Raw genomic sequence first — 54,461 nt, forward strand, 5'->3', positions numbered from 1 at the left:
GTCGACGAACTGGCTCTCCGAGGGCAGGGCGTCGTCCTCCTGCCAGTGGCCGTCCCTGATCTGGCGCTCGACGAGCTCCTTGACGCGCTGGTACGCGGGCACGGCGCTGCGCCCGCTCTCCTCGTACCAGCGGGCCAGCTCTGCCGGGTCCACCGTCACATCGCCCACTGTCCTCGCCATCCGCTCCCCCGCTACCGGCTCCTGCTCACTACAGGGAATCCTATGGGGACGGCGCGGGCGCGACCGGCTGGGACCGGCGCCCCCTAGCCTCCGACCGCGCCACGCACGAATCGCCGAAGGTCTGCGCGCACGGCGTCGGGTCGCTCCAGCCAGGGTTCGTGCCCGGCGCCCTCGATCCGCGTCAGTGGGAGGTCAAGCCGCAGGCCGAGTGCTGCGAGGGCCTCAATGGGGCGGGGGTCATCGGCGCCGCCGAGGAGTTCCGTTCGCGTCGGCAGGCACGCGCGGAGCTCGTCGAGGCGCGCGTCGAGCGGGTCCGCGCGTCCGTCCGCGCCGAGTTCGGCGTTCATGGCCCAGTTGACGGGGCGACGCCGCCGGGCGGCCTCGGCTGCCCGGTCCCACCCGCGTTCGGGATCGGCGTGGTCGGTGAACCAGGACAGCGTGAGCAGCTCCACCTCCTGCTCCTCCGTGCGGTCCGGCACCTCTTGCAATGCCTGGCGCCGCGCCTGCTGTGCCGCGGACATCCGGCGTCCTCGCTCAGCCCGGTAGCCGGTACGCCAATCGCCCACGAACGGCCCGCACATCAGCAGCATCCCGGCCACCCGGTCGGGGTGCGCAAGGCAGAACCGGCTCGCCAGATCGGTGCCGTAGGAGTGCCCGATCAGCACGGCCCGGGGCGCGTCCCATGTGTCGAGCAGCTCGGCGAGATCGTCGACATGCCGGGCGAGCGAATGCCGCCCCCGCCACGGGGACCGGCCCGTGCCCCGCTGGTCGTACCGGTACACGGGCGCGAGGTCGCCGAGCATGGCGGCGACCTCGTCCAGATAGTTCGGCAGACCCGGGCCGCCGTGCAGCAGGACGACCGGCGGCTGCCGGGTCCTGTCCCCCAGCGCTGTCCAGCTCAGTTGGGCCTCGTCGGTCATCGTCGCGAGGCCCTGCGTCTCCATCAAGGTCACCGCGGAGAACCTACCGATCCCGCTGACGCTCCGCCAAAGGTTAAAGCTCTCAGCGGACGTCGGTGAGGGAGACGAGCGCCAGCACCCCGTCGACGGTGATGTCGGCCGGGTCCTCGTCGTCCTGGAGCAGGACCGCGTCCAGGCGGTCGAGGTGGACGGAGTCCCGGTGCAGGGTCGCGGTGCCGTCCAGGACGAGCGCCAACACACGGGTGCCGGGGGCGGGTTCCAGCCGCGTCGGGCCGCGTTCGATGCGTACGTCGCCCTTCGCCTCGGTGCGGCGGAGCATGACGTTGAAGTCGACCAGGGGGCCGCCGAGGAGCCGGCAGTCCGTGGTGGCGTCGCCGGAGAACGCGAAGGGCGCGAAGCGGGTGTCGACGACGTGCTCCGTGCCGTCGACGGTGAGGGCCATGCCCGGGCCCTCGACGACGGTGATGATCCGGTCGACGCCCTCGAACGCGGAGAAGGGCCCGCTGCCCGCGACATCGGCGAGGCTGATCCGCCACGCGAAGTCCTCCGTACCGGAACCCTCGGGGTGGGCCAGGACCTCGGTGGTGACACCACCGCCGTTCTTCCACGGGGCGGGGGTGCGTTCGTGCGCGCGCAGGATCTGGGGTGCCATGAAGGTGAGTTGTCCTTGTCTTCGTACGGGCGGCCGGGCCAGAGCCTAGCCCGGCGGACGCGGCGCTCGGGGTGGCGGTGGTGTCACGCCTCCGGGGTCCCGCGGGACCCCGGAGGCGTGAGGGAGAGCGACCGGGTCAGGACAGGGAACCGGTGACCGACTCGGCGGCGGCCAGGGCGCGGCCGGAGGCGACGTACTGGACGGCCTCCTCGATCTCGGGAGCGAGCCAGCGGTCGGTGCCGGGGCCCTCGACGGTCTTGCGCAGCCCGTCGCGCACGGCCGCGGTGGCCGGGGCGGGGGTCAGCGGGGCGCGCAGGTCCAGGGCGCGGGCGGCGGTGTAGAGCTCGACGGCGAGGACGCGGCCGAGGCCGTCGATGGCGCGGCGCAGCTTGCGGGCGGCCGACCAGCCCATGGACACGTGGTCCTCCTGCATGGCGCTGGAGGGGATCGAGTCGACGGAGGCCGGGGTGGCGAGCCGCTTGAGCTCGGAGACGATCGCGGCCTGCGTGTACTGGGCGATCATGTGGCCGGAGTCGACGCCCGGGTCGTCGGCCAGGAAGGCGTTCAGACCGCGGTTGCGGGCCGGGTCGAGAAAGCGGTCGGTGCGGCGCTCGGAGATCGAGGCGACGTCGGCGACGGTGATCGCGAGGAAGTCGAGCACGGCGGCGACGGGTGCGCCGTGGAAGTTGCCGTTGCTCTCGACGCGGCCGTCGAGGGTGACGACCGGGTTGTCGACGGCGCTGGCGAGCTCGCGGGAGGCGACGAGTTCGGCGTGGCCGAGGGTGTCGCGGGCGCTGCCGTGCACCTGCGGCGTGCAGCGCAGCGAGTAGGCGTCCTGCACGTAGGTGCAGTCGGGCCCCGCGTGGCTGGCGATGATCGCCGAATCGGCGAGCAGGGAGCGCAGGTTGCCCGCACTGTCGCCCTGGCCCGGGTGCGGGCGCATGGCCTGGAGGTCGGCGGCGAACACGGCGTCGGTGCCGAGCTGGCCCTCGACGCTCATGGCGGCGGAGATGTCGGCGGTGCGCAGCAGGCGGCGCAGGTCGTGGGCGGCGAGGACGAGCATGCCGAGCATGCCGTCGGTGCCGTTGATGAGGGCGAGGCCCTCCTTCTCCTCCAGGACGACCGGGGTGATGCCGGCGGCGGCAAGAGCCTCGGCGGCGGGCTTCTGCTCACCGTCGGCGGTGCGCACGACGCCCTCGCCCATGACGGCGAGCGCACAGTGCGCGAGGGGCGCCAGGTCGCCGGAGCAGCCGAGGGAGCCGTATTCGTGGACGACCGGGGTGATGCCGGCGTTCAGGAGCGCGGCGTATGCCTCGGCGGTCTCGGTGCGCACGCCGGTGCGGCCGGTGGCGAGGGTGGAGAGACGCAGCAGCATGAGGGCGCGCACGACCTCGCGCTCGACCTCCGGTCCCGAACCCGCCGCGTGGGAACGCACGAGGCTGCGCTGGAGCTGGGCGCGCAGCTCGGTGGGGATGTGACGGGTGGCCAGAGCGCCGAAGCCCGTGGAGACGCCGTAGTGGGGCTTGACGTCGTCGGCGAGGGCCTTGATGACCTCGCGACTGCGGGCGATCTCCTGGAGGGCCTCGGGGGCGAGGCTCACCTGGGCGCCGTGACGGGCAACGGAAACAACTTCGTCGGCTGCGAGGGCGCCGACACCAACAACAACGGTCATGCACCAATGAAGCCGCAGGCAGGCAGGGGTTCGCGAGTCGTGCGACACGTCTTGTGTCTGGTATCCAAGACACTTGTTCTGGGATCCCAGACAGATGGTTTGCGACATCTCTGGTCTACGCTCGCCCCATGAGCATCGTCCCGGCCGCCGCCCAGGTTCTGGCGGTCCTGCGCTATCTCGCCCGCCAGGCCGCGCCCGTCCCCGCGGCCGCCATCAGCCGCGACGTGGGGCTGCCGCGCTCGACGACGTACCACCTGCTCGACACCCTGGCGGCGGACGGCTTCGTGGTCCATCTGCCGGAGGAACGGCGGTACGGACTCGGCGTCAGCGCCTTCGAACTCGCCTCGGGCTACGAGCGCCAGGCCCCGTTCCAGCGCCTGGCCCGGGCGCCGCTCGCCGCGCTCGTCGACCGCACGGGCCACAACGCGAACCTGGCCGTGCTGCACGGCCGCGAGGTCATCTACGTCATCGAGGAGCGCGCCCCCGGCCGCCCGCCGCTGATCAGCGAGGTCGGCGTCCGGCTCCCCGCCCATCTGACCGCGAGCGGGCGTGCGGTGCTCGCTCTCCTCCCGCCCGCGCAGGTACGGGCACTGTTCCCCGACCGTTCGGCGTTCGTGCAGCGGCACGGGGCGGGTCCTGCGACGCTCACCGCGCTGCGCACCCTGCTCGCCCAGGCGCGGCGCCGCGGTTACGCGACGGAGGAGGGCGAGGTCACCCCGGGCCTGTCCTCGGTGGCCGCACCCGTTCTCGACCACCATGCCCACCCGATCGCCGGGATCGCGGTGACGTTCCCCGACGAGACGGTCGACGAGGCGGAGCAGCGGCGCATAGCGGGGCACGTGGCGCAGACGGCGCGGGAGTTGACGCGGCGGGTGGGCGGGGCGACGCGAGGGCCGTCGACGTAGGGCGGGGCGTCTTGCGCGGTCGCGATGACTTTCCGGCGCCGGCACGGTCAGTACAGACGACAGGCCAACACGGTCGCGACCTCGACCCCGTATGGAGAACGTCATGCCCCTGAACCTCTTCGCCGGCATCCCTGTCACCGACTACGCCGCGGCGCTCCCCTGGTACGAGCGGTTCTTCGGCGGCGAACCGTCGTTCCTGCCGAACGACATCGAGGCGGTGTGGGAGGTCGCCGAGAACCGCTACATCTACATCGTGGAGGACCCCGAACGAGCCGGGAACGCCCTGGTGCTGTCGTTCGTCGACGACCTCGGCACCCGGGTCGACGCGCTCGCCCACCGCGGCATCGAGGCCACGAAGCGCGAGACGTTCGACGGCGGCGTGACCAAGGTGATCTACCGGGACGCGGACGGCAACGAGATCAGCCTCGGCGGCGGACCGGCCTGACGCTTCCCGAGTTCGCCCGCCGGTGAACCTCCAGGCCGTCGCGGCCCGGCGCGAGTTCGGGGCGCAGGACGAGTTCCTCGTCGTACTCACCGCCCGCCTCGGACCGGTACGCCAGCGGTTCCTCGTCGGGCAGCGTACGCAGCCGCTCCCGGAGTGCGGCGGACGTGCGGGCGTAGTCCGACGGGTCCTGCCGGTCCGCGCCGTACGTCACGAACGGCTGGAGTGGCGCCATCCCCGTGTACCAGAACGTGCCGTGCAGCAGCGGGAACAGCACCTGGTCCAGCTGCCCATGGATGCCGCGCGGCCCGAATCCGGACGGCCGGGCCCCCACCGACGTGACGATCAGGGCCCGTTTGCCGGCCAGACCGCCGTCGCCGTACCGGCGGGTGTGCCCGTCCGGCGCCTTCACACCGAATCCGAGCCCCTGCACCAGGACCCGGTCGAACCATCCCTTGAGGATCGCCGGAGGCCCGAACCACCACAGCGGGAAGTGCAGGACCACGACATCGGCCCAGGCCAGCTTCTCGATCTCGGCACGGATGTCGGGGCTCAACTCTCCTGCGGTGTACGCGCGTTCCTGCTCGGCGCCGACCAACAGCCGCTCACCGTCGGACGACCCGCCGCCGAAGTCGTCGGCGTCGACGACCGCCTTCCACTTCATCGCGTAGAGGTCGGACACCTGGTAGGCGTGCCCGAGCCCGTCGAGGGTGCCGAGTGCGTCGGTCATCAGGGAGCCGTTGAGGGAGCGCTGTTCGGGGTGGGCGAAGACCCAGAGGATGTTCATGCCTTCGAGCGTGCGCCCTCACCCTCGTACGGCATCAGTGGCCAGACGGCCATGAGGCGAAAGAATCTGGCCATCGCGGGCCGAGGGGTTACGCGGCCGGCTCGTCCGCCATGTACGGCGGCGCGGGCTCGTACTGCATGGCCCGGCGCACCGCGCGGGCGTGGTCGCGGCCGTGCAGCCGGCCGACGAGCCAGAGCGCGCTGTCGATGCCCGCCGAGACACCCTGACTGGTCAGCAGATTGCCGTCGACGACATAGCGGGCGTCGCGCACGACGGTGATGTCACCGAGCGCCTCGAGTCGCTCCTCGTGCTGCCAGTGCGTGGCGACGCGGCGCCCGCGGGTGAGTCCGGCGGCGTGCAGCAAGAAGGCTCCCGTGCACACACTGTGCACCCACGGCGCCCGCTCGGCGGTCTTGGCGATCCACTCGGTGACCACGGGGTTGTCCATCTGGACGGTGCGCGCGCCGACGCCTCCCGGCACCGTCACCACGTCCAACGGCGGGTGGTCGTCGAGCGTGTGGTCGGGCAGCACACGCAGGCCCTTCGCGAAGCGCACCGGGTCCGGCCCCGCGGAGACGAGCACCGCGCGGTCGATGTCACCACGCAGCCGCGCGGAGGTCGTGAACACCTGCCAGGGACCCACGACATCAAGGTCCTCGGCGTCGTCGAAGACGAGCAGACCGTACACAGTCATCCTGAACTCCTTCTCACAGTGCGGTAGTTGAACGAAATCGGGCCCGGTACTCCGACGGTGCGACGCCGAGCCTGCGATGAAACGTGCGGCGCAGCGTCTCCGTCGTGCAGAAGCCGTGCCGCCGGGCGATCGCCTCCAACGGCTCGTCGCCCTCGGCCAGCGACCGCTGCGCCGCTTCCACCCGCACCTGCTCCACGTACCCGGCGGGCGTCACGCCCGTCTCCGCGGTGAAGCGGCGCTGCAGATGACGCGGGCTGAGGGTGGCATGCGTGGCGAGGTCGAGGATGCTGTGCCGGGCGCCCGGGTCGGCCTGGATCGCGGCGACGGCGGCCCGGATCGGGTCGGTGGCCGGCGGCCGCGTCGCCATGGCCACGCTGAACTGGGCCTGGTTGCCCGGCCGGCGCAGGAAGAGGACCAGCTCGCGGGCGACGGCGTGCGCGGTGTCCCGGCCCAGGTCGTCCTCGACCAGCGCCAGGGCGAGGTCCATGCCCGCGGTGACCCCGGCCGAGGTCCAGATGTGCCCGTCACGGATGAAGATGGGTCCGCAGTCCGCGGCGATCTCCGGGTGCTCCGCGGCGAGTTGACGCTCGCGGGCCCAGTGCGTGGTGACCCGCCGCCCTTCGAGCAGACCCGCCGCCGCCAGGAGGAACACCCCACTGCACACGGAGGCGACGCGCCGGGCCCCGGCCGCCGCCTCGCGGACCCAGCCGACCAGCTCCGGATCCTCGCGGGCCCGGTCGACACCCCGGCCGCCTGCCACCACGAGCGTGTCCACGCCCGCCGGGTCCCGCTCGGCCAGGGAGTGCTCGGCGTGCATCACCAGCCCGCCGCGCGAGCGCACCGCGCCGCTCGTGGGGGCGACGATCTCGCACGCGTACCGGCCACCGAGCCGGTCCCCGTGCTGGAACACCTCGTACGGGCCGACGAGGTCGAGCGACTGGAACCCGTCGAAGATCACGAAAACGATGCGGTGCTTTGTCACCCCTCAACGTTCATCGACTCCGCCCCATGGCGTCAACGACACGCATCCCACAGATCGCGCCATCGGCCGCGTCGAGTCGCTGCGCCGTGGGCCAGTTTCCTGCTTATACGGTGGCGGGCCCGGCTCGGCGTTCGAGATCATTCGGTCATGTCGGATGGATCGGATGGCACCACAGGACAGGACCTTCCGGCCGGGTATGCGTTCCGGCGTTGTCGCGGCGCCGCGGACCATGGCGCCATGGCCGAAGTGCGGCTGGGTTGTGCCGCGTCGGACGGCGCCGATGCCCAGTCGGTCGTCGAAGGGGTGCCGACAGCGGCCGAAATCGGTGAAGCCTCCGCCGAGTTGGAGGAGGCTTCCGAGGATCAGATCCTGGTGGTGTGCGGCGGGAGCGTCGTCGGATACGCGACGATCCGACGGTGGCAGGAGCGGGACGACACGTGGCTCTACCTGCACCGCGGCTGGCTCCTGCCGGAGCACCGTCGGCAGGGCATCGGCTCGGCCATGGTTCGCTGGGCCGAGGAACGGATCCGCCGACTCGTCGCACAGCACGGTACGGCCGGGACCGCGATGATCGGCGCGAACGCCATGGCCTCGGAGCGGGACGCCACGGCTCTCCTGCTCGCGGCCGGTTACCGGCGCGTCTTCAGCCTGGTCGAGCTGGAGTTGGACGATCTGCGACAGCTGGCCGGGCCGGGCAGCGAGCCGGCAGCCGGGATCCGGACAGGACCGATCGGAGCGCCCCACTACCGTGAGGCCTGGAGGACGGTCGTCGACTCCTACGCGGACAGGGGCTTCACTCAGAAATGGCTCTTCCAGGAATTCCTCGACAGCGCCGATCCGGCATGCTGGCGGGCCGCCTGGTCGGGCGACGACATGGTCGGCGTGGCCCTCTGCTCCATCCGTCGCCACGCCCGCTCCGTGGGAGAGGTCGAAGAGCTCAGCGTCCGCTCGGACCGGCGACGCCTCGGAATCGGCCGCCTTCTCCTGCTGGACGGGCTGCGGACCCTTCGCGAACACGGCGCGACGACCGCCCGGCTGTTCACGGGCACGGCGAACCCGCACCGGTCGTACGATCTCTACGAGAGCGTGGGATTCCGGCGACGCAACGAGTACGTCCGCTACCGCAAGCGGCCTAGTTGACGGGGGCGTGCACGGACCACTCGCGGACCCGGGCGCAACTGCGGGTGATGAGGCGGGAGATGTGCATCTGGGAGACGCCGATCCGCTCCGCGATCCGGGCTTGGGGCATGTCTTCGAAGAAGCGCAGGTAGAGGATGAGGCGTTCCCGTTCGGTGAGGCTCTTGATGCCGTCCTTCGCGGCTTCGCGCCGGATGACGAGGTCGTAGCGGGGCTCGGTCTCGCCGAGGCTGTCGGCGATGCTGAACGTCCCGTCCACCGTTCCGGTGGCGGCATCGAGGGACAGGGCCTTGTAACTGTCCAGGGCCCGCAGTCCCTCACGTACCTCGTCGCGGGTCAGGCCCGTATGCGCGGAGATGTCGGCGACGCCGGGTTCCCCCGCGCGCCCGGGCCGGTCCAGGAGTTCGCGGCGGGCGGCACGGACCTTGTTGCGCAGATCCTGGATCCGACGGGGCACGCGCACGTCCCAGGTGTGATCCCGGAAGTGGCGCCGGAGTTCACCGGTGATGGTCGGCACGGCGAAGGCCTCGAATGCGCCGCGTTCGGGACAGTAGCGGTCGACGGACTTGACCAGTCCGATGGCGGCGACCTGCTTGAGGTCGTCCAGATCCTCACCCTTGTTGCGGTACCGGGTCGCCAGCCGCTGCGCCATCGGCAGCCAGGCGTTGACCAACTCCGCGCGCAACGCGTCGCGTTCGGCCCCGGGAGGGGCCGCGGCCAAGCGTCGGAACGCCCGTGCGGTGTCGGGTGCGTCGTGGTGGGAATGACGGGTGGACACGGGGGCTCCTCTCAGGCCTGCTCCGAGTGGATACGGAAGGGGCCCGGCGTGGCCGCCACCGGGTGGGGCGTGGTGTGTGCGGGAGTGCGGCGATAGAGGGCATCCGCCGCCCGCACCGCGTCCGCCACATCATTCGTGCCGGTCATCACGCACAGCGTGTACGCACTGTCCTGGCGTGCGCGAGCCGTGCTGGGCGTCGAGTGGCGTTCGTCCTCGATGATGGCCTCGGCGTGACGGGCGAGCGCGCGACGCAGATCGGCGGCTGTGGGCAGCAACACGGTCGTCTCCTTGCGTGGATCCGTTCGGCTCCCCCATGGGCCGGGAGCCTGTCTGCCGTACGGTCTGCCCCCTCACCAGGGGTGCCCTATCGGGACTTTCGACCCTGATTGGCATATTCCAGATGGATATCCATGCTTGACCGCAGGGCCCGGTCTCAGCGGCCCACCGGACGCCACTCGAACATCACGATCGTCGCGTCGTCACGCAGCCGGTTGTCCTGGGCGTCGACGATGGAGTGGATGAGCCGACGCAGGGTTTCCGGTGGCAGTTCGCCGGTGGCGGTGGCGCGGATGACGTAGTCGGCGAACCGGTCGAGGCCGAGTTCTTCGCCGTGTCGCGTACGGGCCTCGGTGACACCGTCGGTGTACATGAGGACCCGGTCCCCCGGCTCCAGGTTCACCTCGTGCACCCGGCGAGGGGTCGAGACGAAGGTGGCCGGCAACCCGAGGGGCGGATCGGCGTCCCGCTCCATCGCGCCGGGAATCAGGCGCTGGTCCCGGATCAACAGGGGCGCCGGATGCCCGCAGTTGATCCAGCGCAGCCCGCCGGTGGCGAGGTCCAGTTGGCAGACGATCGCGGTGCAGAACTGATCGGGCAGCCATTCGGCCAGCGCCTCGTCGACTGAGCCCGCCAGCTCGGACAGGTCGGCCCCGGTGCGCCGCGCGTTGCGGCACGCGGCCAGCGACACCACCGTGGTCAGTCCCGAGGCCAGGTTGTGCCCCATCGAGTCCAGGATCCCGGCGTGGAGTGTCGTATCGGTCAGGGCGTGGTCGAAGGCGTCTCCGCCGATTTCATAGGCCGGTTCCATGACCGCTGTGGAGACGGCGTGGGTGGTGCCGATCGTGCGGGGCGGCAGGTAGGCACGCAGCATCTAGGCGGGCAGGCGCATCGGTTCGGTGCGGGCGCGGCGGACGTAGGTGTCCTTGTAGGCCCGCTTCGAGGTGACCATCATCGCGCACAGGTGGGCCAGCGTCCGGCCGCGCCGCAGTGAGAGCGGATCGAGGGCGGGTGCGTGCACGGCAACAACTCCGAGCCGCTCGACCCCGTCCACCATCGGCAACCACGCGGTCATCCCACCGAGCTCGGACTCCTCCACCCGCAAGGACTGCGTGCGGTAGGCCCAGCCGGCGAGCGAGTCGTCGATGGGAAGGGTCGGCACCACATCGTTCAAGGGGGCGAGCAGACGCTGCTGCAGATCGGCCTGGTAGACCACGGCGTTTTGCAGGCCGAGTGCCTTGGCGCAGCGTGCCACCGCCGTGGTCAGGTCCAACGCCGCGTTGCGCGGGTCGGCCAGGAACTCCCCGAGGACACTGTCCGCGGTCTCGGGTACCGTCACGCCATCACTCCTGCCCGGTCGTACGGACGGCTTTCAGGCAGTCTCGCTCCGAGGAACGAAGACCGCCTCCGGGCCGCTTCCAACTGCCGCGACACGAGTGAAAAGGCGACTCCTATTCCATCAGGGCAACCGCGAGCGCCACGACGATCAGCCCGCTCGCCAGCCCGACGAGAACGAGCCGCAGAGCCGCCAACCAGCCCCCGGGCGAACGGGATCCGTCCTCACAGGGTGGCGGCCCCTGCCCGAGCACGGGTGATGCGAGCCGGTTCGCAGCGATCGGCTCGGCCTGTTCCTCTTCCTCGGCGCGCACGGTGTTGCTCATACCGGGGAAACGACACTGCACCGTGCGCGGGCGCGGACCTGCCCGAACCGTTATGCCGCCCTCACCGAATGGGCACAGCCTCCCGGCCTCCGCGCGACTCCGCGTAACGATCTCGGCATTCCGGCCGTGAGCGGTCCCGCGGCACTGCACGGTGAGCTACATGTCGGACACCACTGACCGCCGAGAGGGCGCGCACACGACGCCGCACGGTGTCATCGCCGTGGAGTGCATGGACGGGGCTGCCGCGGTGGACGCCGCAGGCGCGTTCAAGCTGGTCTACGGTGAGGCGTTCGCCGGTCCCCCGTACGACGAGACCGAGGACGACGTCGATGCCGCCTTCCGCCGCTTCCCCGTCCAGACCCGCAAGCGCGGCTTCCGCGCCGCCCTGGCCCGCACCGGGGACGGCGAGCCGATCGGCATGGCGTACGGCCACCCGCTCGGGCCCGACACGGTGTGGTGGGACGAGGTCACCGAGCCCGTGTCCGACGACATGCGGCGCGAGGACGGGGAACGCACCTTCGGGCTCATGGAACTCGCGGTACGCCACGCATGGCGCGGACAGGGTGTCGCTCGACGTCTGCACACGACGCTGCTCGACGGCATCGGCGCCGAGCGGGTGGTGTTGAACGTCCACCCGGCGAGCGGGGCGGCGCCGGCCGTCTACCGGTCGTGGGGATACCGCAAGATCGGCCAGGGCCGGCCGGGAGGCCAGGCGGCCGCGGACCTGCATGATGTGATGCTGCTCGACCTGACGTGACGCTGCTCGATCTGACCTGATGCTGCTCGACCTGAGGTGTGTCAGGTCACCGGGATGAGCGGGGTGTTGAGGAGACTTCGGTCGCCGTCGGTGCCGTGGGCCAGCGCGGCGGCAACGTCCTCGTGCGGGGCGCCGAGCCGGATCACGCTGACCTCGTCGAGCTTCTGGTAGTGGTGCGGGGCGAGTTCGACGTTCAGGGCGTCGAGGTAGCCCTCCAGATGGGCCGGGGTTCGGGGCCCCACGATGGGGATCAGCGAGGTCCCGGCCCGCGCCGCGCGCTGCCGCAGCCAGGCCAGGGCGACCTGGACCGGGCGCGTGCCCAACTCTTCGGCCACGGCGAGAACGGCGTCGAGTACGGCGGTGTGCTGCTCACCGTCCTCGCCCGCCGTGCCGTCGGCCGCGGCCCGCGCGCTGAGTCGCCCCTGCTCGCCCTGCCTGTACTTCCCGGTCAACAGGCCGCCGGCCAGCGGTGAATAGAGGACGACGCCAAGGCCGTGCGCTTGGGCCATCGGCAAGAGTTCTCGTTCCGCGGAGCGTTCGGCCAGGCTGTACTCGGTCTGGATGCCGACCAACGGCATGCGTCCGCTCAGCTCCGACCTGACGGCGGCGCCCGCCACTCGCCATGCCGGGAAGTTCGACAGGCCGCCATAACGAATCTTGCCCGCCCGGATCAGGTCCTCGAAGGCGGCCAGGATCTCCGGCACCGGCGTGACCCCGTCGGGAAAGTGCGGCATGAAGACATCGACGTAGTCCGTCCCCAGCCTTCGCAGGCTCGTCTCCAGGGACCGGATCATGGTCTTGCGGCTGTTGCCGGTGGTGCCGGGGCGGACCTCGGCGCTCCTGCTTCCGCTGTACTTGGTGATCACGACGTAGTCGTCGCGCTCGCGGGCCAGCAGCTCGCCCAGGACGGTCTCGGCCTCGCCGTTCTGGTAGATGTTCGAGACATCGAAGGTGGTTCCGCCGGCCGCCACGAACGACTTGAAGATCTTCCTGGACCCGTCCAGGCCCGCCGCTGCGGGGGCCGAGCCGAAGTTGGCCGTGCCCAGCACATACTCCGACACCCGCAGGCCGCTGTGCCGTCCGAAAGTCTGGTAACGCATGGGATCCTCCTCGGATTCTGCGGTACGGTCGACGACACTAACACGTAAAACGAACGGTCATTCTCTTATGCCGAAGGTCAGCCAGGACCACCTCGACGCCCGCCGTCAGCAGATCATCGACGCCGCCCGCGCCCGCTTCGCCGAGCACGGCTTCGCACGGACCTCCATGCCCGACATCGTCAGGGCCTCCGGGCTCTCCACCGGGGCGATCTACCGGTACTTCAAGGGCAAGGACGACATCGTCGCCGCGATCTGCGAACAATCAAGCCAGGCGCTGCCCGCGGAGCTGACTGCCGGGTCCATCCACGACTTTCTCGAGCACATCCGCACCATGGCGCGCGACGAGGGCCATGCCCGACTGGTCGCGCAGATCTACGCCGAGGCCGCCGTCTCTCCGGGCCTCGCCGCGCTCGTCGACCGTCAACTCGAGGAACTGCGCGGGGCGGTGGCCGCGTTGCTGCCCGACCGCGAGCCCGCGCGTGCGGCTCGGATCGCCGAGGCGTTCGTAGCTCTGTGCCAGGCCTACAGTCAGCAGCTTGCCGTGCGGGGCGACGTCGATCCCGGCCCCTTCACGGCAGCGCTCGTCGCGATCACCGATTCGTAGCCGAGGAGTTGATCCGGTCGCTTCCCGATCGCCCTGTTGCCGTGGCGCCCGTCGCGGCAGCGGTCACGCGACTCCTTGCATCGGTCGCACGCCCGGTCGGCCGTCCCAGCGCGATGCCGACCAGGACCAGGGCCATGCCCGCCGCCTGGCGCACGGTGAGCGGCTCCCCTCCCAGCGCGACGCCGAGAGCCACACCGGTGACCGGGTTGAGCAGGCCGATGAGGCCGACCGTGGCGGCGGGCAGGTGACGCAGACCGGTGAACCAGGCGACGAACGCGAGAGCCGTGGCGATCACGGCCGTGTAGGCGAGTGCCGCGACACCGGGGGCCGCGAGCGGCGGGGGTCCACCCTCGAAGACGAGGGCCGCGACGAGCAACAGCACTCCCCCGAAGGTGAGTTGCCACGCCGTGGTGGCCAGGACCCCGACCTCGGAACCCCAGCGCTTGGACAGAGCGTAGCCGATCGAGGACGAGGCGAGGGCGCCCGCCGAGGCGAGCAGACCGGGGACGCTGGGCGCGCCCGCTTGGCCGGCCAGCATCAGCACCACACCGCCGAGCCCGATCGCGGCTCCGGCCAGCGGTGCCACCCGCGGCCGCTCGGACAGCAGGGCCCACGCGCTGAGCATCAGGGCCGCCGGGGACAGCGCCATCAGCGTCGAGGCGGTCGCCGTGGTCAACAGGTGGGCGGCGAGGTAGACGAGCAGGAAGAACGCGCTGGTGTTGAGCATCCCCAGCACGGCGGACCGCCACCACCAGGCGCCTCGCGGAAGCTTGCGGGACATGGCCAGCAGCAGACATCCGGCCGGCAGGGCCCGCAGTGCGGCGCCCCACCAGGGGCTGTCGGCCGGGAGGTACTGATGGGTGACGAAGTAGTTGGCGCCCCAGGCCACCGGGGCGAGCGCCGCGACGGCGCCCCACCGGTAAGTAGTTTCCATGGAAGGTAATATAGCTTCCATGGAAGATAACTCGTCCAGTGCGGACGTGCCCAATGCGGGCACGACTCCCCCGGATACCGATCACATGGCTCACCCGGATACCGCCCACATGACTCCCGCGGAGTCCGCTCCCATGGATCACGTCGCCCGCATCCAGGCCGCCTGGCGTCAGGAACGTCCCGACCTCGACGTCGCTCCGCAGGGCGTCATCGGCCGCCTGCACCGGATCGCGACGCTGCTCACGCAGGAGTTGTGCACGGTCTACGGCCGATACGACCTCAGCGAGGGCGAGTTCGACGTGCTGGCCGCGCTGCGCCGCGCCGGTGCCCCCTTCGAACGCGCCCCCGGCGAACTGGCCGCTCACACCATGGTCACCACCGGCGCCATCACCAAGCGCATCGACCGCCTGGAACGCGCGGGCCTGGTCGCGCGGCGCCGCGCCACGGGTGACGGACGCGGCCGTGTCGTCGCCCTCACCGACGCGGGCCGGGTCCTCTTCGACCGGGCGTTCACCGACCACATCCGTAACGAGCACCGGCTCCTCGCCGCGCTGCCCCCGTCCGAGGCCGTGGCCCTGGAACACCTGCTGACCTCGTGGCTCGCCCAACTGGAGCCGCCCGTAACGGGGTTGGAGCGCGACCTCTAGGTGCCGGTCGCGCTCCAGCCCCGGCACGGTTGGCTCAGGTCGCCGCACCGCTCGCCGAGGTCTCTGCGACCGGCGACGCACGGAGTTCCTCCGCCACGAGACCGCGTACACGCTCGCGCTCGGCACGTCCCCAGGTCTCCTTCGTGACCAGGATGCCGATGAGGCCGATGATGGCCGCGCCGAGGTAGAGCAACGCGGCGCCCGGCCAGCCGAAGGCGCCCACCAGGGCGGCGGCGAGCAGCGGGGCGAAGCCTCCGATGGCCGCCGCGACCTGGTAGCCGAGCGAGGCGCCCGACGTGCGGGTCGCGGTGCGGAACTGCTCGGTGAGCAGGGAGCCCTGGGTGCCGGTGAGCGAGGCGTGGATGAGGCCGATGCCGATGATGAACACCGCGACGACCAGGGCGGGTTGGGCGGAGTTGGTGAGCAGATACATGGGGAACGCGAAGAGGATGGCGGCCGTGCACCCGGCGATGTAGATGGGTCGGCGTCCGATGCGGTCGGTGAGCGCGCCGGCCAGGAAGGTGACACCGATGGCCAGGACGCTGGCGACGGTGATCGCACCCAGGGCGACGGGCCGCAGCTCGGGGTGGTGGTCGGTGATGTAGCTGAGCAGATAGGTCGCCGTGGAGTAGTAGGCGAAGGACTCGACGACGCGCAGCGCGATGACCCGCAGGATGCCGCGCCAGTCCCCCGCCAGCGTCGCCAGGAAGGGGTTCTTCTCCGTCCTACCGTCGGCCCTGGCCTCCTGGAACTCGGGGGATTCCGAGAGGCGGGAGCGAACGATCAGCGCGGCGATCACGAGGACGGCGCTCACCAGGAACGGGGTCCGCCACTGCCAACTGCCTTCGAGCGTGGCGCTCCAGGCGAATACGCCGCTGGCCAGGGCGATGCCCAGCGGGTTGCCCGACTGGGGTATCGCGGCGAACATGCCGCGCCTGTGCCAGGGCGCGTGCTCGTATGCCATGGTGATCGCCCCGCCCCATTCGGCGCCGAACGCGAGGCCCTGGATCATACGGATCACGGTGAGCAGGATCGGGGCGAGCACACCCACCTGTCCGTATGTGGGCAGCGCACCGATGAGGAACGTGGCCGCGCCCATGACGATCATCGCTGCGACGAGGACGGGCTTGCGGCCGAACTTGTCGGCGAAGTAGCCGCCTACGGCGCCGCCGAGCGGGCGCATGACGAAGCCGACCGCGAGGGTCGCGAAGGAGAGCAGGGTGCCGACGAAGCGGTCGCTGTCGGGGAAGAAGACGGCGCCGAAGTAGAGGGCGGAAGCTGTGCCGTAGGCGATGAAGTCGTAGTTCTCGACGCTCGTTCCGAAGGCGGCGGCGATCGCGGTTTTGACGCGGTCCTTGGAGCCGAGCACGCTTGGCTGTCCGGCGGGGGTGCGGGTGGACATGGGGATCTCCTGCGGGTTCGGGGCACGTGCGGGTACGCCGAGGGGACGCCCGGCGCGATGTGTGCGCGGGCGTGGGGAGGGGGCGTCGGTGCGGGGAAAAAGCAGGGGTGGTGCGGCGGGGGTGTGTCAGGCGGTGGTGGGCGTCAGTTCGTCGAGGGCGTTGAGCTTCGCGACGCGGCGGTGGGTGTCGGCGTCGTCGTCGAAGGTGGCGCCCAGGAACTCGCGGACGATGTCGGGCACGAGCGCGTGCGGCACGAGCCAGGCACCCATGGCGATGGCGTTGGCGTCGTCGTGCTCGACCGACTGATGGGCGGAGTACGGCTCGTGGGCGAGGCCACAGCGGATGCCGGGCAGCTTGTTGGCGGCCATGACGGCGCCCTGTCCGGTGCCGCAGACGAGCACGGCGCGGTCGGCGGCGCCGCTGAGCACCGGCTCGCAGGTGGCGCGGGTGATGTCGGGGAAGTCGACGGGTTCGCTGCTGTGGGTGCCGCAGTCCACCACGTCGTGCCCGAGCGCCTCGATGGCCTGTCGGACGGCGTCCTTGAGTGCGAAACCGGCGTGGTCCGCGCCGAGGGCGACCCTCATGTGTTGTCCCGCCTTTCGAATTTCTGTGACACAAGTGCCGTGCGGGCACTCACTGTTGGGCCTTGGGCGCCCGGTCGACGAACGACGTGGGGACGCGCTCGCCCGCGGCCGCGCGACCGGCGATGAGGTCCACGACCCCGCGTACGCCGAGCCGTCCGATCTCCGCCGCGTCCTGGCGGACCGCGCTGATGGGTGGCGAGGCGAACTCGAACCAGTCGAGGTCGTCGACGGACACGACCTCGATACGGGCCGCCTGTTCGACGCCGAGCCGCTCACGCAGCGCGCGCACGGCACCGAGCGTGGTCAGGCCGTTCGCGCCGAAGACCGCCGTGAACGGGACGCCGCGGTCGAGGATGCGATGCATCGCCTTGGCCGCCCCGTCGGCGAGGAAGTCACCGGCGTCCAGCAGCCGTTCGTCGGTGCTGATGCCGTGCTGCTCGCGCCCGGCGAGGTAGGCGGCGCGACGCTCGGCGCCGGTGGAGATGGTGTCGGGGCCCCCGATGAAGGCGACGTCGCGATGCCCGCGCCGCTGCAGCCAGTCGAGCACCTGCCCGACGCCCTGCGCGTTGTCCGTGCCGTACATCGGCGCGTCGATGCCGTCGATGGTGCGGTTGAGGAAGACGAGCGGAAGGCCGGAGGCGACGGTGGCGGCGAGCTGCGGCGAGACGGTGCTCTGCGGCGCGAACAGCAGGCCGTCGATGCGCTGGGAGGCGAAGGTCCGGAGGTAGGCGTCGGCCTGGTCGGCGTCCTCGTTGGCATTGGCCAACAGGACGGTGTAGCCGTGCCGGCGGGCCTCCTGCTCGGCGGCGTGCGCCAGTTCCGAGAAGAACGGGTTGCGGATGTCCGAGACGAGCAACCCCAGTACGTCGGTCCGGGCGCGCCGCAGCGCACGGGCGGGCCCGTTGGCGACGTAGCCCAACTCGGCTGCGGCCGCGAGCACTCGCGCGCGGGAATCTGCCGACGTCTGACTGCTCCCACTGAGCACCCGCGACGCGGTCCCGAGCGCGACCCCGGCCCGCGCCGCGACGTCCTTGATCGTGGCCATCCGTTGCTCCACCTCCTCGTGGATCCCATGGAAACGTTTCCATAGCATGGATGACTTTAAGATCGCATACGGGGCGGGGCGTGGGCAAGGGGTTGGTGGGGGGATGGACGTCTCAGGAGACGGGGCAGCATCATGATCCTTCGCGTCAACGCACCGGGCCGTGCTCGCCGCCTACGAAAGGTCGATTCCAGTGGATGGGCGCATTCAGCAGGTCGAGGCCGTGCTGTTCGACACCTTCGGCACCGTCGTCGACTGGCGGACCGGAGTCGCGGTCGCCGTCGACGACTTCGCCGCACGGCATGGCCTGACGCTCGACGGGGCCGCGTTCGCCATGCGCTGGCGGGAGCTCTACCAGCCGGCGATGGAACCCGTACGCACCGGTCAGCGGGAGTTCGTGCCGCTCGACGTGCTCCACGCGGAGAACCTGCGGACCGTGCTGGGCGAGCACGGGGTCGATCCCACGGCGTTCGACGAGGTCGAGTTGAGGTGGCTCAACGAGGCGTGGCATCGGCTGCCGGCGTGGGCCGATTCCGTGCCCGGTCTCGAGCAACTGGCCAGGAGCGTGACGACCGGAGCGCTGTCGAACGGCAACCTCGCGCTCCTGTCCCGCCTGGCCAAGCACGCGGGCCTCCCCTGGGACGTGATCGTCGCCTCCGACATCACCCGCGCGTACAAACCCCAACGCCAGGCCTACGAGCGGGCCGCCACCTTCCTGGGGCTGCGGCCCGAGCAGGTCATGCTCGCGGCGGCCCACAACGAAGACCTGCGCGCCGCCCGGGACGCGGGCCTTCGAACCGCCTTCGTCGCGCGGCCGACCGAGTACGGCCCCACGCAGACGAAGGACCTGGCGCCCGATGCGGACTGGGACCTGGTGGCGGGAAACCTGGTCCAGTTGGCGACGCTGGTGGGTGACCGGCCCTGGACTGCGGACCGGCACCTCGCTCCGTCCCCGGTGCCCGAATAGCGGTCTCACATGTGGTGGGGCGTTCCGAGCTGGTCCGCGGCGGCCTTCACCGTCTGCTCCAGCAGCACCGCGATGGTCATCGGACCGACGCCACCGGGAACCGGGGTGATCAGACCGGCTCGGGTGAGGGCGCCGTCATGGTCCACGTCGCCGACGTTGCCGGGGTTGTAGCCGGCGTCGATCACGACCGCACCCGGCTTGATGTCCGCGCCGAGGATCAGCCGGGGCCGCCCCACGGCCGCCACCACGATGTCCGCTTCCCGGAGGATCGCCGACAGGTCGGTGGTGCGGGAGTGGCAGTAGGTCACCGTCGCGTCCTTGGCGAGCAGGAGCATCCCGACCGGCTTGCCGAGGATTGCGCTGCGTCCCACCACCACGGCCCGCTTGCCGGCGAGTTCGACGTCGTACGCCTCAAGCAACCGCATGATGCCGCCCGGCGTGCACGACACGAAGCCGGGCCGCGCGAAGCTCATCGCGGCGAAGGAATGCATCGTGACCCCGTCGACGTCCTTCTCCGGCGCGATGGCCTCGAACGCGGCTCGCCCGTCGATGTGCGGGCCGCAAGGATGCTGGAGCAGGATGCCGTGCACGCCCGGATCGTCGGACAAGTCCGTGAGGGTGCGCACGAGTTCGGCGGTCGTGGTGGTGGCGGGCAGGCCGATGTGCCGGGACGTGATGCCCGCCTTCGCGCACCGTGCCCGCTTCATGCGGACGTACGTGGCGGACGCGGGGTCCTCGCCCACCAGTACCGTCGCCAGACAGGGGCTGACCCCCGTGCGTGCGGTGATCTCCGCCGCCCTGGCAGCGGTCTCCGCGACGATCCGTTTGGCGAGGCCGGAGCCATCCATGAGGTGAGCCGTGCGAGTCTCGGACATCGTTGCCCTCCAGGCGTTGCTGACCACTCGCCCAGGCGCACGGCAACGACATCTTGTCGGACCGCTCCCCGGTGGTACTCCACCTCAGCGCCAGTCACGGCCCACGGGAAACTGTAATGGACACCGCAGCCGCACGGAGCGCGCCGACCACGATGGCTCGTCTCGGTGAAGGCCCGCCGAAGCGCTCGTAGGATGCCGGAGTGCCAAGACTCATACCGACGAGCCGCCGCGCGTGGGGTGCCACGTGGGCGGTGCTGTGTGCGGCCGGCCTCGCCGTCACCTTCGGCCTCAACGCCTCCTCGGAGCCCGACCCGCAACCCGAGAAGCCCGTGAGCGCCCGGTGCGCCGAGCTGATCGCGGGCATCGAGAAGCAGTTGGCCAAGAACGAGCGGGACGGCAAGAAGGACGGGGTGGTGACGTTCTCGCGCGTCCGGGGCTCCGGCGAGGACGACTGCCACGAGGCGCTCCGCGACCACTTCGGCGGGGATCGGTGATCCGCGGCGTTTGAATCACCGCGTACGCGGTGCTGGTCGTCGTCGACGTCCGCTTGGCCATCGCGGTGACGCGCCGAGCAACTCCCGCATTTTTGTTACGCGTTGCCGCCCACGTCATAGCGCCTGCCCGCCGCGATCACCGTCTCCACGGACCGCAGCGCCCCGAGGCCTGCGAGCGGGTCGCCCGCCACCACGAGGATGTCCGCGCTGTAGCAGTACGTCGGATGGCCGAGGCCGGCGCGCGGCTGATCGCGGGCACCGACGCGGCCTGCCCAACGGCCGCATCCGCTGGGCCTGGACGAGACGACCGGGCATCACCGCACCAAACAGCAGTCCCCGCACTTGCCGCCGCCGGGAGCGCGGTAGAAGAGGCAGCAACTGCGTCGACGGAACGACAGATCGGCTCCGGTGATCCGGCCCGTGCCCCGCAGTCGGCCCGTCTCCAGCAGTTCGCGTGTCAGGCGCGTGAGATCCTTACGCAACTCGGGCCGGGACCTCAGCAGTTGGGCCGCCGAGCCGGCGAGCGCGGACGCGGAATTGCCGGCCAGCAGGCGGGGCGCCACCTTGGTGGTGAGGCCGCTCTCCACCGCCTCCAGGACGCCGTCCACCTCCGCGTGGACCGCGTCGGCGAGTGACGGGAGTTCCGCTGCGCGTCGGCCCTCGGGCCGGGGCAGCCGGAGAGCCGAGCCCTCGCCGGACCACTCCACCGTGCTCATCGTCGGCACGATCCCGTGGACGAGTGCGCAGGCGAGGACCGGTGACCACAGGCGGGCCGCAAGACCCAGGTGGGCGATGGAGACGCCGATGCGGGGTTCGTGTGTGCGGTAGTGGTCGTTCACCGCCTTGGCTCGTTCGGCCAACCCGGCGCGCGCGAGCCGTGCGTCGGGGTCCGCGTCGGCCTCGGCGTCGGACGACCGCGTCAGGGCCGTGTCGAGAGCGAAGAATCCGCCGATTCGCGACACGTCCCGCAACGCCTCGGCGACCTCTTCCGGCGCCACTTCGGTCTGCGCGAGCCGTTCGGGCATACCGCTTCCTCCCTCTCGCCGAGGAGTTCCGCACCGGTTTCCTCGGGCCGCCGACGCCCGTGTTCCGGGCCATGATGCCATCCAGCGCGGAGCGGCCGACGGGCCGGACGTTGTGGCGTCTTCCGGGCGCGGAGCCGTAGGGTGAACGACGCAGCTGGTTCGCCCCGCCCGCCAGGCGGGGCGTCGTAAGAGGGAACCCGGTGGGAATCCGGGACTGCCCCGCAGCGGTGAGTGGGAACGACCGCCGTCATACGCACTGGGCTCCGGAAGAGGGGTCTGGGAAGCGACGGTCACTAGGTGTCCGCCCTTTCGGGTGGGCGTGCCCGCGAGTCCGAAGACCTGCCGACTGCCCGTGCACGGACGAATCGTGCGCGGAGATCTCGGTGACCTCGAGGGCGGGTCGGCGTACACATACCGGCGGAAGGCCGTGCCTCGCAGCGCGCGGTCGCCGCCACGGTGGTGTCACTCCTTCGTGCCGCAGAAGTCCTCCGGGATCCCAGGGATACGTCTCTCGAAGGAGAATTCCGTGACCACCAGGACCGCGACCACAAGGGCCGCAGCCGCACGGGCCACCGTGTACGGCTACCCCCGCCAGGGCCCGAACCGGGAACTGAAGAAGGCGATCGAGGGCTACTGGAAGGGCCGCGTCGACGCCGACACCCTCCGCTCCACCGCCGCCGAACTGCGCCGCGCCGCCTGGCAGGACCTGGCCGCGTCCGGCATCGACGAGGTGCCGACCGGCGACTTCTCGTACTACGACCACGTCCTGGACACGACCGTGATGGTCGGGGCGGTGCCCGAGCGCCACCGGGCCGCCGTCGCGGCGGACGCCCTGGACGGGTACTTCGCCATGGCCCGCGGCACCCAGGACGTCGCTCCGCTGGAGATGACCAAGTGGTTCAACACCAACTACCACTATTTCGTCCCGGAGTTGGGGCCGGAAACGATGTTCACCGCCGATTCCGGCAAGCAGGTCGCAGAGCTTCGGGAAGCCCTCGCTCTCGGCCTGGACGGTCGCCCGGTGCTGGTCGGACCGGTCACCTATCTCCTGCTGTCGAAGCCCGCTCCGGGCGTCGCCGACGACTTCGATCCGCTCACCCTGCTGGACCGGCTGCTGCCCGTCTACGCGGAGGTCCTCACCGACCTGCGCGCCTCGGGTGCCGCCTGGGTGCAGCTCGACGAGCCCGCGCTGGTGCAGGACCGCACCCCGGCCGAGCTGAACGCCGCTGCCCGCGCCTACCGTGACCTCGGCGCCCTCGTCGACCGTCCGAAGCTCCTGGTCGCCTCGTACTTCGACCGGCTCGGCGAGGCCCTGCCGGTGCTCGCCAAGGCGCCCGTCGACGGTCTCGCCCTCGACTTCACCGGCTCCGCCGCCGCCAACCTCGACGAACTCGCCGCCGTCGGCGGCCTGCCCGGCAAGCGTCTCGTCGCCGGCGTGGTGGACGGCCGCAACGTCTGGGTCAACGACCTGGAGCGGTCCCTCGCCACACTCGGCACCCTGCTCGGGCTCGCCGAGCGCGTCGACGTGGCCGCATCCTGCTCGCTGTTGCACGTCCCGCTGGACGCGTCCGTGGAGCGCGACATCGAGCCGCAGATCCGGCGCTGGCTCGCCTTCGCCCGCCAGAAGACCACCGAGGTCGCCACCCTCGCCAAGGGCCTGACCCGGGGAACCGGCGTGGTCGCGGCCGAACTCGCTGCCAATCGCGCCGCGTTGAATTCCCGCGCCACCTCGCCCATCACGCGCGATCCGGCGGTGCGGAGCCGCGCCGCCGCCGTCACCGAGAACGACGCGCGCCGCTCGCAGCCGTACGCCGAGCGGACCGCCGCCCAGCGGGCCCTCCTGAACCTGCCGCTGCTGCCGACCACGACCATCGGCTCGTTCCCGCAGACCGGCGAACTCCGCGCCGCCCGCGCCGACTTGCGGGCCGGGCGCATCGACACCACAGGGTACGAGGACCGCATCAGGAACGAGATCCGTGAGGTCGTCTCGTTCCAGGAGAAGGCGGGCATCGACGTGCTCGTGCACGGCGAACCCGAGCGCAACGACATGGTCCAGTACTTCGCCGAGCAGCTGAACGGCTACCTGGCGACCCAGCACGGTTGGGTCCAGTCGTACGGCACCCGCTACGTCCGTCCGCCAGTCCTCGCGGGTGACATCTCCCGCCCCGAGCCGATGACCGTGCGCTGGACGACGTACGCCCAATCGCTCTCCGACCGCCCCGTCAAGGGCATGCTCACGGGTCCTGTCACCATGCTCGCCTGGTCCTTCGTCCGCGACGACCAGCCCCTTGGTGACACCGCCCGGCAGGTGGCCCTCGCCCTGCGCGACGAGGTCAACGACCTGGAGACGAACGGGACTTCGGTCATTCAGGTCGACGAGCCCGCACTGCGCGAGACACTGCCGCTGCGCGCCACCGACCACGCGGCCTACCTCGCCTGGGCCACCGAGGCGTTCCGCCTCACCACCAGCGGCGTGCGGCCGGACACGCAGATCCACACCCACATGTGCTACGCCGAGTTCGGTGACATCGTGCAGGCCATCGACGACCTCGACGCCGACGTCATCAGCCTGGAGGCCGCCCGCTCCCACATGCAGGTCGCCCATGAGCTCGCCGCTCACGGCTACCCGCGCGAAGCCGGTCCGGGCGTGTACGACATCCACTCGCCGCGCGTTCCGAGCGTCGACGAGGCAGCCGCCCTGCTGCGTACGGGACTTGAGGCCATCCCCGCCGAGCGGCTGTGGGTCAACCCGGACTGCGGGCTGAAGACCCGCGGCTGGCCGGAGACCCGCGCCTCCCTGGAACACCTCGTGGCCGCCGCACGCACGGTCCGTGAGGAGCTCGGGAGGACCGCGCCCTGACGCGCGACCCTGCAGGCCTTGCCCCTGGTGCCTGCGTCGGCATCAGGGGCAAGGCGCGCACCGGCCTACATCAGGCGGTCGGCGCGTACGTGCGCTTTCCCCGCCGGTACGCGATCTCGCCGAGCGCGATGTCGCAGAGCATGAACGCGGCGAGCGGGATGCCGAGCAGCGGCACGAAGTAGCCGAGCAGCGCGATCACCACCATCAACGGCACCACGACGTACGGCGGCACGTGCTGCCAGGCTCCGCGCGGGACGGGCCGCCCGAAGGCGGAGCCGCGCCCGCGCTGCCACCACATGCGGTACCCCCACACGATGAGGAGCACCACCGCCAGGGCGAGGGCGGCGAGGGCGATCTGGTTGACGAGGCCGAACAGGTTGCCGGTGTGCAGGTCGATGCCCCAGCGGGACAGCTTGGCGAGCACCGGGTAGTCCGCGAACCGCACCTCGTCCGTGACCTCGCCGCTCGTCGGGTCGACGGCGACGGCATCCTGCTTCTCCGGCCAGCTCCGCTGGATCTGCTGGACCACGTACGCCGAGGAGGAGTCGGCGGGCGGGACGATCTCCACGGGGTTCGAGAGGCCTTCGGCGCGGGCCGCCTTCAGCACCGCGTTCAGACCGACGTCACCACCGCCCTTCTCGGCGCCGGCCCCGCCCATGTCCATGCCTTCCATGCCCTCCATACCGGCCATGTCATGGCCGGCGTGTTCACCGCCTGGAGTCACGGTCGCGGAGACGGTCGGGGTCGTCTGGCCGAGCGCGGCACGCAGGTCGGTGATGTTCGCCCCTGCGTACGTCGACCAGGTCAGGCCCGTCGCGGACAGGAAGAAGAGGCCGAGCGCCGCCCAGACACCCACCGATCCGTGCAGCGACAGGGTGCGCCTGCGGCCGGTCGCGCCGCGGATCGCGCGACGGGAACGGCGCCGGGAGAACCAGAGGACGAGGCCACCGCCCGCGATCACCCACATCCAGCTCGCCGCGAACTCGCTGTAGAGACGGCCCACTTGGCCGAGGTGGAGGTCGCGGTGGAGCTCGTCGATCCAGGTGCGCAGCGGCAGCGCGCCCGTCGAGCCGTACTGTTCGAGGGCGCCGCGCACCTCCCCGTTGTACGGGTTCACGAACACCGCGAGCGTGTAGTCGGCGTCGACTCCCGGCACGCCGGCGAGCATGACTCGGGTCGTCGCCCCGGCCTCAGGGGAAGGCCGTACCGCGCTGATGTCTCCTTCCGGATGTGCCTTGCGGGCGGCGGCGACCTGATCGGCGATCGGCAGCTCGGACTTGCCCACGGGGACGTTCAGCTCATGGGCGTACACGATCTTCTCGGCCTGGAACGAGCCCGCGTAGAGCAGGCCCGTGACCGCGGCGACGAACAGGAACGGGGCGACGAACACCCCGGCGTAGAAGTGCAGTCGCAGCACCAGCGGGCGCAGCGACGCCCAGGTCGACCGGTCGGCGGGCGGCGACGGCGGTGCGTGCCGGCTCTCTTCCGCTGGGCGCGGTTCAGAGGTGTCGGAGGTTTCGGAGGTGATGGACAACGTGGTCCTCCAGTTTCGGGCAGCACGGAGTCCGGGCGCGGGCCGTTCGGCCCTGGGCGCATCCGGATCCGGTGCGTTGCATGGGGACTCGACCGCGCGGGCCCGCTCGGGGTGTGCGCACGGCCGACGCCCGAGGGTGCGGCGCAGCCTCGGGCGAACCGGCTGTCGTCAGGCGACAGCGTTCCCTGCAGGCGGGCCCCTGGAGGTGATCGTGTCGGCGAGAAGGAGGTCACGGGGCGTACGATCGCGCCGCGTGCGGCGGACCTGGACGCGCGGCCGGTGCGGCGGAGCCGGAAGGCGGAACGGGAGCCTCAGGGGCGCGACGAGCCGACCGACGACGGACCTCGCGATGCGGAACGCGGCCTGCTCGCCGTACGCGAGCCAGAGGCCGCTCAGCACGGCGGCCAGCAGGTGGGCCACGAGCATGCCGGACGGTGACATGCCGCCCATGTCATGACCGTGCGACTCCATCTCGGGCATGTTCGCCATGCCGGCCATGCCGGCCATGCCGTGCATGCCGCTCATGCCGCCCATGGGGTCGGCCGGCATGGAGGCCGTGGGCACACGGCACAGCACCTGGTCCAGCCACCGGCCTGCGACGGAGCCGCCCGACGCGGCCGGGTGCGCGAGGACCTGCGCCCACGAGAAGAAGAGGTGAAGTGCCGCCTGTGCGGCCACGGCAAGGCCCACGACCGGCAGGAGTCCACGCTCACGCCCGGCCGGCACACAGGCCGCACCACCGATGACCACGAGGCCGGTGGCCAACGCCCACCAAGGCACGGTGTCACCGGACATCAGCGTGTGCGCGAGAGCTGTAAGCAGCACGCAGACGGCCGCGAACACCGCGGCCCGTCCGGCGCGGGCACCCCAGCCTGTAGTCATGGCGGTCCATCTTGGCATCCGCCGACCGGTGATCACCGGCAGGTGGTCAACTCCCCCACCGTCCGCCCGCTTTTGCTTCACCTTTGCCTTTCGCCCACCACTGCGTACTATCGCCAGGTCATCGCCGCGACGGGAGACAGGAAGCCGGTGCGAATCCGGCACGGTCCCGCCACTGTGACCGGGCAGCGCGAGCCAGCACTGCCCGGGAGTCAGGTCACTGGCCCGTCGCGGGCTTATTCCGAGGAGCGCGGACTCCGTAGGAGGCTTCACGTGTACGACGGTCCATGCCGTCCCCCTTCCCTTTCTCTCCCCCGGGTGCGACGACGGCGCTTCGTCGTGCGCTTCGGGGCCGCCGTCGTCGCGCTGTCGGCGACGGTGCTCGCCGCCGGCTGCGGCCCGTCCGGGTCGGCCGCCGAGCGCGCCGGCGGCCCGCAGTCGTCCATCACCAAGGGCTTCCCCGTCACCATCGACAACTGCGGCGTCAGGACGACGTACGACAAGCCGCCTTCGCGCGTGGTGACCATCCATCAGCACCCCGCCGAACTCATGCTCTCCCTCGGCCTGAAGGACCGCATGGTCGGCACGGCGTTCCCCGACTCGGCCGTCCTGCCGAGCCTGCGCAAGGACTACGCGTCGGTTCCGAAGCTGTCCGCGAGGGCGCCCTCGTTCGAGAAGGTCCTCGAAGCCGAACCCGACTTCGTCTACGGCGGTTATTCCAGCGCGTTCGACGAGAAGGAGGGCCGCTCCCGCAAGGCGTTCGCCGACGCGGGCATCGACACGTACCTCAACCGCGAGTACTGCGGCGAGAAGAACGTGACCATGCGGGACACCTACGCCGAGATACGCACCATCGGCAAGATCTTCGGGGTCCCCGACCGCGCCGACGCCCTCGTGTCCGACCTCCGCGACCGGGTCGAGAAGGCGCGCGCCGCCGTCCAAGACGAGCCGCACGTCCCCGTGTTCGTGTACGACAGCGGCGACAAGTCCGCGTTCACCGCGGGCGGCAAGAGCCTCTGTACGCAGCTGATCCACGAGGCGGGCGGCCGCAATGTCTTCGCCGATCTGGACGACGTGTTCGGCGACGTCTCCTGGGAGCAGGTGGTCGACCGCGGACCCGAGGTCATCGCGATCTACGACTACGCGGGCGACAAGAGCGTGGAGCAGAAGAAGCGGTACCTGCTCTCGCAGCCCGCGCTCGCGGACGTACCCGCCATCAAGCACAAGCGGTTCGTCGTGCTGCCGTTGACCGCAACTCTGGTGGGTGTCCGGTCGGCGTACGCGGTGGAGGGTCTGGCGCGCGGACTGCACCCGGAGAGCTTCAAGTGACGGCGTCCGTCGTGGGTGACAAGGTTTCGGCGGACCAACGACCAGGCGACAAGCGACCAACTGGCGGGCGACGAGGGCACATTGGGCAGGGCGCGAGACTCACCGCCACCCTGGTCCTGCTCACCGCGCTGCTCGCCGTCTCGCTCACGGCCGGGCTCGCCATCGGCTCGGTGCATGTGCCGCCCGGTGAGGTGTGGGGCATCGTGACGCACGCGCTCGGCGCCGACTGGTGGGGTGACGCGGACTGGTCGCGGGCGCGGGAGACGATCGTGCTCGACGTGCGGGCGCCGCGTGTCCTGCTCGGCGCGGTGACCGGGGCCGGTCTCGCGGTCGTCGGCACCGCTCTGCAGGCACTGGTACGCAATCCGCTCGCCGAGCCGTACCTTCTCGGTGTCTCCTCCGGCGCCTCGCTCGGCGCGGTCGCGGTCCTCGTGTTCGGGGTCGGTGTGTTCGGGGCGATGTCGCTGTCGGCGGCGGCGTTCGCGGGCGCGCTCGGTGCGCTCGTCCTCGTCTACGCCACCGCACGCACCGGCGGCCGCATCACGTCGAGTCGCCTGATCCTGTCCGGTGTGGCGGTCGCGTCGATTCTCAGCGCGCTGCTCAACCTGCTGCTGCTCACCACGGACCGCGGCAACGAGGCACGTACGGTCCTCGCCTGGACGCTGGGCGGTCTCGGCGGGGTGTCCTGGAACTCACTGTGGCTGCCGGGACTTGCCCTGCTCCTCGGGATCGGCGTCCTCATGGTGCAGGCGCCGAACCTGAACCTGCTGCTCGCGGGCGAGGAGGCCGCCACGACGATGGGCCTGGACGTGGCGCGCTTCCGTGCCCGCATGTTCGTCCTGGTCTCGCTCGTCACCGGTGTGCTGGTGGCGGCGGCCGGGCCGATCGGCTTCGTCGGCCTGATGCTGCCGCACATCGTGCGCCTGCTCGTCGGCGGCGACCACCGGCGCGTGCTGCCGACGGCCGCCCTCGGCGGGGCGGTGTTCCTCGTGTGGGCGGACATCGCGGCGCGGACGGTCGCCGCGCCCATGGAGATCCCGGTCGGTGTGCTGACGGCGCTGTGCGGCGGCCCGTTCTTCCTGTGGCTGATGCGACGGGATGCCCGGCGCAGGAACGCGGGAGGTGTCGGATGACGGCGGCCGAGCTCGACGTCGAGGGTGTCACGCTCACCGCGGGCGCCCGGCGGCTCGTCGACGACGTCTCACTGACCGCCCGCCCCGGCGAGACCATCGGCCTCGTCGGCCCCAACGGCAGCGGCAAGTCCACGCTGCTGCGGGCCGTCTACCGCGTACTGCGCCCGGACGCGGGGACGGTGCGGGTGGACGGCGCCGACGCGTGGGACCTGCCGGTGCGCCGGCTCGCCCGAACCGTCGCCGCCGTCGTGCAGGACGCCGGAGCCGACGTGGACCTGACGGTGGGCGAGGTCGTCGCGATGGGGCGCGCCCCGCACAAGCGCCTGCTGGCGGGCGACACGGCCGAGGACGCCGAACTGATCGAGGCGGCGCTCGCCTCCGTCGACGCCACCGACCTCGCCCACCGCCCCTTCGACCACCTCTCCGGCGGCGAACGCCAACGCGTCCTCATCGCCCGGGCCCTCGCCCAGCAACCGTCCCTGCTCGTCCTGGACGAACCCACCAACCACCTCGACATCCGCCACCAGTTGGAGATCCTCTCGGCCCTGCGCCGCCTGCCCACCACGGTGCTGGTCGCCCTCCACGACCTCAACCTTGCCGCCCACTACTGCGACCGCCTGTACGTACTCCGCGCCGGCGAGGTCGTCGCCGCGGGCCCACCGGGCGATGTGCTCACACCACGACTTCTCTCCGAGGTCTACGAGGTGTCCGCCGAGGTCGCCGTCCACCCGCGAACGCGTCGGCCGCAGGTGACGTATCTGCCGAGCGATGAGGGAGGCGTTGGATAGGGCGATCCGTGCGATTCGGGAATCCAAGGGGATGCCGGAGGCGTTCGGTCGATAGCCGGTCCCACTCCAGCCCGTCCCCCTCCCCTGCTTCGTCCAGGAGACCTCTCTCATGTCAGAGCCACAGATCGACGCCCTCGTGTTCGACGTGCTGGGCACGCTCGTCGACGAGCCCGCCGGAATCCGCGCCGGCATTCGTCGACTCGCCCCAGCCATCGACGACACCGACGTCGAGAAGCTCCTGGCGCTGTGGCAGCAGCACGTCGAGCGCGAGCAGCAGCGCGTGCTCGACGGCGGGCGGCCCTACCTCGCGAGCGACGCCCTCGATCTGGAGTCCGCCCGGCTCGTCGCCGATGCCGCCGGGGTCGACGATCCGGCCGCGGTGGCGGAGTTGGCCCTGGCGGGGCGCAGGCTCCCGCCGTGGCCGGACACGGTGGCGGGACTCGCCCGGCTCGCCGAGCGGTATCCGTTGATCGGGCTGTCCAACGCGAGCCGGACGGCGCTGCTCGGCCTCAACGCCCACGCCGGGCTGCGCTGGCACCAGGCGCTGTCCGCCGAGGACGCCCGCTCCTACAAGCCGGACCCGGCGGTCTACCAGTTGGCGGTCGCCGTCTCCGGACGACCGCCGGAGCGGCTCCTGATGGTCGCCACGCACGCCTGGGACCTGCGCGCGGCGCAGGCGCTCGGCCTGCGCACCGCCTACGTCGCCCGTCCCGTCGGTGATCCGCCCGCCCCCTCGGACCGGTTCGACCTGTACGCCGACGATCTGGCCGGGCTCGCCGCTCGGATCGGGGCGTGAGGGCAGGGGCCTGGTTCAGGTGTGCGGCAGGAAGTCGGCGATCTGCCCCGCCACGACGTCGGGGACGAGTGACGGCGCGAAGTGCATCTGGCCAGGGAGCGTCGTGTACGTGACCTGCGGCAGCGCCGTCGCGAGCCGGTCGAGGGTCTCCGGCATCGGCTGCCAGGTGTCGGCGCCCCGCATCAGCAGGGTCGGGACGGTGACGTCGGACCAGCGATCCACGTCCGCCGAGTCGGAGATCAACGATTCGAGGTCGCGGCACCAGCCGGGCGCCTCATCGGGCTCGGCCGGTACCGTGTCTGTTTCCGTGTCGTTGGCGTCGGAGTCGGAGTCGCCCGCGTCCATCAAGTCCAGGAGCGCGGCCGGGATGCGGGCCACCTTCTCGGCGAGCAGCCGGTCGGCGCGCCGCTGCTCCCCCTTCGCGGTCAGCTCCTGGAACTCCTCCAGTACGGGGGCCAGTTTGTCGCCCACCGCGAACAACGGCGGCTCCCACAGCACCAGTGAGCGAATCGGCAGACCGGCTGCCGCCGCGTGCAGGGCGACGTTTCCGCCGTAGGACATGCCGACCACGTGCACGGGGCGGCCGATCTTGGTGATGAGTGCGTCGAGATCCGCCACTTCGTCGGCGAAGCTCTTGGGTGAGCGGCCCGGTCCGCTCGGGGCGTAGCCGCGGCGCACGGGCGTCCACACCTCGTAGCGGTCCGCGAGGAGTTCGGCCACCGGCTCCCAGGAGTGCAGCCCGCCGCCGGAGCAGTGGACCATGACCACGGGCGGTCCCGAGCCGAACTGCCGGTAGGCGATCGCCGTACCGTCCAGGGACTCGATTGACGCAACTGGCCCGAAGACGGACTCGGGTGACTCGAACTCGCTCGACATGGCAGGACCGTCGCACGGCCCGTCGGGAACGGTCCACTCAATTTCGCAGTTCGCGAGAGGTGCGGCGGCAGGTGCACGCGGCGACACGGCCCACTGCCTCGCTCCCCCGCCGCCCCCGTGGGTGACACTGAACCGACCACACGGAGCAGAGAGGTTGGATCATGACTCACGCGGTTGTCGCAGGGCTCGAGAAGATCCGGGGCGACCTGGCCGATCTCTACCGGGACCTGCACGAACACCCGGAGCTGTCACTCCAGGAGACACGGTCGGCCGAGCTGCTCGCGCGGCGTCTGCGGGCCGCAGGTGTCGACGAGGTCGTCGAAAACGTCGGCACGACCGGCGTGGTCGGGGTCGTGCGCAACGGCGAAGGCCCCGTGGTCATGCTGCGCGCCGACTTCGACGCGCTGCCGGTGGAGGAGAAGACCGGCCTGCCCTACGCCAGCGTCGCCCGCGCGGTGGACCACGAGGGCAAGGACGTGCCGGTGATGCACGCGTGCGGGCACGACATGCACGCGGCGTGTCTGGCCGGGGCGGCGACCCTGCTGGCCGGCGCGCACGACCAGTGGAGCGGCACACTGCTGCTGGTCTTCCAGCCCGCGGAGGAACTCGGGTGCGGCGCCCGCGGCATGGTCGACGACGGGTTGTTCGAGCGTTTCCCCACACCTGAGGTCGTGCTGGGCCAGCATGTGGGGCCGCTGCCCGCCGGGTTCATCGGCCACGGCAGCGGTCCGGTGATGGCCGCTTCGGACTCCCTCGATGTCACCCTGCACGGACGCGGCGGGCACGGTTCCCGCCCGGAGGCCGCCATCGACCCGGTCCTGATGGCCGCCCATGTGGTGACCCGGCTGCAAGGTGTCGTCGCCCGCGAGGTGCCTCCGTCCGAGACGGCGGTCGTCACGGTGGGCCGCATGCAGGCCGGCACCAAGGACAACATCATTCCCGACGCCGCCGAGCTGGGCATCAACATCCGCTCCACCACGGCCTCCACCCGCGAGCTCCTCCGCTCGGCGACCGAACGCGTCGTGCGGGCCGAGGCCGTGGCCGGAGGTGCCACGCGCGATCCCGACCTCACCTGGACCGGGAGCGTCCCCGCCCTCGTCAGCGACCCGGATGCCACGGCCACCACGCTGGCCGCGTTCGCAGGCCACTTCGGCGAGCAGCGCATCATCCCCATGCCGCCGGTCAACGCCAGCGAGGACGTGGGTGTGTTCGGCGACGCGATCGGAGTGCCGACCGTCTTCTGGTTCTGGGGCGGCCTCGACACCGAGACCGTCGTGGCCGCCCTGCGGGACGGCAAACTCGACGACCTGCCGGCGAACCACTCCCCGCACTTCGCCCCCGAGATCGAGCCGACGCTGAGCACCGGCGTGGAGGCGCTCACCGTTGCCGCGCTCACCTGGCTGGGCACCAAGGGCGGTCAGTAGTAACCCTTCGACCCGTCGAGCAGTTCCCGCACGATGTCCGCGTGTCCTGCGTGCCGGCCGGTCTCCTCGACGAGGTGGATGAGTATCCAGCGGAGGTCGATCTTGCCGTCGCCGTACTTGGGGTGGCGGCCGGTGGCGTCGAGGGAGGCCGTGGCCACGATCTCGTTGCTGCGGGCGCACTGGGACTCGTAGTCGACCAGCAGTTGTTCGAGGGAGACGCCGGCGGTGTGCCAGTCGGCATCGTCGTCCGACTCGCCGAAGGACGGGTTCACCGTCTCGTCGCCGCCGAGGAACAGCACCTCCAGCCAGGTGTGTTCGACCCAGCGCATATGGCTGATGAGACCGGCCATCGTCATCGCCGGCGAGGTCGGGACGACGCTGCGGCGCGCGTCCTCCTCGCTCAGTCCTTCGCACTTCCACCGCAGGATCTGCCGCTGGAGGTCCAGCCATCCGATGAGCGCCGTGCGCTCGTCGGCCTGGAACGGAGGGCGTTCGAGTGAAGGGGCCATGCCCAAGGACGCTAGCGCGCCCGGTCCGCGGATGTCTTCGGGTTTTCGACGGGAGCGGACGAGCGCCTCGTGCATGTAACACCCACCAGTCGCTCGACGCTGTCTCAAGCAGGGGCTCCTCGGCAGTCGGCGGCCGAGGAGCCCCACGGTCATGAGTGCGGGGCGGGCCGGGCGCCAGTACGGCGGCGTCCGGCGTGGTGTGCGCCGTCGGTACCGCGCACGGAACGGGCCTTCCTGCGGGCCCAGTTGGCCGATCGCGCGCTGAACCGCTGCCAGGCGCGGGCGCGCCGGGAGGCCCGTAGCTCCTCGAAGAGGGTGTCGTAGCGCGCCACGACCGGCTCGGGGTCGTAGCGGTGCGCGGACTCCAGGGCGGCCGCACTCATCTCCTTTCGGCCCGCCTCGTCCGCGATCAGGTCGAGCATCGCCGCGGCGAGCGCACGCGTGTCGCCGACCGGGACGAGCCGTCCGTCGACGCCGTCCGTGATGATCTCGCCGGGTCCCAGCGGCGCGTCCGTGGAGACGACGGGGACGCCGCAGCGCATGGCCTCGACCAGCGTCATCCCGAAGGACTCCGCGTCCGAGGCGCTCACCACCAGCGACGCCCGCGCGAACTCCGGCTCGATCGGCGCGATCGCGCCCATCAATCTGGCCCGGCCGCCGAGCCCGAGGGCGGCGACCATCTCGCGCAGCCGCTGTTCCTCTCCCCCGGCGCCGTAGATCCGCAGCTCCCAGCCGGGTGCCTGCTCCGACACCTCGGCGAAGGCCTCAAGGAGCAGGTCGTAGCGCTTGCCGGCCGCGAGCCTGCCCGCCGCCGCGACGACCTTCGACGTGCCGTCCGAGGGCGGCACGGGGAACGACGGCACGATGTTCGGCACGCACCGGACGCCGACACCGGGCAGCGGCATCCGCTGCCGGTACACCTGCGCGTCCGCCTCCGTCATCGTCACGATCGCGTCGAGCGAGCGGTAGTGGTGGCGCAGCACGGCCCGCAGCTTCTTGCTGTGCGCGTCGTGCCGCAGGTGCTCCTGCGCGATCCGCAGCGCCCGCTTCGGGCCCCACAGGGCCACGTACGCGTTGATGCCGGGGCGGGTTCCGATGACGACGTCCGCGTCGCAGTGCTCCTCCAGGTACTCCTTTGCGCGCTGGTCGTGCAGGAGCGTGTACTGCTTGTGGCGCTTCTCGGCTGCCGGGAAGTCCCGCGCCGGACTGCCGAACGCGGCCAGTCGACTGTCCTCGCTGTCCGCCCGGGTGTCCACCAGCGGTACGAGGGCGATCCGCGGGTCGACCGCGAAGCGGGGGTTCGCCCGGTGCCGGGACATCGAGACGATCTCCACTTCGTGGCCGCCGTGCTCGACGAGCGCGGCGGCGAGGTTGAGCGTGGTGCGCACCGTTCCGCCTATGGCGTACGCGTTGTGCAGCAGGAACGCGATCTTCATGTGCCCATGCCCTCCTCGGCGGGTGCGCGGTGCGGGCCCGTACCGTTCCCGATCTCCCTCGCCTTCGGTGACAGCGTGCGTGCCCTGGGTAAGGGAGCAGTCCCTCCCAGGTGAGAGGCGGGTAAGAAGCCCTCCGGTCGGCGGCCGGGCGGTCGATCCGGGCAGGTCACGGGGGCAGACTGGGGCATGTGTCGCAACGAGCCGTTTCACCAGCCACCGCCCCGCCGTCCGCGGCGCCCGCACCATCGGTGCTGCTCGCCGAGGACGACCGGGCGATCCGGCACGCCCTCGAGCGGGCCTTGATCCTGGAGGGCTACACCGTCACCGCTGTCGCCGACGGCGTCGAGGCACTGGCCGCCGCACACCGCGCCCGCCCCGACGTTCTCGTCCTGGACGTGATGATGCCCGGCGTCGACGGCCTCCAGGTCTGCCGCGTCCTGCGCGCCGAGGGCGACCGCACGCCCATCCTCATGCTCACCGCCCTGGTCGAGACGCCCGACCGTATCGCGGGGCTCGACGCCGGTGCGGACGACTACGTCGCCAAGCCCTTCGACGTCGAAGAGGTCTTCGCCCGCCTGCGCGCGCTCCTGCGCCGCACGGCCCCGCTGCCCGACGAACCTGCCGACCACCGGATCACCGCCGCCGACCTGCGCATCGACCCCGCCGCCCGCCGCGCCTGGCGCGGCCCCCGTGAACTCGAGCTGACGCGCACGGAGTTCGACCTCCTCGAACTCCTCGCCCGCAACAGCGGCATCGTCCTCGACCACGCCACCATCTACGACCGCATCTGGGGCTACGACTTCGGCCCCGGCTCCAAGAACCTGGCCGTCTACGTCGGCTACCTGCGCCGCAAGGTCGACGAGCCCGACGGCCCGCCCCTCATCCACACCGTCCGGGGCGTCGGGTACGTCCTGCGGGAGGCGTGAGATGCGGGGCCGCGAGGACGCCGGGAGCGGAGCGGACACGGCCGTGCCCGACGGCCGGAGCCGCCCCGGGCGGTGGCGGGCCCGGAGTCTGCGCACGACGCTCGCCATCGCGTTCGCCCTCGTGGCGGCCGGGGTCACCGCGCTGGTCGGCGTCCTGTCCTACGACTCCGCCGCCCGGCTCGTCCGCGTCGACCAGGAGGCCGTGTTCGACGAGGTCGTGCACGATCTGCGCGCGCAGGTGCGCCAACAGGCCCTGACGCCCGACGACTTCACGTCCGCCGACCCGGACCACGACGGGCCGCGCGACAACCTGACCCGCCCCGTCGGCACCGACGTCCAGGTCCTCGGCCCCGGCGGCACGGTGATCGACAAGGGCAGCCCGCCGCTCCCGGTCGACTCCGACGCCCGCCGGATCGCCGACGCGGACACCGCAGGTTCCCACGCCGAGGACGCCGATGTGCCGGTCGGCGACGACGAGTTCAGGATGGCGACGGTGGCGCTCGGCGACGGGCGCGGCGCGGTCCAGGTGGCGCAGGAGTTCAGCGACACCGAGGACCTGCTGCGGGAGCTGCAGAAGCGCACGCTGCTGTTCGCGGCCGCGGTCGTCCTCGCCGCGGGCCTGTTCGGCTGGTGGCTGGCGCGCCGCATCACCTCGCGTCTCGTCCGCCTCGCCGAGACCGCCGAGCGCGTGGCGTCGACCGGGCGGCTCGATGTCGCCGTGCCGGTCACCGGCCGGGACGAGGTGGGCAGCCTGGGCCGCTCCTTCGACCGGATGCTCGGCCGGCTCGCCCGCTCCAAGGACGACCAGCGGCGCCTGGCCCAGGACGCGGGCCACGAACTGCGCACACCGCTCACCTCGCTGCGGACGAACATCTCCCTTCTGCGCCGCATCGACGAGCTGCCGCCCGCGTCCCGCGACGAGCTGGTGGCCGACCTCACCGACGAGTCCCGCGAACTGACCGATCTGGTCAATGAGTTGGTGAACCTCGCGGCGGGCCACCAGGACGACGAGGCGCCCGTCGGGGTGTCACTCGCCGAGATCGCCGAGGACGTCGCGACCCTGGCCCGCCGCCGCACCGGCCGCACCGTCACGGTCCGCGCGGACCCGGACTCGACGATCACGGGCCGCCCCACTCAGTTGCAGCGCGCCCTGAGCAACCTGGTCGAGAACGCCGCCAAGTTCGACGCCGACGGCACCGCCCCCATCGAGATCACCGTCACCCGCAGCCCGGGCGCCGGGGTCCGCGTGGAGGTGCTCGACCGCGGCCCCGGCCTGGCCGAGGTCGACTCGGAGCGCATCTTCGACCGCTTCTACCGGGCCCCGGCCGCCCGCAGCAGCCCCGGCTCGGGGCTCGGGCTCTCCATCGTGCGGGAGGTGGCGGCGGCCCACGGTGGTGTGCCGTTCGCGGCGCGGCGGGACGGCGGCGGCGCGGTGATCGGCTTCACGGCCCGCGAGGCGATCCCCGACTGAGCCGTGGCGGGTGTCGTCACCTCACAGGCTCTGGTGCTCCTTCTGCCTCAGCAGGTCTGTCGAACTGTTCGTCGGCGGAGCCCAGTTGGGCTCGGTCCGCGGGGTGTGCGCGGCGCCGGTGTCGATGGCCCAGCGGGCGATCAGGAACGAGAGGGGCGTGGCCAGTACGCCTGCGGCCAGCGCCGTGATGTTCTTCTCCGTCCCCAGGGAGTGCACGCCCAGGTAGAGGAGCGCGCCGCTGAACACCATGTTCACGAGGCTCGACAAGGGGAAGCGGACGAAGCCCTGCCAGGTCGGCTTCGTGCGACAGGTGACGTAGCTGTTCAGCAGGAACGAACCGACGACGCTGACCATGAAGCCGATGACGTGCGCGACCAGATAGGGAATCAGGCGGTTGAGCGATACGTACACGGCCATGTACACGGCGGTGTTGACGATTCCGATCAGGCCGAAGACGAGGAACTGCCGCAAGGTGCGCAGGCCGCCCGTCGACCGAACCGGCTCCTTCGGTCGCACGATCGCGTCCACGGTGAGCGAAGGCTCGGTTCCGGGGGTGGGCACGGTGCCGACCCGGCGCGAGTTCTCCTCGGTTTCTCGCACCACATAGGGCGGGCGGCGCTTTGTCTCGCTGTAGATCCGGCCGACGTATTCACCGATGACGCCGAGCGTGGCGAGCTGGATTCCACCCAGGGCCACGATGGCAATCAGTAGCGTTGCGAATCCGGGGACGTCCACGCCGTGCCTGATGACATTGGCAGCGATCCACAGCGCATAGGCGAACGCCGCGAAAGCGAGCCCCAGTCCCCCATAGATGACCAACCGCAGCGGACGGCTGTTGAAGGAGATCAGGCCGTCGATCCCGTAGTTGAGAAGGCGGCGGCCTCCCCATTTCGACCGGCCCGCCGCACGGTTGACATTTTCATAGGTAAAACTGACGGTGTCGAAACCGATCCAGGAAAAGATGCCTTTCGAGAACCGGTTCGCCTCCGGCAGGGCGAGCACCGCGTCGACCGCGCGCCGCGACAGCAGCCGGAAGTCCCCCTCGCCGTCGACGACATCCACGTCCATGCAGCGCCCCATGGCCTGGTAGTACGCCGAGCTGACGGTCCTGCGCAGCAGCCCCTCGCCGGAGCGGTCCCGGCGGGCGACGACCTGGTCGTAGCCGTGCCGGCGCAGTTCGAGCATCCGGTACAGAAGCCCGGGAGGGTGCTGGAGGTCGGCGTCCATCAGGGCCACAGCCGCGCCGCGGGACATGCGCAGCCCGGCGAGCATGGCCGCTTCCTTGCCGAAATTCCGGCTGAAGGACGTATAGCGAACACGCTTGTCCTCGGCGGCCAGGGCGCGGAGTTGGGAACGGGTGCTGTCGCGGCTCCCGTCGTCGACGTAACAGATCTCGAAGGAGCGCCCCGTCCCTTCCAGGACTTCCTTCAACGCACAGTGAAATTTGTTGATCACTTCTTCCTCATTGAAGCACGGCACGACAACTGAGATCTGACACGCTTCCATTCGCCACCCCGGCAGGTGTGAGTCCAGCATTTGCGACTACGGCCACCACCATGACGCATCAGGTCAAGACAACGGTAAGAAGGCGCGGCCGAACGCGCCGGGATAAACCCCTACCGCGTTATCTTTCGATCAGGCCGACCGGCGACACTCAATGGAGAAGGAGGCAGCCTGTGGTTCATGCACCGGAGAAGGCTGTTCAGGACCAGCGCACCGATGTCCCGCCGCAATGGCGGAGGGCGTGGTGGCGGACGGCCGCACCGCTGGGGCTGCTCTCCCTGCTGCCGCTCGCCGTGCTCGGTTTCGCCGCGTGGAACGCACGCCTGGTGCGGCCCGGCGGCGACGACTGGTGCTTCCTGCCGGTGGTGCACGACGGCGGACTGGCCGCGATGGTCGAGAAGTTCTACCTCCACGACAACGGACGGATCGTCAACGCCGTTCTGGTGTGGGCGTATGCGCGCTTCGGCGAGACGGGCCAGCAGTGGTTCGCGCCGGTCAGTGGTGTGCTCGTCCTCGCGCTGTTGTGGGCCTTCACCGGTGCCGTGCTGCACGCTGTGCGGGTGCGGGTCCCCCGGGGTGTGCCGCTGCTGGTGGCGTCCATGGTGACGGCCCTGTTCCTCTTCGGATCGCCCAACACGTACAAGACGTTCTACTGGCCGGCCGCCTCCGTCTCCCACACCCTGCCCCCGGTGTTCGCCTGCGCGGCGGCCGTCCCGGCGCTGCGGGCGACATCGCGGCGCGGCAGGTTCCTCGCGCTGGGCACCATCGTCCTCGCGGGGGTGTCGCTGGGGCTCGTCTCGGAGGAGACGAGTGTCGTCGCCGCGACCGTCCTGGCGTGCGCGCTGCTGATCAGCGGACGTGTCTTCCCGGAAGCACGACGGCGGTTCCTCCGCCTGTGCTGCACGGCCGGCATCGCGAGCATCGTGATCGGCACCCTGATCCTCTACACCTCCCCCGGCGCCTCTCGCCGCCGGGAGCGCAAGCACGCGTCGACGATGTTCACCCCCGACTCACTGCTCAGCGCTCTGCACGGATTCGGCGAGATCGCCGCCACGGTACTGACGACCTGGTGGTACCTGGGAGCCGTCGCGGTGGGTGTCATCCTGGGCCTGGTCTCCCCGGGCGTCGTGGGTCGCGTCCCGGCCGCAAGGAAGTGTGTGCCGGTCCTGGTCGCGGGTGTCGGCGCGCTGCTCGTCTCCGGCTACGTGTGCACGGTCATCACGTACCCCGTGTTCAAGCACCACGTGGTGTCGTCGACCCGCCTGTGGAACGACTACCTGTTGCTCTACCTCCTGCTGCTGGTGTTCGTCGGCGCGCTCGCCGGGCACGCCGCGCGGGGCCGGGTGCCGCGGACGACACCCGTCCTGGCGGCCGGTGGCCTGCTGTACGCCGTCGTCTGCGTCGCCCTGACGGTGTCCCTCGCGGGCCTCGCGACCACCATGCAGACGCATGCCCGCGACTGGGACCGGCAGGATCGCTGGATGCGCGGTCAGGCCGCGGCCGGCGCCCAGGTCCTGCCGTACAAGCGGCTCCCCCAGAGCAGGATGACCGAGCCGTTCCGCCATGGCGGGAAGGCGAAGTGGCCCGCTTCCTGCATTGCCACCTACTACGACGTCCGACACATCGAGCAGGCCCACAAGCTGCCGTGACTCAGCCCGTCCGCCCGGCCTGGGCAAGCAGGCGTCGGGCCCGGTCCAGGACGGGCTTGTCGACCATCTGGCCGTCGACGGTGGTGACGGTGTCACCTGCGGCGAGTACGGATTGCGCCCAGGCCAGTTCGGCTTCGGTGGGAGTGAATCCGGCTGCCACAGCCCGGAGTTGAGCGGGATGGATGCACAACTTGCCCGCGAATCCGAGGCGGCGGCCGTGCGTGACGTCGGCGTCGAGGGCGTCCCCATCCCGTACGGCCGTGGTGACACCGTCGACCGGCGGACACAGGCCGGCGGCCGCTGCCGCGAGCACCACCTGGGACCGGGCGTGCGCCAGCGCGAGGTGGTCGTCGTGCGCGACGCCGAGGTCGGCGGCGAGGTCCACATTGCCGAAGGCGAGGCGCACCACGCCCGACACCTCGGCCACCTTGTGGGCCCGCAGTACGCCGCGGGCGGTCTCGATGAGCGCGATGAGCGGGCAGCGGCCGGCCGTGCGCGCCGCGATCTCCGAAAGGGCCGCCGGGTCCTCGGACTTGGGCACCATCACCGGGCAGCCGTGTTCCGCCGCCATGGCCAGGTCGGCCTCGGACCAGGGAGTACCGGGGGCGTTGACGCGCACGACCGGCCGGTGTCCCGCGGCCAGCCACCCCGCCACATGCGTGCGGGCCTCGTCCTTGTCGGCCGGGGCGACCGCGTCCTCCAGGTCGATGATGACGAGATCGGCGCCGGAGGCGTGCGCCTTGGCGTAACGGTCGGGGCGATCGCCGGGAACGAAGAGGAAGCTGCGCGCGGCCGCGATCGCCTCGCGAGCGTCGGGTACGTCGTGAGCGTCGCGTATGTCGTGTGCGTCGCGTATGTCGTGTGCGTCGGTCACGCGAACGCCACCTCCGCGGAAGCGTGCCGCCCCTCCCGGTGCGTGGCGACGCCCAGTTGGGCGCCCCGGCCGTCCTCCGTCGGTGTCCCAACAGCCAGCAGGTGCTCCCCGGCGAAGACGGGGCGGTGCAGACGGTAGGAGAGCGAACCCACCTGTCGTTCGGGCGCGTTGCGGCGCACCAGGTCCAGCATCAGCAGTGCGAGCAGCGGGCCGTGGACGACGAGGCCGGGGTATCCCTCGACGTCGCGGCAGTACGGGGCGTCGTAGTGGATGCGGTGGGCGTTCGCGGTCAGCGCGCTCACCCGGAAGAGTTCACGCTCGTCGGGCTGTGCGCGCAGCTGCCAGGGGGCCTCGGAGTGCGGGACGGTCGTGCTGTCGACCGTGGCGGGGTGGCCGGCCGCCGCGCTGCGGCCGGAGCGGTAGACGATGTCCTGTTCCTCGACAAGGCACGTGCGGCCGGCCTGGCGGAACTCGCGGCGTTCGGTGACGAAGAGCAGCTCGCCGCTGCGGCCTCTCTTGGGCGTGACGGAGGCGAGGCTGCAGACGCGTTCGGCCGGTTCACCGACACGCAGCGGCTCCTCGACGCTCACGCGGCCGCCCGCGAACATGCGCTGCCGGTCGGGGATCGGCGGCAGGAAGCGGGCGTCGCTGAGGTGTCCGTCGGGGCCGAGTTCGCTCTGTGCGGGCCACTCCAAGAAGTACAGCCACTGCCACAGCGGGGGCAGGGCGTCGCCCGCCTTCGCTGCCGGTTCGGGCAGATCGAGGACGGCCGAGAGGGCGGCGGCCGGGCCCGGCGACAGGGCGTCCTCGTCGGTCGTCGCGGAGGGCGCCCAGGACTCCACGTAGGAGCCGAGGGTGGGTGTGGAGGCGGCGGGTTCCATGGTGGGGCTTGCCTTCCGTTGAGGGGCGGGTGTCACGCGGTGGTCGTGGCGGAGCGCTCGGCGGGGGCGGCCGCGGTGCCCGGTTCGGTCTCCAGGCGGGAGTCGCGGGACGGCTCGCGCACGAGGAGCGTGGCCAGCAGCGTGAGGGCGACGCATCCGGTCACGTACCAGAAGAACACGGTCTCGTGGCCGTTCTGCTTGAGGGCCAGCGCGACCGGCTCGGTCAGTCCGCCGAAGGTGGCGGTGACGAGGGCGTGCGGGAGGCCGACGCCCAGGGCACGCACCTTGGTGGGGAACATCTCGGCCTTGACGATGGCGGCGAGGGCCGAGTAGCCGGTGACGAACGCGAGGGCGAGGGTCATCAGGAGGAAGGCGACCCACGGGTTGCTGGTGTGTCCCAGGAAGGTCATCACCGGGACGGTGAGCACCATGCAGCCGATCGAGAAGCCGAACATGACGGGGCGGCGGCCCACCCGGTCGGACAGCGCGCCGACCAGCGGTTGCAGCAGCATGTAGACGAAGAGGGCCGCGAAGCCGATGACCGTCACGGTCGACTTGGGGATGCCCGCGGTGTTCACGAGGTACTTCTGCAGATAGGTGGTGTACGTGTAGAAGGCGACGGTGCCGCCGATGGCGAGGCCGAACACGGCGAGCAGTTGGCGCGGGTACTCCTTGAACAGGGCGACGAGCCCCTTGCGTTCGCCGTCGGTGGCGCGTGCCTGTTCCTTCTGGAAGTGCTCGGACTCCTCCATGGTGCGCCGCAGGTACATGACGGTGAGTCCGGCCACCGCCCCGACGACGAACGGGATGCGCCAGCCCCAGCTGGCCAGTTGGGCCTCGGTGAGCACGTTCTGGAGGACGATCGCCACGAGCAGCGCGGAGAGCTGGCCGAGCACGATGGACACGTACTGGAAGCTGGAGTAGAAGCCGCGTCGTCCGGTCGGTGCCACCTCGGAGAGGTAGGAGGCGCTGGAGCCGAACTCACCGCCGACGGACAAGCCTTGGGCCAGGCGCGCCACGACGAGCAGGGCGGGCGCCCACAGGCCGATGACGTCATGTCCCGGCGACAGGGCGATGACGAGTGACCCGGCGCTCATCAGCAGTACGGAGAGGGTGAGCGCCCGTCGGCGGCCGAACCGGTCCGCGTAGGCGCCGAGGAGCCAGCCACCGAGCGGCCGCATCAGGAAGCCGACCGCGAACACGACGGCGGTGGACAGGAGTTGGGCGGTCTGGCTGCCTTCCGGGAAGAACACCGGCGCGAAGTAGACGCTGAAGGTGGCGTAGGCGAACCAGTCGTACCACTCGATGAGGTTGCCCAGACAGCCGCGCACGACGTTCGCGGTGACGCGGGAGGGTGGGCTGGGGGCCGGTGTCTTGCTCATCCGTGGCGTCTCCGTACTCAGTGCTCGATACGAGGTGGTCGGGCGGCTCAAACGCCACTCATCATGAGCGCTGATGCGGGATGCGGAACAATAGAAAATCATGATGTGCCCATGCATGGGGAGCATGGGTGTCCGCGGGCACATCCCCGCGGACGGCGTTACCTCGGCGCCCCGTCGAGGAAGTCGAGGACCGCCTCCCCGGCCTCCGTCCGGCACTCCTCGAAGTAGGCGTGGCGCGCGCCGGGAAACAGTCGCGTCGTGGCGTCGGGGATGCGGTCGGCGAGCAGCGGCAGGTTGTCCGGCGGGGTGAGCCGGTCCTGGTCGCCGTGGAGGATGAGCGTGGGCGCGGTGATGTGCGGCAGCGCGTCCCATGCGTCGTGCCGGTTGCTGGCGCGCAGGTGGCCGCGGCGGGCGTGCGGCGGCATGTCGGGGTCGCCGAGTGTGCCGTACGGGCCGGGGTGGGCGGCGCGCCAGGCGGGTGTGTACATGAGGTCGGTCAGCGCCTCCTCGGCGGCGCCCGGTTCGGGACTGACCAGCGCGCGGCGCACCTCGGCGTCGCGCTCCACCGCGTGCGGCCCGCCGGGCGAGGTGCAGCCGAGGACGAGCCGCCGGATCCGGTCCGGGTGGCGTGCGGCGACCCATTGCGCGACCCGTCCGCCCATGGAGGTGCCGTACAGGTCGGTGCGCTCGATCCCGAGGGCGTCGAGCACGGCGATCACGTCGTCCGCGAACTGCCGGGTGGAGTAGCCCTCTTGAGCCTCGGGCTTGCCGCTTGCGCCCGTGCCCCGGTAGTCGAGCGTGATGGTGCGGTGGGCCGGGTGGAAGTCGTCGCGTACGGCGTCCCACCAGTGGTGGTTGTTGGCCTGTCCGGCGAGGAGGACGAGCGGGTGGCCGGTGCCGCGGGTCTGGTAGGCGAGCGTGGTTCCGTCGGCCGCGGGCGTGGTGGCTTCGAGGTGGTGGGGGTCGGGCATGGTTCTCCTGGGGCGCTGTCCGTGGAAGGTGTCGTGGTCGTCGGGTGTCACTGCTCTCCTGCCGCTCCGTCCTCCGTCTCGGGGAGCCGCGCCGAGGGCCATCTGCCGTTCTCCACGGCGGCGTTGACCTGGCGCACCAGTTCCTGCGCGACGACGTTCACGGCGGGTGGTGTGCGGCCGGTGCGGGGTGTGCCCAGCACGATGGAGCGCCACGCGGCGGGCTCGCACAGGGGCGCGGCGCTGAGCTCGCCGGCCGCGACGTCCTCGGCGATGCCCACGCCGGGCAGGATCGTCCAGCCGTGTCCGGCCCGGGCGAGCTGTTTCTGTACGGGCATCGAGTTGGTCTGCGCCGCGACCTCGATGCGGGCGCCCGCGCGGGCCGCGGCCGATTCGATGAGCGCGCGCAGCGCGTGCCCGGACGTCGGCATCACGAGCGGGCGCGCCGCCGCCTCCGCAAACGGGACGGGGCGCTCGGCCCGGAGCCCGGCCTCCGGTGGGGCCGCCACCCACAGCCGCTCGCGCACCAGGGGCCGTACGTTCAGGGAGGGCGCGCTGTCGAGGTTGTAGAGCAGCGACAGATCGAGGTCGCCGTCGTCGAGCCACTGCTGCAGATGGCCCGAGTACGCGGTCATCACCCGCAGCCGCACGCCCGGGTGGGCCTCGCGCATGGCCGTCACCAGTGGTTCCGCGAGCAGTTCGAGGGTGCTCTCCAGCAGGCCGACGGTCACGATGCCGGACACCTCGCCGGGCGTGGGCCGCACCTCCGCGCGGGCGCGCTCCAGCTCGTGCAGCGCCCGCCGGGCCCGCTCCACGACGGCCGCTCCGGCCTCGGTCGGCCGCATGCCCTGCCGGGTCCGCTCGAAGAGCGGCACGCCCAACTCCTCCTCCAGGGTGCGGATCTGGCGGGTGACGGCGGGCTGAACGAGGTGCAGCACCGTCGCGGCCCGCGTGACGCTGCCCACCTCGGCCACTGTCACCAGCGCCTTGAGCTGCTTGATGTCCATCGCACCCCGCCCCTTGCCTGCCATCCGCGCCGCGCATGGCGGCATCACGATTTGCTATTTCCCGAGCATTGCCATGAAGACCCATGATGTTAGTCGTCACGGTGCGGCCGCCCGCCGGCCACCCCGTGCACGCCACATGACCACCCCCGCTCCTGGAGGTCACCGCATGACCGGGACGACCGACCGTGCCGCCGCACCGCCGCAGCACCCGCTGTCCGGGATCACCGTCGTCAGCCTCGAACAGGCCGTGGCCGCTCCCTTCGCCACGCGCCAACTGGCCGACCTCGGCGCCCGCGTCATCAAGGTGGAGCGGCCCGACGGCGGCGACTTCGCCCGCCGCTACGACTCCACGGTGCACGGCGAGTCGAGCTATTTCGTCTGGCTGAACCGCGGCAAGGAGTCGCTGACGCTGGACGTGAAGTCCCCGGCCGGGCGCGAACTCCTCGACGAACTCCTTGCGGACGCCGATGTGTTCGTGCAGAACCTCGGCCCAGGCGCCGCCGCCCGCCTCGGCCTCGACGCGGCCACGCTGGCGGAGAAGTACCCGCGCCTGATCCCGTGCACCGTCTCCGGCTACGGCACCAGCGGGCCCTGGGCCGACCGCAAGGCGTACGACATGCTGGTGCAGTGCCAGACCGGCCTGGTCTCGCTCACCGGCACGGCGCGGGAGGCCGCGCGGGCGGGCGTGTCGATCGCCGACATCGCCGCCGGGATGTACGCCTACACCGGCATCCTCACCGCCCTGTTCACCCGCGCGACCACGGGTGTCGCACGCGCCGTGGAGGTGTCACTGTTCGAGGCGCTCGCGGAGTGGATGGGCCAGCCCGCCAACTACACCCGCTACGGCGGGACCCAGCCGCCACGCATCGGCACCCAGCACGCCACCATCGCCCCGTACGGCGCCTACCCCGCACGCGACGGCAAGCAGATCCTGATCTCCGTACAGAACGAACGCGAGTGGCGCGCGCTGTGCGAACAGTTCCTCCAGCGGCCCGAGTTGACCGCGGACCCGCGCTTCGCCACCGGCTCCGCCCGCGTCACCCACCGCGACGAGCTGAACGTCGTCATCGCCGAGCGCTTCCAGCAGTGCGAGGGCGCCGACGCCGCCGAGGCGCTCGACGCGGCGGGCATCGCGAACGCGGGCGTCAACGACGTCGCCGAGTTCCTCGACCACCCGGTGCTCGCAGGACGCGGGCGCTGGCACGAGGTGGGCACACCCGGCGGCCCCGTCCAGGCGCTGCGGCCCCCGGCCGATCTGGCCGGAATCGACCCCCGGATGGACCCGGTCCCGGCTCTCGGCGAGCACACCGAACGACTCCTGAAGGAGCGGGGACGCACCGCCGAACAGATCGCGGACCTGCGCGCAGCGGGCGCGATCTGAACACTCCCCCTCCCCCGAACACGGCAACACAGCGACACAGCGACACAGCGACAAGCAGAGGAGAAGGCCCCGTGAGCACCCTGGACGCCCTGGACAGCGACGAGCGGTTCGTCGTCGAGACCGTGCACGACTTCGTCGACAAGCAGGTCAAGCCGGTCGCACAGGAGTTGGAGCACGCCAACACCTACCCGGAGGCCCTCATCGAACAGATGAAGGACATGGGTATCTACGGGCTCGCCGTCCCGGAGGAGTTCGGCGGCACCCCCGTCTCCATGCCCGCCTATGTCCTGATCACCGAGGAGCTCGCGCGCGGCTGGATGAGCCTCGCGGGCGCGATGGGCGGGCACACCGTCGTCGCCAAGCTGCTCACCCTCTACGGGACCGAGGAGCAGAAGGCGACGTATCTGCCGCGCATGGCGACCGGCGAGCTGCGCGCGACGATGGCGCTGACCGAACCGGGCGGCGGCAGTGACCTGCAGGCGATGCGCACCACGGCCCGCCGCCAGGACGACGGCACGTATGTCGTGAGCGGCTCCAAGACGTGGATCACCAACTCCCGCCGCTCCGGCCTCATCGCCCTGCTGTGCAAGACCGACCCGGACACGACGCCCACCCACAGGGGCATCTCGATCCTGCTCGTCGAGCACGGTCCTGGGCTCACCGTCTCCCGCGACCTGCCCAAGCTGGGCTACAAGGGGGTCGAGAGCTGCGAGCTGTCCTTCGACGGGTACGTCGCCGCCGCCGGCAGTGTCCTCGGCGGGGCGGAGGGCAAGGGATTCGGCCAGATGATGAAGGGCCTGGAGACCGGCCGTCTTCAGGTCGCCTCGCGCGCCCTCGGCGTCGGCCGTGCCGCCCTGGAGGACTCGCTCGCGTACGCGCAGGAGCGGGAGTCGTTCGGCAAGCCGATCTGGCAGCACCAGGCGATCGGCCACTATCTCGCCGACATGGCCACCAAGCTCACCGCGGCCCGCCAGCTGACCCTGCACGCGGCCCGGGAGTACGACGCGGGCCGGCGGGTCGACATGGAGGCGGGGATGGCGAAGCTGTACGCGTCCGAAGCGGCGATGGAGATCGCCCTCAACGCCGTCCGCATTCACGGCGGTTACGGCTACTCCACCGAGTACGACGTCGAACGCTACTTCCGCGACGCGCCACTGATGATCGTCGGCGAGGGCACGAACGAGATCCAGCGGAACGTGATCGCGGCTCAGCTCGTCAAGCGAGGGGGCCTGGACGCGTGAGCGGCGCCCAGGTGTAGCGGACGCGCACACCGTGGTCCCGGAGCCAGCTCGTCTCTCTGTGCCGGAGTTCGTGCGCGGACTCCGGGGCGATCGCGCAGGGCCAGCGGACGAGGACCGCGGTGACATCGCCGGCCCGGACCAGCTGCCGCACCCGTCGCCAGCCCGTGCGCCGGGCCGGGTCGGGCTCTCCGTAGGTGTCGGTGACGACCTCGGCGATCGTCAGACCGCGCTCCTGGGCGAACGCGCGGCCTTCCGTCTGCGCGCACTGCGTGGCCGTCCCGGACGCCTCCGGGGTCCGGTCGGCACATACGTACAGCACGGCGGGTGAAGCGGTGTCGCAGTGGGGGGTCATGGGCGCCTCCTGTGGGTGGCTCGAGGAGAATGGATTCCTCGCCGCGCGAGGGTGAAAGGGCGGGGCCGCGCGACCCCTTCCGGTCTCCATGGACTCAGGAGAAGGCCGTCAACTCGGCCCAGACAACCTTTCCTTCGGCCCGCGACGAGCGCGCGGAGCCCCAGCGGTTCGCGAGCTGCTGGACGAGGAACAGGCCTCGCCCGCCCTCCTCGCCGGGGCCCGCGCGGTGCTCGGGCGGCTGCACCGGGGTGGGGCTGTCGTCGTGCAGTTCGATGCGCAGGCTCCGCTCGTCGCCGGTCAGCCTGAGGCCGCACAGGACGTGATCGCTGTCCGTGTGCAGCAGCGCGTTCGTCGTCAGCTCGGAGATCAGCAGCACCGCGTCGCAGCAGGTGTCGCCGGGCACCCCCCAGGATCGGAGCCGCTCGCGCACGGTGTCGCGGGCGGCTCTCGCGCTCGTGCGCAGCGCGGGAAGTCCGAACCAGTACTCCCGCCCGGGCGTGGCTAAAGCGGGGGACGACGCCGGGGTCAGGGGCGTGGGGAGAGTCACGAATGTCGCCTTCCAGTGCCTTCCGCGGGGCGGGCGCGGTGTGGGGGTGCGGGCTACAGCTCGAGCTGTGAGAGGCACGGGCCCAGGCAGACGCCCGGCGTTGGCATGCCGACGACGACGGCAGCACCGCGCGCCCCCTCCGGGCCGGATGCTGCGTCAGAGCCGTGCCGTGACCGCTCACAGTGCAACTATGCGCGTGATCACGCTCACGCTGCAACCGACTCCCTGATAATTTCAGCAAGCGGGGTATCACTCTGGCGTCATCATCAAGTCACTGCAAGAATGGTCTTGTTGATGAAGCTTCAGGGAGGTAGGGCGTGAGTGAGGCCCGGTCCGGCACCAGCGCGCCGACAGTGCTGCGCATGATCCTCGGCCGCAGGCTGCAGGATATGCGACTGGCTGCCGGTGCCTCGCTGGAGGACGCGGCAAGGGCACTGCGCGTGAAGACCCTGACGATCCGCCGGCTGGAAAAGGCCGAAGTAGCGCTGAAGCCTCTCTATGTGGAGAAGCTCCTGGAGACCTTCGGCGCGGGCCGCCAGGAGATCGACGAGTTCGTCGACCTGGCCGAGCAGGCCAACGAGCCGGGCTGGTGGCACTCCTACCGGGACGCCGTCCCCAGCTGGTTCACCGCCTACGTCAGCCTGGAGACCGACGCAAAGACCCTGCGCACCTACGAACCCCAGTACGTCACGGGCCTCTTGCAGACCCCCGATTACGCGCGCGCCGTGCTGCGCGGCGGCCTGCCGAACGGCAGCGAGGAGGACCTCGAGCGCCGGGTCGCGCTGCGGCTGCGCCGCCAGGGCCTGCTGGAGAAGGAGGACGCCCCCACGTTGTGGGTGGTCATGGAAGAGGCCGTCCTGCACAAGGAGGTGGGCAGCGCCGACGTGATGCGGGAGCAGATCGAGCGCCTCCTGGACGTGTCGGAGCTCGCGCACATCAGCCTGGACATCGTGCCCTTCTCCGCAGGCGCACATGTCGGGGCGTGCGCACCGTTCACGTACTTCCGGTTCGAGGAACCAGAGCTGCCCGACATCGTTTACAGCGAACTCCTGTCCGCATCCGTCTATTTGGACCAGCGCGCGGACGTGGTCGCCCATCTTGAGGCGCATTCGCGTTTGGCGCTGCTGACGTCGTCGGATGACAGCAGGGCGCTCTTGAACCGTATGCGCAAGGAGTACTCAACATGACGGTCGTCGAAGAGGGCGTCTACAACGGGATGCCGGCCCGCAACCTCGGGGAGCAGGGCTGGGAGCGCCCCTGGAGCGGGCCCAACGGTGGACAGTGCGTCGAGACGAAGCTGCTCGCCGACGGCCGCGTGGCCGTGCGGCAGTCGACCGACCCGGCAGGACCGGCGCTCATCTACACGCCGGAGGAGATCGCCGCGTTCGTCCGCGGCGTCAAGCAGGGCATGGCCGATCACTTGGCCGCCGGATGAGCCGGCGGCCTGCGGGACGGACACCGACACCTATACGGTTCCCGGCCTGAGGACCGACACCCACACCTACGAAGGGGAGCACATGACCACCAGGCAGTCCGGCCGGGACCTCGACACGAGCAAGGCCCACTCGGCCCGGATGTACGACTACTTCCTCGGTGGCAAGGACCACTTCGAGGTCGACAAGGAGGCGGCCATGGTCGCCGCCAAGGCCCACCCCGGCCTGCCTGTCACCGCCCGTGAGAACCGCGCGTTCATGCACCGTGCCACCCGCGTCCTCGCGCAGGAGCACGGCATCCGCCAGTGGCTCGACATCGGCACCGGCATCCCCACCGAGCCCAATCTGCACCAGGTCGCCCAGTCCCTCGTGCCCGAGGCCCGCGTCGTGTACGCCGACAACGACCCGCTCGTCCTCAAGTACGCCGAGCGCCTCATGCGCAGCACGTCCCAGGGACGCACGGCCTACATCGAGGCCAACGTCACCGACCCCGACTCGCTCCTTGACGCCGTGCAGGACGCCGAGGTCCTGGACTTCACCAAGCCCATCGCGCTGTCGCTCAACGCGCTGATGCACTTCGTCACCGACCCGCACGACCCGTACGCGATCGTGCGCCGGCTGCTCGAACCGCTCCCGGCCGGCAGCGCCCTCGCCATGAACCACTGCACGCCCGACTTCGACCCCGAGACGTGGAACGGGGTGGCGGAGGCGTACACCAACTCCGGGACGCCGGTGCAGTTCCGCTCGCACAGCGACGTCCGCCGCTTCTTCGACGGGCTCGACCTGATCGACCCCGGCATCATCTGCTGCCACCGCTGGCGCCGCGACAACCCCGAGGACGGGACGGAGATCGCGGACGCCGAGATCAGCCTGCTGGCGGGCGTGGGCATCAAGCACTGAGCGGGGCCCGGCCGTTGGCGCCGGTCGGCGTGAACCGTATGCGCGGCCCTCAGCCGCGCCGGTTCCTCCGGTACCGGCGCGCCAGCACCAGACCTCCCACGACGACCACGGCACCACCCCCGGCCGCCCCGCCGATGGCGAGCGGGGAGATGGTCCGCACGCGGCCGTGGACGTCGGCCGGCAGCGCGGTGCTGTCGTTGCCGTGGGTACGGTCGTACTTGCCGACGACGCGGACCGTGCCTCGCGCACCGGGCACGTCGTCGTCGATGCGGACGCGGACGGTCACGGAGGTGCGCGCGCCCTTGCGGCCGTCGATCTGCTCGAACGCGTCACTGCGCAAGCGGCACCGCCACGCGCGGGAGCCCTTCGCCGGGCGGTCGCACGCGTTCGTCATGGGGTCGCCGTCCACCGTGTACGGCGTGCCGGTGATCGTGGTGCCCTCCGGCGGGACGATCTCGAAGCGGTCCGGGGTGATGCCGGGCAGCTTGCCCCCGTTGACGTTGCGCGCGCCGATGCGCACGCTCACGGTCTGCCCGATCTTGCCGCGGACGGCTCCCTCGACGACCGGCGCGTAGTCGACCTGCGCGGTGCCGCGCACGATCAGTGCGCCCCAGGCGTTCGTGTTGTCACCGGCCTTGATGTCACTGGTGGGAACGCGTTCGAGCTTCAGCTCCGGGCCACTCCCCCGGTGCGGATAGACCCCCTTGTCCCGTACTCCGTAGAGCAGTTGATAGCGGACGCTCTCCGCGGGCATGTCCGCGTCCAGGTGGCCGGTCATCGGCCGGGCGATCCGCCACGCGCTGTGCGGCGGCAGTGGTGTGTCGAACTCGCACCAGACGAGTTCGGTCCCCGCCAGCCCCTCGTCCGAGGCGTCGTCCCCGGCCTCGGGGTACCAGCAGTTGCGGTACTTCTGGTCCACCGACAGATGGCGGCCGTAGGCGCTCATGCGCAGCGCGAACCGCTCGACCGGCCAGCGGCTCTCGTTGGCGAGGCCCGGCCGCAGCGCGACCGGCTCTCCCGGCTCGACCAGACCGGGCACCCGCTCCGCCCCGGCGGACGTCAGGTCGGGCGGCTGGATCTCCATCCGCATGTCCGCGCGCACCGCCGCGGCGTTGTCGGCGCGCGCGGTGATGTGCACGGCCCCGCCGTCCCCGGGGGCGGCCCCGTCCTCGCCACGCAGGTAGAACGGGCTGAAGTGCGTCGCGTAACGCAGGGAACGCGGGTCGAAGCGGCAGCGGAACACGTCGTCGTCCCCCGTACAGCGATGCCCGGGAGTCAGCGTGCCGACGTCCTTCAGCTCCCGGGCGTCCACAGTGATCTCGACATTGCGGGCCACGCCGCCGTGCGGTTTCACGAGCATCCTGGGGGCCTCGAATCGCGCTCCGGCACCCTCATCGGGGTCGTAAAGACCGGACGCCTCTGGCACGTCGAGCGTGAGCCGGACCCGACCGCCCGGCTCCTCCGCGGCGACGACCGGCGTCGCCGCCCCGGTCACGGCCAGCAGCGCCCCGGTCACCAGCGCCGCGGCCCGCTCTCCGAGGCGCCGCCCCTGTCCGCGTATCCGCAATGCCACTCCCCCGTACTCGGTCCCGCGCCGGCCCCGTTGGTCGACGGGGCCTCGAAGGCACCCTACGAGAGGCCTTCCGGACCACTGCGAGCCGGTCCGTGCGACCGATGACTTTTGGCGCCCCGTGCAGTCCACCCCTGCGAACGACCAAACAGCGCGCAAGCGCCCCACCGTCCGGAGGCCCCATGTCCACCACCGGCAAGGCCCTGCCGCCCGTCGTCGACCGCTCCACGTGGGAGAAGGAACTGGCGGCGCTGCGGGTCCGTGAGAAGGCAGCCACGCGGGAGCTCGACGCCATCGCCGCGCAGCGGCGCCGGCTGCCGATGGTCGAGCTGCCCGAGTACGTACTGGAGGGCGAGGACGGTCCGGTGCGGCTCACCGAAGTCTTCGGTGAGCAACCGCAGTTGATCGTCTATCACCACATGTGGCACGAGGGCGCGGAGTGGCAGTGCGGTGGCTGCACCGGCTTCACGTCCCAGTTCACGCGGCTCGCGGGGCTCGAGAAGTTCGACGCCCGCTTCGTGATCGTCACGCAGGGGCCGATCGACGAGGCGCTCGCGTACCGGCGCAAGGTCGGCAACACGATGACCTGGTACTCCACCGCGAACAGCGAGTTCGGGGCCGACCTCGGCGCACCGCCGAACGCCGGGTTCGCGGTCAATGTGTTCCTGCGGGACGGCGACACCGTGTACCGCACCTGGCACACCGACGGCCGCGGAACCGAGCAGCTGAGCTATCTGTTCGGCCTGGTTGACCTGCTGCCGTACGGTCGGCAGGAGGAGTGGCAGGACTCCCCCGCGGGTTGGCCCAAGTCGCCGACCTACAGCCGGTGGGCGTCACCGCAGGAGATCGCGGAGGCGTACGGCGAGCGCGGCTGAGGTCAGGCGTCCTCGACACCGAGCACGCGGTGCACGGTCTGCTGGGCTTCGTAGAAGTCGGTGTCGGAGACGTCCGGGTCGTCCTCGGTCTGCTCCAGCCATTCCGACATCTCGTCGGGCGACCAGCGGTCGAAGTCCTTGGGGATGTCCAGTGTCGTGGTGTTCATGCGCAGCCGGGCGACGGCTGTCGCTTCCTCAACGCCGATCGTGTTCACTTCGGTCATCGCGCCCCTCCCATCGGGTCTTCACGGGATCGGACCGGCGACCTTGCCAGACGCGCCCCGGGAGTGTCCAACCGCGACATCACGCACAGTGAGGAGCGCTCACCGAACCCTGGCCCGGAGTGCCCGGTTGACCTCCGGAAACGGTCACTCGTGGTGCTCCGCGCCGCCGCGTACGACGAGGACCGGGCAATCCGCG

Annotated in this window: 56 protein-coding genes, 1 pseudogene and 3 riboswitches (2 of these 60 only partly in view); of the genes and pseudogenes, 23 read left to right on the forward strand and 34 right to left on the reverse strand. The window is 71.1% G+C overall.

All coding sequences use genetic code 11. The features are described 5' to 3' along the window. From hutC to hutH, 4 genes are all read right to left on the reverse strand, one after another. On the reverse strand, positions 1-180 hold the beginning of the coding sequence (gene hutC / locus ACYSUO_RS00935; RefSeq protein WP_461774025.1) for a histidine utilization repressor. Its footprint begins 597 nt before the window's first position; the window shows 180 of its 777 coding nt (coding positions 1-180); it begins with the start codon at positions 178-180; its stop codon lies beyond the left edge, outside the window. An 83-nt stretch (positions 181-263) separates the two neighbouring features. Then, a complete protein-coding gene (locus ACYSUO_RS00940) occupies positions 264-1,124 on the reverse strand; it encodes an alpha/beta fold hydrolase (RefSeq protein ID WP_461774357.1) in 861 nt (286 codons plus the stop codon). A 58-nt stretch (positions 1,125-1,182) separates the two neighbouring features. Further along, positions 1,183-1,752, reverse strand: a complete 570-nt coding sequence (locus tag ACYSUO_RS00945) for a HutD/Ves family protein (protein WP_461774026.1) — start codon at positions 1,750-1,752, stop codon at positions 1,183-1,185. 136 nt (positions 1,753-1,888) lie between these two features. Further along, a complete protein-coding gene (hutH, locus tag ACYSUO_RS00950) occupies positions 1,889-3,424 on the reverse strand; it encodes a histidine ammonia-lyase (protein ID WP_426896377.1) in 1,536 nt (511 codons plus the stop codon). A gap of 128 nt (positions 3,425-3,552) precedes the next feature. On the opposite strand from hutH, the gene ACYSUO_RS00955 reads away from it, so the two are divergent. Next, positions 3,553-4,329: an IclR family transcriptional regulator gene (locus tag ACYSUO_RS00955; protein ID WP_461774027.1), complete on the forward strand. Its 777-nt coding sequence runs from the start codon at positions 3,553-3,555 to the stop codon at positions 4,327-4,329. Positions 4,330-4,432: 103 nt separating this feature from the next. Next, positions 4,433-4,774 (forward strand): VOC family protein, encoded by a 342-nt coding sequence (locus ACYSUO_RS00960; RefSeq protein ID WP_461774028.1) that lies wholly within the window; start codon positions 4,433-4,435, stop codon positions 4,772-4,774. Here ACYSUO_RS00960 and ACYSUO_RS00965 read toward each other — a convergent pair. The 3 genes from ACYSUO_RS00965 to ACYSUO_RS00975 all read right to left on the reverse strand — a co-directional run bounded on the left by ACYSUO_RS00965 (position 4,749) and on the right by ACYSUO_RS00975 (position 7,234). After that, entirely contained in the window at positions 4,749-5,558 is an 810-nt protein-coding gene (locus ACYSUO_RS00965; RefSeq protein WP_461774029.1) for an NAD(P)H-dependent oxidoreductase, read from the reverse strand. The two genes, ACYSUO_RS00960 and ACYSUO_RS00965, sit on opposite strands and share 26 nt — an antisense overlap. An 88-nt stretch (positions 5,559-5,646) precedes the next feature. After that, on the reverse strand, positions 5,647-6,252 hold the full coding sequence (locus ACYSUO_RS00970; protein WP_461774030.1) for a DJ-1/PfpI family protein: 606 nt from the start codon (positions 6,250-6,252) through the stop codon (positions 5,647-5,649). Between the two features lie 13 nt (positions 6,253-6,265). Further along, positions 6,266-7,234, reverse strand: coding sequence for a GlxA family transcriptional regulator (locus ACYSUO_RS00975; RefSeq protein ID WP_461774031.1), 969 nt, complete (start codon positions 7,232-7,234; stop codon positions 6,266-6,268). A gap of 147 nt (positions 7,235-7,381) precedes the next feature. Here ACYSUO_RS00975 and ACYSUO_RS00980 point away from each other — a divergent pair, with 147 nt between their 5' ends. Next, entirely contained in the window at positions 7,382-8,374 is a 993-nt protein-coding gene (locus ACYSUO_RS00980; protein ID WP_461774032.1) for a GNAT family N-acetyltransferase, read from the forward strand. Here ACYSUO_RS00980 and ACYSUO_RS00985 read toward each other — a convergent pair. From ACYSUO_RS00985 to ACYSUO_RS01000, 4 genes and pseudogenes are all read right to left on the reverse strand, one after another. Continuing rightward, the gene (locus ACYSUO_RS00985; RefSeq protein WP_461774033.1) at positions 8,367-9,149 is read right to left on the reverse strand and encodes a SigB/SigF/SigG family RNA polymerase sigma factor; all 783 of its coding nucleotides are present in this window, start codon (positions 9,147-9,149) and stop codon (positions 8,367-8,369) included. The genes ACYSUO_RS00980 and ACYSUO_RS00985 overlap by 8 nt on opposite strands. A gap of 11 nt (positions 9,150-9,160) precedes the next feature. Further along, the gene (locus ACYSUO_RS00990) at positions 9,161-9,427 is read right to left on the reverse strand and encodes a DUF5133 domain-containing protein (protein WP_461774034.1); all 267 of its coding nucleotides are present in this window, start codon (positions 9,425-9,427) and stop codon (positions 9,161-9,163) included. Positions 9,428-9,582: 155 nt separating this feature from the next. Further along, positions 9,583-10,764, reverse strand: a pseudogene (locus tag ACYSUO_RS00995) (PP2C family protein-serine/threonine phosphatase). Positions 10,765-10,876: 112 nt separating this feature from the next. Continuing rightward, complete coding sequence (locus tag ACYSUO_RS01000) at positions 10,877-11,086, reverse strand: hypothetical protein (protein ID WP_461774035.1); 210 nt, start codon at positions 11,084-11,086, stop codon at positions 10,877-10,879. A 229-nt stretch (positions 11,087-11,315) separates the two neighbouring features. Here ACYSUO_RS01000 and ACYSUO_RS01005 point away from each other — a divergent pair, with 229 nt between their 5' ends. Beyond that, positions 11,316-11,843, forward strand: a complete 528-nt coding sequence (locus tag ACYSUO_RS01005; RefSeq protein WP_461774358.1) for a GNAT family N-acetyltransferase — start codon at positions 11,316-11,318, stop codon at positions 11,841-11,843. Between the two features lie 41 nt (positions 11,844-11,884). Here ACYSUO_RS01005 and ACYSUO_RS01010 read toward each other — a convergent pair whose 3' ends face one another. Further along, positions 11,885-12,943, reverse strand: coding sequence for an aldo/keto reductase (locus tag ACYSUO_RS01010; protein ID WP_461774036.1), 1,059 nt, complete (start codon positions 12,941-12,943; stop codon positions 11,885-11,887). 67 nt (positions 12,944-13,010) lie between these two features. Here ACYSUO_RS01010 and ACYSUO_RS01015 point away from each other — a divergent pair, with 67 nt between their 5' ends. Then, a complete protein-coding gene (locus ACYSUO_RS01015; RefSeq protein ID WP_461774037.1) occupies positions 13,011-13,547 on the forward strand; it encodes a TetR/AcrR family transcriptional regulator in 537 nt (178 codons plus the stop codon). Here ACYSUO_RS01015 and ACYSUO_RS01020 read toward each other — a convergent pair. Continuing rightward, positions 13,534-14,481 (reverse strand): DMT family transporter, encoded by a 948-nt coding sequence (locus tag ACYSUO_RS01020; RefSeq protein ID WP_461774038.1) that lies wholly within the window; start codon positions 14,479-14,481, stop codon positions 13,534-13,536. The two genes, ACYSUO_RS01015 and ACYSUO_RS01020, sit on opposite strands and share 14 nt — an antisense overlap. Positions 14,482-14,614: 133 nt before the next feature. Here ACYSUO_RS01020 and ACYSUO_RS01025 point away from each other — a divergent pair, with 133 nt between their 5' ends. After that, positions 14,615-15,127, forward strand: coding sequence for a MarR family winged helix-turn-helix transcriptional regulator (locus ACYSUO_RS01025; RefSeq protein WP_461774039.1), 513 nt, complete (start codon positions 14,615-14,617; stop codon positions 15,125-15,127). Positions 15,128-15,161: 34 nt separating this feature from the next. Here ACYSUO_RS01025 and ACYSUO_RS01030 read toward each other — a convergent pair whose 3' ends face one another. From ACYSUO_RS01030 to ACYSUO_RS01040, 3 genes are all read right to left on the reverse strand, one after another. After that, positions 15,162-16,529 carry an MFS transporter gene (locus ACYSUO_RS01030; protein WP_461774040.1) on the reverse strand — a complete coding sequence of 456 codons (1,368 nt, stop codon included), beginning with the start codon at positions 16,527-16,529 and terminating at the stop codon, positions 15,162-15,164. A 126-nt stretch (positions 16,530-16,655) separates the two neighbouring features. Next, the gene (locus ACYSUO_RS01035) at positions 16,656-17,114 is read right to left on the reverse strand and encodes an RpiB/LacA/LacB family sugar-phosphate isomerase (RefSeq protein WP_461774041.1); all 459 of its coding nucleotides are present in this window, start codon (positions 17,112-17,114) and stop codon (positions 16,656-16,658) included. A 49-nt stretch (positions 17,115-17,163) separates the two neighbouring features. Then, positions 17,164-18,159, reverse strand: a complete 996-nt coding sequence (locus ACYSUO_RS01040) for a LacI family DNA-binding transcriptional regulator (RefSeq protein WP_461774042.1) — start codon at positions 18,157-18,159, stop codon at positions 17,164-17,166. Positions 18,160-18,349: 190 nt separating this feature from the next. Here ACYSUO_RS01040 and ACYSUO_RS01045 point away from each other — a divergent pair, with 190 nt between their 5' ends. Further along, the gene (locus ACYSUO_RS01045) at positions 18,350-19,123 is read left to right on the forward strand and encodes a haloacid dehalogenase type II (protein WP_461774043.1); all 774 of its coding nucleotides are present in this window, start codon (positions 18,350-18,352) and stop codon (positions 19,121-19,123) included. A 5-nt stretch (positions 19,124-19,128) separates the two neighbouring features. Here the strand turns inward: ACYSUO_RS01045 and ACYSUO_RS01050 are convergent, their stop codons facing one another. Beyond that, positions 19,129-19,998 (reverse strand): bifunctional 5,10-methylenetetrahydrofolate dehydrogenase/5,10-methenyltetrahydrofolate cyclohydrolase, encoded by an 870-nt coding sequence (locus ACYSUO_RS01050; protein ID WP_461774044.1) that lies wholly within the window; start codon positions 19,996-19,998, stop codon positions 19,129-19,131. Between the two features lie 22 nt (positions 19,999-20,020). Then, a riboswitch (ZMP/ZTP riboswitch) is annotated at positions 20,021-20,106 on the reverse strand. A gap of 92 nt (positions 20,107-20,198) precedes the next feature. On the opposite strand from ACYSUO_RS01050, the gene ACYSUO_RS01055 reads away from it, so the two are divergent. Further along, positions 20,199-20,492 carry a hypothetical protein gene (locus ACYSUO_RS01055; RefSeq protein ID WP_461774045.1) on the forward strand — a complete coding sequence of 98 codons (294 nt, stop codon included), beginning with the start codon at positions 20,199-20,201 and terminating at the stop codon, positions 20,490-20,492. Between the two features lie 314 nt (positions 20,493-20,806). Here ACYSUO_RS01055 and ACYSUO_RS01060 read toward each other — a convergent pair whose 3' ends face one another. After that, positions 20,807-21,517: a (2Fe-2S)-binding protein gene (locus ACYSUO_RS01060; protein ID WP_461774046.1), complete on the reverse strand. Its 711-nt coding sequence runs from the start codon at positions 21,515-21,517 to the stop codon at positions 20,807-20,809. A gap of 137 nt (positions 21,518-21,654) precedes the next feature. Then, positions 21,655-21,878, forward strand: a riboswitch (cobalamin riboswitch). Between the two features lie 165 nt (positions 21,879-22,043). On the opposite strand from ACYSUO_RS01060, the gene metE reads away from it, so the two are divergent. Continuing rightward, a complete protein-coding gene (gene metE, locus ACYSUO_RS01065) occupies positions 22,044-24,377 on the forward strand; it encodes a 5-methyltetrahydropteroyltriglutamate--homocysteine S-methyltransferase (protein ID WP_461774047.1) in 2,334 nt (777 codons plus the stop codon). A gap of 70 nt (positions 24,378-24,447) precedes the next feature. Here the strand turns inward: metE and ACYSUO_RS01070 are convergent, their stop codons facing one another. Together ACYSUO_RS01070 and ACYSUO_RS01075 are read right to left on the reverse strand one after the other, a co-directional pair. Next, positions 24,448-25,911 (reverse strand): PepSY-associated TM helix domain-containing protein, encoded by a 1,464-nt coding sequence (locus tag ACYSUO_RS01070; protein WP_461774048.1) that lies wholly within the window; start codon positions 25,909-25,911, stop codon positions 24,448-24,450. A 168-nt stretch (positions 25,912-26,079) separates the two neighbouring features. Then, complete coding sequence (locus tag ACYSUO_RS01075) at positions 26,080-26,793, reverse strand: hypothetical protein (RefSeq protein ID WP_461774049.1); 714 nt, start codon at positions 26,791-26,793, stop codon at positions 26,080-26,082. Positions 26,794-26,891: 98 nt separating this feature from the next. Next, positions 26,892-27,033, forward strand: a riboswitch (cobalamin riboswitch). Positions 27,034-27,063: 30 nt separating this feature from the next. Between ACYSUO_RS01075 and ACYSUO_RS01080 the strand changes: the two genes are divergently transcribed. From ACYSUO_RS01080 to ACYSUO_RS01095, 4 genes are all read left to right on the forward strand, one after another. Continuing rightward, entirely contained in the window at positions 27,064-28,119 is a 1,056-nt protein-coding gene (locus ACYSUO_RS01080; protein ID WP_461774050.1) for an ABC transporter substrate-binding protein, read from the forward strand. Positions 28,120-28,199: 80 nt separating this feature from the next. Continuing rightward, on the forward strand, positions 28,200-29,252 hold the full coding sequence (locus ACYSUO_RS01085) for a FecCD family ABC transporter permease (protein WP_461774359.1): 1,053 nt from the start codon (positions 28,200-28,202) through the stop codon (positions 29,250-29,252). Further along, positions 29,249-30,040: an ABC transporter ATP-binding protein gene (locus ACYSUO_RS01090; RefSeq protein WP_461774051.1), complete on the forward strand. Its 792-nt coding sequence runs from the start codon at positions 29,249-29,251 to the stop codon at positions 30,038-30,040. The genes ACYSUO_RS01085 and ACYSUO_RS01090 overlap by 4 nt, the downstream gene beginning before the upstream one ends. Positions 30,041-30,149: 109 nt before the next feature. Continuing rightward, complete coding sequence (locus tag ACYSUO_RS01095) at positions 30,150-30,836, forward strand: haloacid dehalogenase type II (RefSeq protein WP_461774052.1); 687 nt, start codon at positions 30,150-30,152, stop codon at positions 30,834-30,836. Positions 30,837-30,851: 15 nt separating this feature from the next. On the opposite strand, the gene ACYSUO_RS01100 is transcribed toward ACYSUO_RS01095, so the two are convergent. Further along, positions 30,852-31,712, reverse strand: coding sequence for an alpha/beta fold hydrolase (locus ACYSUO_RS01100; protein ID WP_461774053.1), 861 nt, complete (start codon positions 31,710-31,712; stop codon positions 30,852-30,854). Between the two features lie 161 nt (positions 31,713-31,873). Between ACYSUO_RS01100 and ACYSUO_RS01105 the strand changes: the two genes are divergently transcribed. Next, entirely contained in the window at positions 31,874-33,136 is a 1,263-nt protein-coding gene (locus ACYSUO_RS01105) for an amidohydrolase (protein WP_461774054.1), read from the forward strand. Here the strand turns inward: ACYSUO_RS01105 and ACYSUO_RS01110 are convergent. Together ACYSUO_RS01110 and ACYSUO_RS01115 are read right to left on the reverse strand one after the other, a co-directional pair. Then, positions 33,130-33,645: a DinB family protein gene (locus tag ACYSUO_RS01110; protein WP_461774055.1), complete on the reverse strand. Its 516-nt coding sequence runs from the start codon at positions 33,643-33,645 to the stop codon at positions 33,130-33,132. The two genes, ACYSUO_RS01105 and ACYSUO_RS01110, sit on opposite strands and share 7 nt — an antisense overlap. A gap of 149 nt (positions 33,646-33,794) precedes the next feature. Continuing rightward, positions 33,795-35,081 carry a glycosyltransferase family 4 protein gene (locus ACYSUO_RS01115; protein WP_461774056.1) on the reverse strand — a complete coding sequence of 429 codons (1,287 nt, stop codon included), beginning with the start codon at positions 35,079-35,081 and terminating at the stop codon, positions 33,795-33,797. A gap of 248 nt (positions 35,082-35,329) precedes the next feature. Between ACYSUO_RS01115 and ACYSUO_RS01120 the strand changes: the two genes are divergently transcribed. After that, on the forward strand, positions 35,330-36,007 hold the full coding sequence (locus tag ACYSUO_RS01120) for a response regulator transcription factor (RefSeq protein ID WP_461774360.1): 678 nt from the start codon (positions 35,330-35,332) through the stop codon (positions 36,005-36,007). A gap of 1 nt (position 36,008) precedes the next feature. Next, a complete protein-coding gene (locus ACYSUO_RS01125; RefSeq protein WP_461774057.1) occupies positions 36,009-37,478 on the forward strand; it encodes a sensor histidine kinase in 1,470 nt (489 codons plus the stop codon). Between the two features lie 21 nt (positions 37,479-37,499). On the opposite strand, the gene ACYSUO_RS01130 is transcribed toward ACYSUO_RS01125, so the two are convergent. Beyond that, positions 37,500-38,984 (reverse strand): glycosyltransferase, encoded by a 1,485-nt coding sequence (locus ACYSUO_RS01130; protein ID WP_461774361.1) that lies wholly within the window; start codon positions 38,982-38,984, stop codon positions 37,500-37,502. Between the two features lie 170 nt (positions 38,985-39,154). Here ACYSUO_RS01130 and ACYSUO_RS01135 point away from each other — a divergent pair, with 170 nt between their 5' ends. Next, positions 39,155-40,630, forward strand: coding sequence for a DUF6056 family protein (locus ACYSUO_RS01135; RefSeq protein ID WP_461774058.1), 1,476 nt, complete (start codon positions 39,155-39,157; stop codon positions 40,628-40,630). A 1-nt stretch (position 40,631) separates the two neighbouring features. On the opposite strand, the gene ACYSUO_RS01140 is transcribed toward ACYSUO_RS01135, so the two are convergent. From ACYSUO_RS01140 to ACYSUO_RS01160, 5 genes are all read right to left on the reverse strand, one after another. Continuing rightward, positions 40,632-41,504 (reverse strand): HpcH/HpaI aldolase/citrate lyase family protein, encoded by an 873-nt coding sequence (locus tag ACYSUO_RS01140; protein WP_461774059.1) that lies wholly within the window; start codon positions 41,502-41,504, stop codon positions 40,632-40,634. Then, positions 41,501-42,385, reverse strand: a complete 885-nt coding sequence (locus tag ACYSUO_RS01145; RefSeq protein ID WP_461774060.1) for an HTD2 family dehydratase — start codon at positions 42,383-42,385, stop codon at positions 41,501-41,503. The genes ACYSUO_RS01140 and ACYSUO_RS01145 overlap by 4 nt, the downstream gene beginning before the upstream one ends. Positions 42,386-42,417: 32 nt before the next feature. Beyond that, positions 42,418-43,767, reverse strand: a complete 1,350-nt coding sequence (locus tag ACYSUO_RS01150) for an MFS transporter (RefSeq protein ID WP_461774061.1) — start codon at positions 43,765-43,767, stop codon at positions 42,418-42,420. 158 nt (positions 43,768-43,925) lie between these two features. Further along, positions 43,926-44,738, reverse strand: coding sequence for an alpha/beta fold hydrolase (locus tag ACYSUO_RS01155; protein WP_461774062.1), 813 nt, complete (start codon positions 44,736-44,738; stop codon positions 43,926-43,928). 47 nt (positions 44,739-44,785) lie between these two features. Further along, a complete protein-coding gene (locus tag ACYSUO_RS01160) occupies positions 44,786-45,742 on the reverse strand; it encodes a LysR family transcriptional regulator (protein ID WP_461774063.1) in 957 nt (318 codons plus the stop codon). 166 nt (positions 45,743-45,908) lie between these two features. Here ACYSUO_RS01160 and ACYSUO_RS01165 point away from each other — a divergent pair, with 166 nt between their 5' ends. Both ACYSUO_RS01165 and ACYSUO_RS01170 read left to right on the forward strand, forming a co-directional pair. Then, positions 45,909-47,123, forward strand: a complete 1,215-nt coding sequence (locus tag ACYSUO_RS01165) for a CaiB/BaiF CoA transferase family protein (protein WP_461774064.1) — start codon at positions 45,909-45,911, stop codon at positions 47,121-47,123. 71 nt (positions 47,124-47,194) lie between these two features. Further along, the gene (locus ACYSUO_RS01170) at positions 47,195-48,364 is read left to right on the forward strand and encodes an acyl-CoA dehydrogenase family protein (protein ID WP_461774065.1); all 1,170 of its coding nucleotides are present in this window, start codon (positions 47,195-47,197) and stop codon (positions 48,362-48,364) included. Here the strand turns inward: ACYSUO_RS01170 and ACYSUO_RS01175 are convergent. Both ACYSUO_RS01175 and ACYSUO_RS01180 read right to left on the reverse strand, forming a co-directional pair. Then, on the reverse strand, positions 48,339-48,716 hold the full coding sequence (locus ACYSUO_RS01175; RefSeq protein ID WP_461774066.1) for a recombinase family protein: 378 nt from the start codon (positions 48,714-48,716) through the stop codon (positions 48,339-48,341). The genes ACYSUO_RS01170 and ACYSUO_RS01175 overlap by 26 nt on opposite strands. A 94-nt stretch (positions 48,717-48,810) precedes the next feature. After that, on the reverse strand, positions 48,811-49,245 hold the full coding sequence (locus ACYSUO_RS01180; protein ID WP_461774362.1) for an ATP-binding protein: 435 nt from the start codon (positions 49,243-49,245) through the stop codon (positions 48,811-48,813). Positions 49,246-49,580: 335 nt separating this feature from the next. Between ACYSUO_RS01180 and ACYSUO_RS01185 the strand changes: the two genes are divergently transcribed. The 3 genes from ACYSUO_RS01185 (at position 49,581) to ACYSUO_RS01195 (ending at position 51,596) form a co-directional block, all read left to right on the forward strand. After that, positions 49,581-50,450 (forward strand): helix-turn-helix domain-containing protein, encoded by an 870-nt coding sequence (locus ACYSUO_RS01185; protein WP_461774067.1) that lies wholly within the window; start codon positions 49,581-49,583, stop codon positions 50,448-50,450. Continuing rightward, the gene (locus ACYSUO_RS01190) at positions 50,447-50,698 is read left to right on the forward strand and encodes a DUF397 domain-containing protein (RefSeq protein WP_426896469.1); all 252 of its coding nucleotides are present in this window, start codon (positions 50,447-50,449) and stop codon (positions 50,696-50,698) included. The genes ACYSUO_RS01185 and ACYSUO_RS01190 overlap by 4 nt, the downstream gene beginning before the upstream one ends. Positions 50,699-50,780: 82 nt before the next feature. Next, positions 50,781-51,596, forward strand: coding sequence for an SAM-dependent methyltransferase (locus tag ACYSUO_RS01195; RefSeq protein ID WP_461774068.1), 816 nt, complete (start codon positions 50,781-50,783; stop codon positions 51,594-51,596). A 49-nt stretch (positions 51,597-51,645) separates the two neighbouring features. On the opposite strand, the gene ACYSUO_RS01200 is transcribed toward ACYSUO_RS01195, so the two are convergent. Continuing rightward, positions 51,646-53,163 (reverse strand): hypothetical protein, encoded by a 1,518-nt coding sequence (locus ACYSUO_RS01200; protein ID WP_461774069.1) that lies wholly within the window; start codon positions 53,161-53,163, stop codon positions 51,646-51,648. 185 nt (positions 53,164-53,348) lie between these two features. Between ACYSUO_RS01200 and ACYSUO_RS01205 the strand changes: the two genes are divergently transcribed. Next, positions 53,349-54,041: a DUF899 domain-containing protein gene (locus tag ACYSUO_RS01205; RefSeq protein ID WP_461774070.1), complete on the forward strand. Its 693-nt coding sequence runs from the start codon at positions 53,349-53,351 to the stop codon at positions 54,039-54,041. Positions 54,042-54,043: 2 nt separating this feature from the next. On the opposite strand, the gene ACYSUO_RS01210 is transcribed toward ACYSUO_RS01205, so the two are convergent. Together ACYSUO_RS01210 and ACYSUO_RS01215 are read right to left on the reverse strand one after the other, a co-directional pair. Next, on the reverse strand, positions 54,044-54,265 hold the full coding sequence (locus ACYSUO_RS01210) for a hypothetical protein (RefSeq protein WP_461774071.1): 222 nt from the start codon (positions 54,263-54,265) through the stop codon (positions 54,044-54,046). 144 nt (positions 54,266-54,409) lie between these two features. After that, positions 54,410-54,461, reverse strand: the 3' end of a protein-coding gene (locus ACYSUO_RS01215) for a universal stress protein (RefSeq protein WP_461774072.1). It continues 830 nt past the right edge of the window; the window shows 52 of its 882 coding nt (coding positions 831-882); the start codon falls outside the window, past its right edge; it ends in the stop codon at positions 54,410-54,412.

This window comes from Streptomyces sp. UC4497 (assembly GCF_054871485.1).

Bases quoted from the DNA above. Each gene is read 5' to 3' on its own strand.
- ACYSUO_RS00940 (WP_461774357.1), bottom strand. From the start codon at position 1,124: ATGGAGACGCAGGGCCTCGCGACGATGACCGACGAGGCCCAACTGAGC.
- ACYSUO_RS00945 (WP_461774026.1), bottom strand. From the start codon at position 1,752: ATGGCACCCCAGATCCTGCGCGCGCACGAACGCACCCCCGCCCCGTGG.
- hutH (WP_426896377.1), bottom strand. From the start codon at position 3,424: ATGACCGTTGTTGTTGGTGTCGGCGCCCTCGCAGCCGACGAAGTTGTT.
- ACYSUO_RS00955 (WP_461774027.1), top strand. From the start codon at position 3,553: ATGAGCATCGTCCCGGCCGCCGCCCAGGTTCTGGCGGTCCTGCGCTAT.
- ACYSUO_RS00960 (WP_461774028.1), top strand. From the start codon at position 4,433: ATGCCCCTGAACCTCTTCGCCGGCATCCCTGTCACCGACTACGCCGCG.
- ACYSUO_RS00965 (WP_461774029.1), bottom strand. From the start codon at position 5,558: ATGAACATCCTCTGGGTCTTCGCCCACCCCGAACAGCGCTCCCTCAAC.
- ACYSUO_RS00970 (WP_461774030.1), bottom strand. From the start codon at position 6,252: ATGACTGTGTACGGTCTGCTCGTCTTCGACGACGCCGAGGACCTTGAT.
- ACYSUO_RS00980 (WP_461774032.1), top strand. From the start codon at position 7,382: ATGTCGGATGGATCGGATGGCACCACAGGACAGGACCTTCCGGCCGGG.
- ACYSUO_RS01000 (WP_461774035.1), bottom strand. From the start codon at position 11,086: ATGAGCAACACCGTGCGCGCCGAGGAAGAGGAACAGGCCGAGCCGATC.
- ACYSUO_RS01005 (WP_461774358.1), top strand. From the start codon at position 11,316: ATGGACGGGGCTGCCGCGGTGGACGCCGCAGGCGCGTTCAAGCTGGTC.
- ACYSUO_RS01010 (WP_461774036.1), bottom strand. From the start codon at position 12,943: ATGCGTTACCAGACTTTCGGACGGCACAGCGGCCTGCGGGTGTCGGAG.
- ACYSUO_RS01015 (WP_461774037.1), top strand. From the start codon at position 13,011: ATGCCGAAGGTCAGCCAGGACCACCTCGACGCCCGCCGTCAGCAGATC.
- ACYSUO_RS01020 (WP_461774038.1), bottom strand. From the start codon at position 14,481: ATGGAAACTACTTACCGGTGGGGCGCCGTCGCGGCGCTCGCCCCGGTG.
- ACYSUO_RS01025 (WP_461774039.1), top strand. From the start codon at position 14,615: ATGGATCACGTCGCCCGCATCCAGGCCGCCTGGCGTCAGGAACGTCCC.
- ACYSUO_RS01030 (WP_461774040.1), bottom strand. From the start codon at position 16,529: ATGTCCACCCGCACCCCCGCCGGACAGCCAAGCGTGCTCGGCTCCAAG.
- ACYSUO_RS01035 (WP_461774041.1), bottom strand. From the start codon at position 17,114: ATGAGGGTCGCCCTCGGCGCGGACCACGCCGGTTTCGCACTCAAGGAC.
- ACYSUO_RS01040 (WP_461774042.1), bottom strand. From the start codon at position 18,159: ATGGCCACGATCAAGGACGTCGCGGCGCGGGCCGGGGTCGCGCTCGGG.
- ACYSUO_RS01050 (WP_461774044.1), bottom strand. From the start codon at position 19,998: ATGTCCGAGACTCGCACGGCTCACCTCATGGATGGCTCCGGCCTCGCC.
- ACYSUO_RS01060 (WP_461774046.1), bottom strand. From the start codon at position 21,517: ATGCCCGAACGGCTCGCGCAGACCGAAGTGGCGCCGGAAGAGGTCGCC.
- ACYSUO_RS01075 (WP_461774049.1), bottom strand. From the start codon at position 26,793: ATGACTACAGGCTGGGGTGCCCGCGCCGGACGGGCCGCGGTGTTCGCG.
- ACYSUO_RS01090 (WP_461774051.1), top strand. From the start codon at position 29,249: ATGACGGCGGCCGAGCTCGACGTCGAGGGTGTCACGCTCACCGCGGGC.
- ACYSUO_RS01095 (WP_461774052.1), top strand. From the start codon at position 30,150: ATGTCAGAGCCACAGATCGACGCCCTCGTGTTCGACGTGCTGGGCACG.
- ACYSUO_RS01100 (WP_461774053.1), bottom strand. From the start codon at position 31,712: ATGTCGAGCGAGTTCGAGTCACCCGAGTCCGTCTTCGGGCCAGTTGCG.
- ACYSUO_RS01105 (WP_461774054.1), top strand. From the start codon at position 31,874: ATGACTCACGCGGTTGTCGCAGGGCTCGAGAAGATCCGGGGCGACCTG.
- ACYSUO_RS01110 (WP_461774055.1), bottom strand. From the start codon at position 33,645: ATGGCCCCTTCACTCGAACGCCCTCCGTTCCAGGCCGACGAGCGCACG.
- ACYSUO_RS01115 (WP_461774056.1), bottom strand. From the start codon at position 35,081: ATGAAGATCGCGTTCCTGCTGCACAACGCGTACGCCATAGGCGGAACG.
- ACYSUO_RS01125 (WP_461774057.1), top strand. From the start codon at position 36,009: ATGCGGGGCCGCGAGGACGCCGGGAGCGGAGCGGACACGGCCGTGCCC.
- ACYSUO_RS01130 (WP_461774361.1), bottom strand. From the start codon at position 38,984: ATGGAAGCGTGTCAGATCTCAGTTGTCGTGCCGTGCTTCAATGAGGAA.
- ACYSUO_RS01145 (WP_461774060.1), bottom strand. From the start codon at position 42,385: ATGGAACCCGCCGCCTCCACACCCACCCTCGGCTCCTACGTGGAGTCC.
- ACYSUO_RS01150 (WP_461774061.1), bottom strand. From the start codon at position 43,767: ATGAGCAAGACACCGGCCCCCAGCCCACCCTCCCGCGTCACCGCGAAC.
- ACYSUO_RS01155 (WP_461774062.1), bottom strand. From the start codon at position 44,738: ATGCCCGACCCCCACCACCTCGAAGCCACCACGCCCGCGGCCGACGGA.
- ACYSUO_RS01160 (WP_461774063.1), bottom strand. From the start codon at position 45,742: ATGGACATCAAGCAGCTCAAGGCGCTGGTGACAGTGGCCGAGGTGGGC.
- ACYSUO_RS01165 (WP_461774064.1), top strand. From the start codon at position 45,909: ATGACCGGGACGACCGACCGTGCCGCCGCACCGCCGCAGCACCCGCTG.
- ACYSUO_RS01175 (WP_461774066.1), bottom strand. From the start codon at position 48,716: ATGACCCCCCACTGCGACACCGCTTCACCCGCCGTGCTGTACGTATGT.
- ACYSUO_RS01190 (WP_426896469.1), top strand. From the start codon at position 50,447: ATGACGGTCGTCGAAGAGGGCGTCTACAACGGGATGCCGGCCCGCAAC.
- ACYSUO_RS01195 (WP_461774068.1), top strand. From the start codon at position 50,781: ATGACCACCAGGCAGTCCGGCCGGGACCTCGACACGAGCAAGGCCCAC.
- ACYSUO_RS01205 (WP_461774070.1), top strand. From the start codon at position 53,349: ATGTCCACCACCGGCAAGGCCCTGCCGCCCGTCGTCGACCGCTCCACG.
- ACYSUO_RS01210 (WP_461774071.1), bottom strand. From the start codon at position 54,265: ATGACCGAAGTGAACACGATCGGCGTTGAGGAAGCGACAGCCGTCGCC.